Genomic DNA, 55,353 nt, shown 5'->3' on the forward strand with positions numbered 1-55,353 from the left:
CCGGGTCAGCAGGAGTTTGTGACCGTCAAAGATCAGAGCACAGGCAACATCGAGCATTGAGGGAACCTTATTCGAATGGGGCGGGTCAACAAAAGCAGCCTCAGTTTGGTAGTATTCAATCAGGAATTCAATAACCTTCCTAACAAGAAGGCATCGAGTAAGGAGAGCTCAACTCATGAACCGGGATAGGGATCTCAGCCGCCCCTGGCTGAAAGCCTGGATAGCGTGCCTGTATCTGCCGTTAGGCATTCAGATGATGTTTTGGTTAATGGCCCTCGGGGCGGTGGATTTCAGCTTGCCGTCGACGTTGGCGGAACTGCCCCGGATGCTGCTGCGCTATTACGTGTCGGTGACCGTGTTGCTGTATCCGGCGTTTTTCCTCTATGGCTTGTTTTATTCGCTGCATCAGAATCGGTGTGGATGGCCGGCATGGAAGGTGATGGTGGCCAGTCTGATCCCGTTTCTCAGCGCCGCCCCGTATGTGCTGGTGATCGAGGTTGGTGGTTATTTTTCCGGTCAGTAGGGAGAGTGAGATCACAGTGTGAAGCTGACAACCTCCTGCAGCGATTCCAGCTTCCGAGCTGGATCACACTGTTGGCGTTGCCCCTGTGCAGCGGCTCAGGTGGCGGTTTAGACTGCGGCAAAGCGTACTTCATTAAGGTGTCATGATGCAGCCGACCACTGCCACCGTTGTCAGTGCACAGCGGGTCAATCAGGACGTGTACCACGTCCGCCTTCAGCCGCAACAGCCGCTGTCAGCCACTGCGGGCCAATATGTTGAGATCTGTCTGGATAACGGCTGGTGTGTCCCCTATTCCATGGCCAACTGCCCGCGACCTGATGGCGAGCTGGAGTTGTACATTCAGCACTTTGCCGATGGTGCTGCCTGCCATCAGGTGATTGAAACCCTGACCAGTCGCCGCGAGGTACCGATTCTGGTGGATGGTCAGGTGAGCTACCAGCCCCATTGGGACAATGATCCCCTGGTGGTGCTGTCGGCGGGCTGTGGAATCAGTCAGTCGCGCAGCCTGATCGAGGCCCGCCTGGCCTCCGGTTCGGCGCAGCCGGTGTATCTGTGCTGGGGCGGCCGGGACGAGCAGGAGTTGTTTGAGTTGCCGTTGCTGGAGCACTGGCTGACGGATCCAAGGTTTATGGCGGATCTGACCCTGGAGCAACCGCCACAGGGTTGGAGCAACAGTCAAGGTTATGTGGTGGATGTGGCCCTGAAGCGACTGGCGTGGATGACCCCGCTGGAGCGTCGTCGTGCCAAGGTGGTGATGACCGGCTCGCCGACCATGGTCGACGCCACCATCGCGCGCATGGAGCAGGCCGGTTTCTGCCGTGCCAATCTGTTGGCCGATCAGGACTTCTACCAGCCCCGCACCCTTAACGCCTGACCCCCTCCCTACATCAACGCCTCTCCAGAGGGGCGTTGATGCTCATTTTTGTGCCAAAAATCAGTGAACGTGCCACACTTTATAACATTGGTGCAGGCTGAGGATCCGTCTGGTTTTCCCCGAGAGGGGGGATCAGTGCGGATCCTTTTTCGCTGAATTTACTGTTTCAGTGCCTGAGGTTTTGTTGTTGTCGTAAGGCTGGTTAATGACCCTGAAGCGTCTGGCGTTGCTGCTGTCCATGGTGTTGGTGTTGGTGCTGGTGGCCAGTTATTGGTTGCTGCGGGCGCTGGTGATCATTCCGATGCTGGAACGGGAAGTGGCGGCATTGCAGTGGCATGAAACCCTGACGGTACAGCAGTGGTTGACTCAGCAGCAGATGGTGGTGACCGAACTGGCCGCCTCTCCCGGTTATCGTGACTGGGCGTCTCTGGCGCTGGCGGGGCAACCGGCGCCACTGACTTTCAGTCGCGGTGAGGAGGTGGCGCTGCTGTATCAGCCGGATTTGTCACTGGCCGGATTCAGCGCCCGTGAGCCGATGGTGGCGGAGCAGTTTCCCCTGCTGGCGGCGGGGGCGCCTTATGTGCGGGCTCGATTGATGCCGGCGATGTTGCCGGAAACCGCCATGGAGCGTACCGGGCTGCTGCGTTCCGGTAACCAGTTGTACAGCTTCAGTGCCTCTACCGTGTGTGCCGGCCAGGGCCAGGGATGCAGCAAGGGCTATCTGCTGTTGCTGAAACCTCTGCCCAGAGCGGAGATGACCCAGCTGTTCGATCGCCTGGGGATTCGGGTTGAGGTTCGGGCGGCCACCATCGACGATCAGGCTTTGCCTCGCCTGTTTGAGATTAACGGCTTCGAGGAGCCGCTACCGGTTCGCAATCTGCTGTTAAACGATGCGCTGTCTCGCGGTGGCTGGGTGATCACCATCGAGCACGCCGCCATGGTCAACCGAGGGGTAGAGAAGCGCGAGTGGATCGCTTTTGGATTGCTACTGGTGTTGTTACCTGCAACCAACTTCTTGTTATGGCGCGTGTTTGTCACTCCCATCGAGTTTGGCAGTGCTCAGTTGCGGCAGATGGAGCGGGAACAGCACTACCGTAAGCTGCCGGTAAAGTTGTATGTGAAGGAGTTTCGACACCTGTTGAATGCCTTCAATGGCTTGATTACCCGGGTTGAAAAGCAGCGTCAGCAGTTACAAGACCTCAGCCAGACCGATGCCCTGACGGGACTGGCCAACCGCCGTGGTCTGGATTACTTCTGTGAGCGCGAATGGCGCCGATTGTGCCGGGCTCGTTACGGTGGTGCCGTGTTGATGCTGGATATCGACGATTTTAAAGCCTACAACGATGAGTTTGGCCATCAGGCCGGTGACGAGTGCCTGATGACGGTGGCCCGAGAGATTAAACGAATGGCCCGGCGAGGCGAGGACATTGCCTGCCGTTACGGTGGTGAGGAGTTTTGCATCATTTATGTGGAGATACAGGCCGATACCATGGAGAAGCTGGCGGAGTCGCTGCGCCACCATGTGGAAGCGTTGAATAAAAGCACCGCCATGATTAAGCGCCATCTGACCGCCAGTATTGGCGTGGCCCTGGTGGATCCCGGCGTCGATCTAGGCAAACAGTTCAACAATTTTGAGCAGTTGATTCGTATTGCCGATCAGCAACTCTACCTGGCGAAACAACAGGGGAAAAATCGGGTCAAATTATGGCGCATGCGCGCGGAAACACCGCAGGATCAGCAAGCCTGATCCTGCGGGCCGACTCAGAGACGGGTGGCGCTGCGACAGGCTGAGGTTGGCTTGACGAAATGCGCAAAGCGCATACGGTAGCCGCAGCTGAGATCCTGCTGAGCCTGATCGATGCAGACCACACCGGGTTGATGATCGAGAAACTGCTCCTGATTGAAGCTGATCAGATCGTAGCTGTCCGGTTGCAGGGTACTGAGCAGATGACCCAATACCTGTTGGGCCTGCCGCTGAGGCAGGTTGGTTTCAAAGCTGACGTAGGAGCTGTTCTCCTGTGGGGTGATGTGCATGGTGGCGTAGCGGTCGCCGTTGATGGCGTTCATGGAGTAGCCAAAGGGCTCAAACAGGAAGTCGCCCACTTCAAACCCCGGCAGCAGCTGCGACCAGTTCAGCCGCTGGCGAATCCCTTCCAGACTCTGATTGTTGCTGCGCAGGTAGGCGGCGGCATCGCCATTGATGTGATACATCAGCAGTTCGACGGTGGCATCGTTCTGAGGTGGCTCAAATGGGCGATCCAGGTGGTAGACGTAGTTGTGGTGACCATCCAGATAGCCGAGTTGGTAGCAGCAACCGTCCAGGTGCCGATCCAGGGCCTGCAGGTCTTGCTCGAAAGAGCTTTTCTGCAGGTGAGACTGGTACTCGTTCTTGCGCTGGTAACTGAGCATGGCCAGCTGCTGCTTGGGAAAGCGATCCAGAAAACTGATGACCGCATCCACCAGCGTGGTGGTGCCGCAGGTCAGCATCAGGAAGCGATCGTCCCAGACAAACAGGCTCGATTCACTAAGCAGGTAGGCATCACAGTGGTCGTTATGCACCGACGACAGAATGGTGGCGTTGGCTTTGGCAACGATCTGGTGCCAGAACGGCTGTTCCAGCTGTCGCAAAGAAGGTTGACCGGGTTGGAGAACCACCTCGATTTTCTTTTCAGAACCTTCAAAAAATTGCATTGCGTGTCTTACTCCTGTTGAAGGACTGCTCGGTCAATGGGAGCAGTGAAGTCGGATTAGCAGAAGGCTTCTGCCTCCCCTCAACAAGTTTGGTGCTCCTGTGTGAGTCTGAATCAAACCGGTCACTCTCGGTTGTGTCAGACGGAGCCACCTCCCCATCTTTCTTGTTCACTCCCTCGATCGCGATGGCGATAAAGACCCTGACCGCGGGAGTGCCTATGCCCAAAGGGCAATGGGGCCGGATTATACACAAATTTCCAGTGTGGCTCATGGCCCTGACCTAGACTTAACAGACGTTGTTAGCCGACGCGCTGTCGTCATTATGTCATCGGGCGGTAATGAAAACCGCATATTGATTATCGAGGTTAGCGGAGCGTCGGTCAAAGTGCGAAATCGGCCGTGGGCATTGGGCCGAGTCTGGGGGGAGTGAGGATGAGAGAGTGGATGGGACGGGTGATGGGGGTATTGCTGCTGCCGGCCTTTTCGGTATCGGCTGAAGCCCAGTTGCTGCTGACGGAGCAGCGCTGTAGTGACGGTCAGTGCCGGTTGGTGTGGCAGTACGATGGTCAGTGGCAGGCCTCTGGGGAGTCGTTGCTGGCGCTGTATCAGGAGGCGGAGCGCTACGGAAATGGCGCCGTACAGATTCGGGAGGATCTGGCCTCTCGAACTTTGATTGTTACCGTGGATCAGTTACACCCAACTCAGGTAAAGCAACATAACCCGGCGGGTCTGGCTTGCGCGACGCCAGCCTGTGAACCTTGAGCTTCTAGGCGACAGGCCGCTCCCATGCGGTGCTGCGATCGACGATGAACTCCCTGAGCCAGCGGTGTGCCGGATCCCGGGACAGGTGCTCGGGCCAACCCAAGAGATTACTCAGCGGCGCCATTTTCAAAGGCAGTGGCAATTGCACCAGGTTGTGGGTGGAACAGACCCGGTCGGCAAAACTGCGGGTACAGGTAAACGCCAGCTCACTGTGCTGGCACAGCAGGGCGGCCGAGTAGAAGTCTGAGGTGCGCATGGCCGCGTCCAGGTGGTGGCCGGTTTCCGCCAGTACCTGATCCAGCAGCCAGGAGTCACTGCCTTCACACTCAATTTTCAGGTGCGTCAGGCCGACGTACTGCTCCAAATCCCAGGGTTGTTTCAATACCGGGTGCTGCTGGTGCACCAGGCAGACGTGATCATCTTGATTAAGCTCAATGCTCTCCAGTTGCTTTGGCAGGCTGGAGACGTGAAACGGGTGAGGCGAGCGGGTGTCGTTGTCCCTGGGAAAGATCGCCAGATCCACTTCGCCCCTGCAGAGTTTATCCAGACCCACCGAGTCCCAGGTTTTGGTTTCCAGCATGATTCCCGGCGCTTCGCTCATCAGGGGGCCGAGGAAGCGTGGCAGCAGGGTGGCGAAGCAGGTCTCGGTCATCGCCAGTCGAAATCGTCGCTGACTGGTACCGGGATCGAATCCCTGGGGTTCCAGGATGTCGTCGGCCATTGCCAGCCATTGTCGAATCCTCGGCTCCAGTGAGCGGGCCCTCGGAGTCGGAGTGAGCCCCTTGGGGTGGCGAACGAACAGGGGATCACCGAGTTGCTGTCGCAATCTTGACAACTGCTTACTGACGGCGGACTGAGTCAGACACAGTTTTTCGGCGGTGCGAGAGACGCTGAGCTCCTCCATCAGGGTCAGCAAAATTCTGAGCAGGTTCAGATCGGTATGGCGCAGCATGATATTCCTTTTGGGACTATCCAGTTAGGATTATTCGTCATTTTAATTCATATCCAGCAAGCCCTACAATAGTGACCATCATCAAGTAGGAGTTTGCATGCGTTTAAGAAATCCATTGCCGCTGTTTATGATGATGGTGTTGTTTTCACCATTGGCCATAGACATCTTTTTACCCGCGATACCAGAGATGGCCGAGGCGCTGTCGGTGCCTGTTGCCTGGGTGCAACAGAGTCTGCCGATGTTTATGCTGGCGTTTGGGGCCGGACAGTTGGTCGCCGGTCCGCTGGCGGATCGCTATGGCCGTCGTCCGGTGGCGTTGGTGGGAACCCTGCTGTACGTGGCGACGTCGGCCATGGCGGCGCTGGCAACGGATTATTCGATGTTGATGCTGTCGCGACTGGGACAGGGGTTTGCTGCCTGTGCCTTGTCGGTGGCCGCCTTTGCCGGTGTTCGCGATCACTTCGGTGCTGAACGGTCCAAGCCGATGTTCAGCTACCTCAATGGGGTGATCTGCATCGTTCCGGCGGCGGCACCGCTGTTGGGTGGATTGTTGACTCATTGGTGGGGCTGGGCCTCCAACTTCTGGTTTATGGCCGGTTACGGCGCTTTGGTGAGCTTGCTGCTGTGGTTGATGTTGCCGGAGACCCGTCCCGCAGAAACGCGCTCAGAAGGCCGTTTGCTGTCTCTGAGCCGATATATGAGCGTGGTGTCGGTGCCGACGTTCCGTTTCTATGCGGTGCTGGCAATGCTGGGGATGGCGATGATCATCGGCTATGTGTCGCAGTCGCCTACCCGCCTGATGGTGGAGTTGGGGCTGGATTCCCGCAGCTACGCCATCTGGTTTGGCTGTAACGCCGTGGTCAACATTGTTGCCGCCTTTACCGCACCGAAAATGGTCGGCATCGTCGGCCAGAAGCGGTCGTTGTGGTTGGGCGTCATCCTGATGGCGGCGGCCGGTGTGGCCGAATACAGCCTGCGAGAGTCGATGCAGCCTCTGGCCTTCATGGGGCCGGTGTTCGTCGCCAGCATCGCGTTCTCGTTCCTGATTGCCATCTGTGCCGGCAGTGCGCTGGCTCCCTTTGGCGACCGTGCCGGTACTGCGTCGGCGCTGCTGGGCCTGTTTCAGATGACCGGGGCGGCGATCGTGGTCGGCGTCTTTGGTGCCAGCGGCCTGACGGCGGTGGAGCAGCTGTCGTTGATGATGGCACTGCCCCTGGCCTGGGTGCTGGTGTGCAGGGTAACCCGAGGCCGCGAGATGATGCGGCCCGCTTCGGCACAGGCCTAAAAAAACGGCGCCCTTCGGGCGCCGTTTTTGTAGCGTGGAAACGTCGCTGTTAGCGAGACTTCACGTACGGGGTACCGACGGCTTTCGGGGCCACGGAGCGGCCGATAAAGCCAGCCAGCAGCAGCACGGTCAGGATGTAAGGCAGGACCTCGATGGCCTGTACCGGCACTTCGCCAATGCCTGGCAGAGACACACCCTGCAGGCGGATGGCAACGGCATCCAGGAAGCCAAACAGCAGACAACCGAACATCACGGTGACCGGGCGCCACTTGCCGAAGATCAGTGCTGCCAGGGCGATAAAGCCTTTACCGGCACTCATGTTCGGTACGAAACCGGCGTTCTGTCCGGTGGACAGGTAGGCACCGGCGATACCACACAGGATACCGGCGATGATCAGGGCGCGGTAACGCAACCAAGCCACGGAGATACCGGCGGTGTCGACCGCGTGCGGGTTTTCACCCACCGCCCGCAGGCGCAAACCAAAGCGGGTGCGATACAGGATCCACCAGCACACGGGCACCAGGGCAAAGGCACCGTACACCAACAGGTTATGGCCGGACAGCAGGGTCGAGTAGATGCCGCCAATCACCGGGACGTCGGCCAGGGCATCGGCAAACGGGAAGTGAATGGGGTTGAAGCGCTGATCGTCGGTCAGGGTTGGAGTCTGGCCACCGAGTCCGAACCAGTAGCGGCCCAGGGTGATGGTCAGGCCGGCAGCCAGAATGTTGATGGCCACACCGGAAACCACCTGATCACCGTTGTGGGTGATGGAGGCAAAGGCGTGAATCATCGACATGCACACGGCGACAAAAATCGCGGCCAGCAGTCCCAGCCAGACACTGCCGGTGACCGAGGCGGTGGCTGCCGCCGCAAAGGCCGCAGACAGCATCTTGCCTTCCAGGGCAATGTTAACCACACCGCTTCGCTCGGAGAACATGCCGGCCATGGCGGCCAGCAGCAATGGCGTGGATACCCGCAGGGTGGCGTCCAGAATCAGAATGATATTCTCAAACATGGTTATGCCTCCGCCTGAGCTTTGGGGGTGATCATGGCAAAGCCTTTCTCCAGGTACGGCTTGAGCATGTACTCAAGGGCACCACAGAACAGAATTACCAGCGCCTGTACCACGACCACGATGTTGCGATCCAGTTCCGGGAATTCAAACGCCAACTCGGCGCCACCTTGGAACAACAAACCAAACAGGATGGAAGCCAGGATGATGCCCACCGGGTGGCCACGTCCCATCAGGGCAACGGCGATACCGGTGAAGCCGTAGCCGGCGACGAAGTCCAGCTTCAGCTGACCGCTGTAGCCCTGCACTTCATTGATGCCCACCAGGCCAGCCAGGGCGCCGGAGATCAGCATGACGATCACCGTCAGCTTCTTGGGATCGATGCCGCCATACCGGGCTGCGGTCGGGTTGCTGCCCAGGGCTCGAATGGCGAAGCCCCAGCGGGTGTGCCAAAGCAGAACCCACAGGAATACGCCGGCCAGCAGGGCGATAATGAATGACAGGTTCAGGGGAGAGGCTTCAAACTCGATGCCAAACCATCCGAGAATCTCATGCATAAACGGCAACTGCGCGCTCTGCTCGAAGATCCGTGATACCGGTGCCATCTGACCATCCAGCTTGAGCACGTTGACCATCAGGTACACCATCAGCGACGAGGCGATGAAGTTGAACATGATGGTGGTGATCACGATGTGGGAGCCACGGTAGGCCTGCAGGTAAGCCGGAATCAGGGCCCACAGGGCACCAAACAGCATACTGGCAATCATGGTGATGGGCAGCAGGGCCCAGAACGGCAGGCTGGCATCCAGGGCCAGACAGGCGAGACCCACGCCCAGACCACCGATGTACGCTTGACCTTCACCGCCGATGTTAAACAGGCCGGCGGAGAACGCCAGTGCCACACACAGGCCGGTAAAGATGAAGTTGGTGGCGTAGAACAGGGTATAGCCGATACCCTCTTCGTAACCCAGGGCGCCGTACAGCATCACTTCAGCGGCTTCGACAGGGTCGATGCCGATGAACAGGAACACCAGGGCGGAAACGGCAAATGCCATTGTTACGTTCAGCAGCGGCATCAGGCCTACGTTGGCCCATGCCGGCATTTTGGAGTCGCTCACGCTGCATCTCCTTCGGCCTTATCGGCCTGTTTCAGTTCATCAGGGATGACGTTAGCCATCATCATGCCCAGAATCCGTTCGTTGGCTTTGTCGGCGGCCACTTCGCCTACAACCTGGCCGTCAAACATCACGATGATGCGGTCGGACAGGGACAGTACTTCATCCAGCTCAACGGAGACCAACAGGACCCCTTTGCCTTCGTCGCGCAGCTCGATGAGCCGCTTGTGGATGAACTCGATGGCGCCGATGTCCACGCCTCGGGTAGGTTGACCCACCAGCAGCACGTCTGGGTTCTGGTCGACTTCACGTGCGATGATCAGCTTTTGCTGGTTACCACCGGAGAACAAAGAGCTTCGCAGATTCGGGTTGCGCGGACGCACGTCCCATTCGTCCATCAGGCGGCTGCACTCGGATTCAATGACCTTGGTTTTGGTCAGAACAGCGCCGTTGTACTTTTTCTGCTCGTGATAGCCCAACAGGGCGGATTCTTTGGCGGTAAATGGCTTCACCAGACCCATGGCGAGGCGATCTTCCGGTACGTGGGCCACACCCAGTTCGCGAACCGCTTTGGGATCGCTGGGGTGTTGGGCATCGATGACGGTGGAACCAATGGTGACCTGGCCACTGGTGGGTGTCATCAGGCCGCTGAGCACTTCCATCAGCTCAGACTGGCCGTTGCCGGAGACGCCGGCAATGCCGACCACTTCGCCGGCCTTGAGGTCGATGTTGACCTTCTTCAGCAGTTCTACACCACGATCGTCGACCACCGTCAGGTCTTCGGTCTTGAGCAGAGTCTGCTTGGGCTTGGCGGTTTCCTTGTCCACTTTCAGGCGAACCTTGCGGCCTACCATCAATTCTGCCAGCTCTTCCTTGTTGGTCTCTTTAGTGACCACATGCGAGACCATGGCACCCTGGCGCATGACCGAGACATTGTCGGTGGCGGCCAGGATTTCCCTCAGTTTATGGGTGATCAACAGTACCGTGACCCCCTGGTCGCGCAGGGCGTCCAGAATTCGGAACAGGTGATCGGTTTCCTGAGGGGTCAGAACCCCGGTGGGTTCATCCAGAATCAGAATGCGGGCGCCACGATACAGTGCTTTCAGAATTTCCACCCGCTGTTGCAGGCCTACGGGAAGGTCTTCGACAACCGCATCGAGAGGCACATCCAGTTGATATTCTTTGGCGAGACGCGCCAATTCTTTACGGGCTTTGGTCAGGCTCCCTGCCAATAAAGCACCTTCCTCGGCGCCCAGAACGACGTTTTCCAATACCGTGAAATTGTCCACCAACATGAAGTGCTGGTGCACCATGCCGATGCCGGCGGCGATGGCCAGCCGCGAGGTTTTGATTTCACACTTTTTACCGTCCACCAGGATGTCACCTTTATCGGCTTCATAGAAACCGTAGATGATGTTCATCAGGGTGGATTTGCCGGCGCCGTTTTCGCCGATGATGCCGTGGATAGTCCCCGCGGGGACCTGCAGGTCGATGTGATCGTTGGCGTGTACTGCGCCAAAACGTTTATCGATGCCACGCAGTTCCAGGGCGAACGGTTTTTCAGTTCGGTCTGACATAGCAGAGTTCTCTTTGCGATCTGGCTGAGATGCAGGGAGGGGAAACCCAGGGGCGCAGCCCCTGGGCTTGGAGCAGTAACTTAGTAGTTACAGGTGTTGTCGCTCATGTAGTCATGAACAACAATGTCACCGGACTTGATCTTGTCGGAGATGGCAGTCAGTTGCTTTTCCATCTCAGGGGTAACCAAGGAGCGGTTGTAGTCATCCAGTGCCCAGTCAACGCCGTTTTCTTTCAGGCCGTTGGCGTGGATACCCGGTTCCCACTTGCCGTTCTGGTAGTCTTCGAACATGGTGTAAGTGGCCAGACCGACGCGCTTAACCATGGAGGTCAGCATCACACCTGGGTGCAGGTAGTTCTGGTTGGAGTCAACACCGATGGCGAACTTGCCTTCGTCTTTCGCGGCTTGGTAAACACCTACGCCAGTACCGCCGGCAGCGGCGAAGACAACGTCAGCACCCTTGGTGAACTGAGACTTGGCCAGTTCGGAACCACGGGCTGGATCGTTCCAGGCAGCAACGGTAGAACCGGTCATGTTCTGGAAGACTTCGGCGTCTTTGCTGACGAACTTGGCACCCTGCTCATAACCACAAGCGAACTTGCGGATCAGAGGGATGTCCATGCCACCGACGAAGCCCAGTTTTTTGGTTTCAGACTTCATGGCTGCCAGGGCGCCAACCAGGAACGAGCCTTCGTGCTCTTTAAACACGATGGACTTCACGTTTGGCAGGTCTACTACAGAATCGATGATTACAAATTCGGTTTCTGGGTACTTCTTGGCGACCTTTTCCAGGGCGGTGCCGTACATGAAACCTACAACGACGATGGGGGTGAAGCCACGCTTTGCCAGGCGCTCCAGACCCTGTTCGCGCTGGGCGTCGTTGGCAGGTTCGAACTCACGGATCTTCAGGCCTTTGTCGTTGTTGAATTTGGTTACACCATTTTCAAATACGGCTTGGTTGAAGGATTTGTCGTACTTACCAGTGACGTCATAGGCAACAGCGGGCTTAAAGTCCACAGCGCCGGCGACAAAGGAGGTCAGAGCCAGAGTTACTGCCGCGGCAGTAGAGGCAATTGCTTTCATCATCAAGTCCTCGCGAATTGTAGTAATTTTCTTTTAGCAACTTTCAGTCATAAAAGTTGATGTGACAGGCTTATAACGTCCCCACCCATGCTTCAAGCAGCGTGTTTAACTTAGCTTGGCTTGTGTGACTTGGGTCACGTTATTTTTGGCTTTCGTTCGAAAAGTGGTCGATTTGACGAGATTTTTGGTTTGAAAGTGACTGACGGAAAAAACGCCATTCGTGGTAATATTACGAAAAAAGCCACTGAATAGGTTGGGTGAACGGGATTTTTGCCAGTTGTGTTAGCGACAGTTTTGAGAGTTTAAAACGAAGTTCTGCTTTTTTGAGTCGCCGCTAAGTTGAATTTGAGCACAAACTCAACTCAACGGCTAAATAGGGTTCACTGGCTGGTTGCTGGGTGACCGAACAAGCGTCGACTCCAATCCGCAACCTGTTCGTTTTCCAACCATTTTATGGCGTGATTTTGCCACACCTGTGTCAATTTGGGATGATCTGCCAGGCGCTGTAACTGTTCCGGTTGGCGTTGCTGGCCATAGAGAATCTCCATGCAGCGTGCCACGCTCAGGCCACGCTCATCCTGATGCACCCGCTGCAAGTGGTCACCCGGCCTGATTTCGCCCGGAGTGATGACTCGGAAAAACCAACCGCTGCGCCCGGTCAGCTGCACTAACATCGCCAGTTGGCTGTAGTCAAAGCGGGTATTGATTTTATGGCAGGGGCAGCGCGGTTCGCTGACCTCCAGTAACACCTCGCCTATTCGAAAGCGGTCACCGATGCAGACGTTACGTTCGGTCCAGCCGGTTTCCGACAGGTTTTCGCCAAAGGCGCCGCCGCGAAACGGGGTCGGGCTGGGCGTCAGCGCCAGTGATTGCCACATCTGTTCCCAGAACGGGTAGTGCTCGGCCGGGTAGTAATGGAGGGCGCGATCGCTGCCGCCATGGAAGCGGGGATCGGCCACCTCATCTTCGGTCAACCCCAGAGGGGAGCAGTATTGTGGCAGGCTGATTGCGGTTTTATGGATGGCGCTGGTTTCGGAGCCGAAGGCGGCGCTTTTGCCGCTGTAGAGGGTGACGGACATGGGCACAACTCCCTTTAAGATAATGAAGCGGAAAGGAGATAAAAAAAGGCGCCATCAGGCGCCCATTTGTTGCTGACTCAGCTTAGTGCTCTTCCAGGCCGATATCCTGCTTTTCCTGAGACGGGATGCCCAGCAGCTCCACCTCAAACACCAGGGCGGCGTTGCCAGGAATGGAGGCGCCAGCACCGCGCTCGCCGTAGGCCAGCTCGGACGGGATGTACAGCTCATACTTGGAGCCAACGTTCATCAGCTGCAGGCCTTCGGTCCAGCCTTTGATCACGCCGTTCAGTGGGAAGCTGATGGACTCACCACGCTTGTAGGAGGAGTCAAACTCGGTGCCGTCGATCAGGGTTCCTCGGTAGTGAACCTCAACGGTGTCAGTGGCGGCAGGCTTGGTGCCGTCCCCTTCGGTGAGGACTTTGTATTGCAGGCCGGATTCGGTGACCTTAACGCCTTCTTTTTTGGCGTTCTCAGCCAGGAAGGCTTCGCCTTCGGCTTTGGCTGTCTGGGCTTCTGCGGCTTCTTTTTCCTGAGCGACCTTGGCGATGCGGGCGTCAAACGCTTGCAGGGTTTCGGCCAACTGCTCTTCGGTCATCTTGCTGTTGCCTTCCAGACCGGCTTTGATGCCTTCCAGAACGGTGGCGTTATCGATGACGATATCCAGCTCTTTCAACTGGTCGAAGCTCTGAGCCAGGTTGGCCGCAAAAGAAGCGCCCAAAGCGTAGGCGGTCTTTTGGTCTTCGTTGGCCCACTGTTGGGACTCGGTGGCTGCCGGCGCTGCGTCAGCTTTTACTTGTTCGGTTTTTGCTTGCTCCTGGCAACCTGCCAGAGCCACGGCCGCACTAACCAGGCCGATCTTAAATAGAGTACGCATTGGATTCTCCGGAAAAATGTCCCATCTACTATTAGGGCTCAGCCTTGATTATGCAAGGGTTGTTAAGGAAATCAGCACATAAGACAGAAAATTTGCCTGCGGGTTCCCACTCAAAAAATAATATTTGTGGGTACAATACCGGATTATTCTGAACTGAAACTGGATGCCCGAATCATGGCTCTAAAAGCGACGGTGTTTAAAGCCCACGTCGAACTGGCGGATATGGACCGCCATCAATACCTTAATCAGAGTTTGACCCTGGCCCGTCATCCCTCTGAAACCGATGGTCGTTTGATGGTGAGACTGCTTGCATGGTGCCTGTACGCCGAGGAGCGGCTGGAGTTCACCAAGGGCTTGTGCGCCGATGACGAGCCTGAGCTGTGGCTGAAAAACAACGCCGGTGAGATTGAGTTGTGGATTGAACTGGGGCAGCCGGATGAAAAACGGCTGAAAAAGGCCTGCGGCCGTGCCAGGCAAGTGGTGCTGTTTAACTATGGTGAACGCTCGGCCAAGGTGTGGTGGCAGCAAAACCAGGCCAACCTCAGCCGCCTGGACAACCTGAGTGTCTGGAGCCTGAGCGATGAGGACTTCAACGCACTGGCGGAGTTGGCCGGTCGCAACATTAAGCTGCAGGCCAATATTATGGATGGCCAATGCCTGTTGTCCACCGAGTCCGGCTCCATCAGTGTTGAGCCCGAATGCCGACAGAAGTCTCAGTAGGGCTTAGGAAGCCGGCTTAAATCGCTCCAGTGGCGCCAGCCACTGTTGCCACTGCTGGCGCTTTTCCTGAAGTTGTTGTTCCGATTCTAATACGCCCGGGTGGGCACCCCAGATGGGACCCGGCCAGGCATCATCTTGCTGAAAGCGGGCGACATGATGCAAGTGCAGTTGTTCAACCACGTTGCCCAGTGAGGCGACATTGATTTTGTCCGGTGACAGTCGCTGTTCCATCACGGTGGCAACGTTGCATGACTCTTTCATCAACTGTTGCTGGGCATCGACGCTCAGGTGATGAATTTCGCGGATGCCATTTTGTTTGGGAACCAGAATCAGCCAGGGGTAACGGGCGTCCTTGGCCAGGCGAACCTGGCACAGGGGCAGTTCACCCACCAGCACAGAGTCCTGTGCCAGTCTTTCATGCAGTTGGAACATCGTGCTCTCCTAAAAATGAATCTGGCCCACTAAGCCAGCGGTGTCGCCGTCATAGTATGGACTGATGGCGACGTTGGGGTGGGGGCTAACCAGAAAATAGTTGAAGGCCATGCCGATGGCTGCCCCCGCTAACACATCCACCACTTCATGATTATCTGATTGAACGCGAGCGTAACCGGTGTAGCTGGCCAGCAGGTAGGCGGGCAGGCCGTAGTGCCAGCCATAACGGCGCTGCAGGAAGCCTGCGGCACTGAAGGTAATGGCGGCGTGGCCACTGGGAAAGGCATCGTTGTCTTCGCCGTTGGGGCGCTCCTTGTCCACCAGGGCTTTGAGCCCGTAGGTGGTCAGGGTGGTGGCTCCCAGGCTATAGCCGAGCTGCCACAGACCGTCGGTATCGTCTTCGGCAAAGTAGGCGATGGAGGCCGCGGCGGCCGGCAAGGCCAGCTCCAGTACATCGCTGCTGGTTTCGGTAAATGAGGCGTGAGCCAGCTGACTGAGTGTCAGGGTAAAAGCGAGAATCCAGTGTTTCATACAAAAAAACTGCCGTCCTATAAAGGACGGCAGCTTATCAGACCCTGTGCATCAGCTAAAGAAAGCCGATGCTAAAACAGTGGCTTAATTATTGAAGTCACGCTGAGGGCGTTGACCGCGATGGCCGCCATCTCGACGCTGGCCACCGTCACGGTTGCCATCACGGCGACCACGGAAGTCACCGTCACGCCGTGGGCGACGTTCACCATCGCGATTGCCACGGAATTCACCTTCACGGCGAGGACGACGTTCGCCATCACGGTTACCACGGAACTCCCCATCACGGCGAGGGCGACGATCGCCATCACGCTCTGGGCGTGGTGGAATCTGCTCGTTGGTCACCTGGCCGTCAATCTGACGGTTGCGAATGCGAACCTTACGCAGATCGGTTTTGGCATAAGGAGGCATGTCGGCCGGCAGCTGCACCAGAGTGTGGCTGTCGAACAGGCGAATCTGACCAATCAGACGGCTTTCCATCTGCAGTTCATTGGCAATGGCACCGACGATGTCTTTAACCTGAGCACCGTGCTCTTTACCAACCGCCAGACGGTAGGTATCGAAGTTGATGTTCTCACGACGTGGACCACGCTCGCGACGCTCACCGCGATCCGGGCGATCGCCACGGTCACGACGCTCGAAACGAGGCTCTGGATCCGGCTTTGGCTTAAGCGGCTTCTTGCGCTGACGCTCGAACAGCAGGGCGGCGGCCAGGCTCAGGATGTCCTGCTCGGTCTTCTCTGCCATGTTGGTGAGCATCTCTTTCAGCTCGTTCAGGTCACGCTCTTCAACACACTTGACCAGCTCTTCCTGCAGACGGCCAACGCGGTGGCGTCCCAGTTCTTCGGCGCTGGGCAGGTCCATTGGAATGATGGTGCCCTTGGTCTGACGCTCGTAGTTGCGCAGCAGACGCATTTCACGTGGGCGGGCAAACAGAATCGCCTCGCCTTCGCGACCGGCACGACCGGTACGGCCGATACGGTGCACGTAGGACTCGGAGTCCATCGGCAGGTCGTAGTTCACAACGTGAGTGATGCGAGGCACATCCAGGCCACGGGCAACCACGTCGGTGGCGATCAGAATGGAGATCTTACCTTTATGCAGCTGGGCAACGGTGTGTTCACGTTGCTGCTGGCTCATGTCACCGTTCAGGGCCGCGGCACGGAAGCCAAGACCATTGAGGTGGGCGGCCAGATCAACGGTGTCGCCACGGGTACGGACGAACACGATCATGGCGTCATAAGGCAGGGTTTCAGCCAGACGCTCCAGGGCGGTCTGCTTGGAAACACCGGTCACCTTCCAGGCTTTCTGGGTGATGTTGGCCTTGGTATTCTCGTTAGAGGCAATCTTAACGTGCTTAGGATCTTTCAGGAATCGGTTGGCGATTCGACGGATCTGCTGAGGCATGGTGGCGGAGAACAGGGCCATTTGGGCGCTGTCGTCCAGGTGCTCCAGGATCCATTCGATGTCTTCCAGAAAGCCCATGTTGAGCATTTCGTCGGCTTCGTCCAGAACGCAGCATTTTACGTTTTCCAGATCGAGGCTACCGCGACGAATGTGGTCCATCAGGCGGCCAGGTGTGGCCACAACCACTTGAGCTCCGCGCTCAAGATCGCGCAATTGAGGACCGTAAGGCTGACCACCGTACAGGGTAGTCAGGCGCAAACCTTTCAGGTTTACGGCAAATTCTTCCAAAGATTTTGCTACCTGGATAGCCAGCTCACGAGTAGGAGCCAGAACCAGCATCTGCACATGGCGCTTGCTTGGGTCCAGACCTGCCAATGCAGGCAGACCGAATGCGGCGGTTTTACCGGTACCGGTTTGGGCTTCGCCCAGAATGTCGTTGCCTTCCAGCATGAAGGGGATGGCTTGCGCTTGAATAGGCGTAGGAGCGGTAAAGCCCAGGTCAGTTACGGCCGCAAGCAGAGGTGCCGGCAGATTTAAGCCAGCAAAATCAATAGTGGTGTCAGACATGTATATCCAATCAGGTTGTCGCAGATGCGCTGCGATACAAAATAATGAGGCGTTAGCCCAACCAACAACCCATATAGCCGCCCTGGCCGGCAGACGTTGTTTGGCGCTAATTGCCTCCCAATAGGGAGAGTGATCCCGAGGGCGCGCATATTACTCTTACTGGAAGGAATTGCAAGTGTTTTGTTGAAAAAAACATCAGGCAAAGTTGACCACCGCCCGAAAAATAGGCGAAAAGACTGAAACAGTTTCGCCCCTTGGTCACTTGTGCGGTTTTGTCTGCTGAGATCCGGCTCAGTTTTCCAGTGCGGCACTCTCTTTTGCCAACCCGGCAGCCAGGGCCGGACGGGCGGAGACTCTGGCCCGATAGTCATTCAGACGTTCAGAGAGTGGCAGCTTGAATCCCTTGGCCCAGTTGAGGGTGTGGGTAAGCAGGATGTCGGCGACGCTGAACTGATCGCCCAGCAGAAAGCCGTGTTCCGGTACGTTGGGCTCAATCTGCTCGCAGGCCTTGTCAAACTCCCAGGCTGCGGTGTCGATCACCGCGCTGACGCGTTTATCTTCCGGCAGGGCAAACTTATGTTTGCCTATGGTCCACAGCGGCTGCTCCAGTTCGCACAGGACAAAGATCATCAATTGGTGGTGCAGGGCGCTGGCATCGCTGCCGGGTTGAGGAAGCAGGCGGTCCTGACCATACTTTTGCGCCAGGTGCAGGCAGATGGCGCCAGACTCAATCAGGGTGAGATTGCCGTCGGTCACTGCCGGTACTTTACCGGCTGGGTTGATACCGAGAAACGCCTCTGACCGGTGGGTGCCCTGATAGAAGTCCACCAGCGAGTAGTCCCAATCCAGGCCCAGCTCTTCCAGTAGCCAGGAGATGCGCAGCGAGCGGGTGCGAGGGTAGCCATACAGGGTGATCATAAGGTGTCCTTTTCCTTCGAGTCTGGTGATGATTAACCTAAAGGCAAAGCACGGCGGCATCAAGGGGCATCGCTGAAGCGTTCACGGCCTCGCATCTTGAAGGGGGGGAGGGCGCGACCTGGGTAACCTCGCAGGGGGTGGCCCCAAGGGCAAGGTCATCGTATGGGGGCGCCCAGCCTAAGCGAAGCGCCGTGAGATTACCGGGTTGGGCACCCGGCTCGGGCCTCAACAGCCCGCTGAAACGAAAAAAGCGCCAACCTTGCGGTTAGCGCTTTCTCTTAATATGGTGCCTCGACCCGGCAACGGAGGGAGGTACGACCGGAGTAACATCGCTTGCGATGGCCCGAAGGGCAAGGTCATCAACGGGGCCGCCCAGGCCAGGGACACGCAGCTGGCACAGCTGCTAAACGAAAAAAGCCCCTGAACTTTCGTTGGGGCCGCCTAGGTCAGGGCTTCTTCAAATATGGTGCCTCGACCCGGCAACGAAGGGAGGGACGACCGAAGTAACATCGCTTGCGATGGCCCGAAGGGCAAGGTCCAACGCAGTAACGCCGCTTGCGGCGGTCATCGAACCAAGCGAAGCGCCGTGAGATTACCGGGTTGAGCACCCGGCTTCGGGCCTCAACAGCCCGCTGAAACGAAAAAAGGCTCCGATGTTTCCATCAGAGCCTTTCTCAAATATGGTGCCTCGACCCGGAATCGAACCAGGGACACGGGGATTTTCAATCCCCTGCTCTACCAACTGAGCTATCGAGGCAACGGGGGTGTATTAAACGGATTTCCCCTGACTGAGTCAACCGTTTTTTTTATAAACTCGAGCGCCTGATGGAAAATCATCCATCCTATGAGTGATGGCGGAGTCGTGTGGACACTGGCTTCGGGGCACTTTAGGGTATGAAGACCGATACCGTGACGCGAAAATCATGAACATAGAGTCTTTGCTGGAAAGCCACGACATAGAGTTTGAGAAGTTTGAACATCCGCCGCTGGAGACCTGTTGCGATGCAGACAGATTGCAGCTGCACCGCCCTGGTCAGCGGCTTAAAAACCTATTTTTGAGAGACAATTACGGGCGTCGTCATTTTTTGCTGATCACATCGGCGGATAAGGCGGTGGACCTTAAGGCGTTGTCCCGTCAGTTGTCATTGAGCCGCCTGGGGTTTGCTTCCGCTGAGCGGCTGTCCAGGTACCTGAAAGTGAGGCCGGGTTGTGTTTCTCTTTTGGCGCTGGTGAACGATCCCGAGTTACAAGTGGAGCTATGGTTAGATGAATCGGTATGGCAAGGGGAGGCGTTTCAGTGCCATCCCCTGATTAATACTGCCACGCTGGTTTTGGAGAAAGCTCAGGTAGAGCGCTTTCTGCAACTGACGAACCACATTCCGGTCATAATGCCCATCCCCCAACAGGCGGCTATGCCGTCCTAGGCTACTCCGACAGCCCCCGGAAACGAAAAAGCGCCAACCTTGCGGTTAGCGCTTTCTCTGAAAATGGTGCCTCGACCCGGCAACGGAGGGAGGTACGACCGGAGTAACATCGCTTGCGATGGCCCGAAGGGCAAGGTCATCGTACGGGGCCACCCAGGTCAGGGACACGCAGCTGGCACAGCTGCTAAACGAAAATAGCCCCTGAACTTTCGTTGGGGCCGCCTAGGTCAGGGCTTCTTCAAATATGGTGCCTCGACCCGGCGACGCAGTAACGCCGCTTGCGGCGGTCATCGTACGGGGGCGCCCAGCCTAAGCTAAGCGCCGTGAGATTACCGGGCTGGGCACCCGGCTCAGGCTTCAACAGCCCGCTGAAACGAAAAAAGCGCCAACCTTGCGGTTAGCGCTTTCTCTTAATATGGTGCCTCGACCCGGAAGCACCGGGGCCGCCCAGGCCAGGGACATGCAGCTGGCACAGCTGCTAAACGAAAAAAGCCCCGAACTGTCGTTCAGGGCTTCTTCAAATATGGTGCCTCGACCCGGCAACGGAGGGAGGTACGACCGAAGTAACATCGCTAGCGATGGCCCGAAGGGCAAGGTCATCGTACGGGGGCGCCCAGCCTAAGCGAAGCGCCGTGAGATTACCGGGTTGGGCACCCAGTTCAGGCTTCAACAGCCCGCTGAAACGAAAAAAGCGCCAACCTTGCGGTTAGCGCTTTCTCTTAATATGGTGCCTCGACCCGGAATCGAACCAGGGACACGGGGATTTTCAATCCCCTGCTCTACCAACTGAGCTATCGAGGCGACGGGGCGTATTAAACGGATTTCACCGATTTAAGTCAACAGAAAAAGACGCGGAAGGAATTGATTGCTGAATCTTTGCGGGTTGTGACTGAAATTTGCCCTCAAGTTGTCGCAAATATCGGCGTTGGTCAGGTTCGAGACTTGCGATGGCCCGAAGGGCAAGGTCATCGTACGGGGGCGCCCAGCCTAAGCGAAGCGCCGTGAGATTACCGGGTTGAGCACCCGGCTCGGGCTTCAACAGCCCGCTGAAACGAAAAAAGCGCCAACCTTGCGGTTAGCGCTTTCTCTGAAAATGGTGCCTCGACCCGGAATCGAACCAGGGACACGGGGATTTTCAATCCCCTGCTCTACCAACTGAGCTATCGAGGCGACGGGGCGTATTAAACGGGTTTGCGCGGTGGCAGTCAAACAATTTTACTCAATGGCCAGTTGTTTGCTGAAAAAATCTCCGCTTTTGTCAGTCTGGGAGACATTTTCGAGGCAGAACGCGGCTCATTTATGGAAGTATCAGGGATTGATTCTGCAGCGACTTAGTTTCTGAGAAAACCATCACAGGATAGTGGTTTCTCTGTTGGCATAATGACTTGTGGGAGCGTTTGGCGCTCTGGAATTGAGAGTAAAAATGATCAGCTCTTTTTTACGAAATTGAATTAGGCAGCCGTGGTGAAACATTTGCAGCTAACAAGTTATCTTGTGCTGGACAATCAGCATCTGTGTCTGATTGATCAGCGTTCCGGCGATGAGGTGAAGCTCTCTTTTGCAGAGTCGGCAGTATTGCATCACCTTGTGGTCAGGCAGCATGAAATTTGCACCAAGGAAGATTTGTTGTCAGTGGGCTGGCCCGAGCGGGTTGTGGCTCCGTCGTCCCTGATCCAATGCATCAGCACTCTGAGAAAAAAGCTCGAACCCTATCCGGAATTCAGTTTGAAGACGGTGGCTCGTCGTGGGTATCAGGTGGTGATCAATGATGACGGCTTGGTGGTCGCTCCGGCCGTTGCCACTTCGCCGGCCCAGGAACCGCCAAAGACCAGCCCCAAGCGGACTCGAATGGCGTTGATGGTCATGGCTCTACTACTGGTGGTAGGGTTGGTATTTGTGCTGCAGTTTCCTCGAATTCATGCCAGCAACACTTTGAGTGATTGGGTCTGGATTGAGTCTGGCAAGTTAAAGATTGGCAACGCCAAGGGGCAGACGGATGTGCTGGCGTCATCGAAGGCCACCAATGCCGAGCTGGCTCGCTGGCAGCGCCATTTTGGCAGCAGCTACGTGCAACCGGTGATTGCCGATTATAAAGCGTTTGCATTAACGGATGGTAATACCGACTCAATTTCGATCTGCCCTGGGTTTGAAACTGGAAAGGGGTGCGCCGGCAAAGACATCATCAACATCAATTTCCCTACCACCGAAAAAGTGAATATGGATCTGCCGGTGTTTTTTGAGCTGGCCAAGATCATGGAGCAGCGGATCCGGTACAACCGCATTGAGCTGCCGACCATTCCCTATCATCAAGGGGAGTTGACGGAACATATGTACAGCGCCGATCTGTACTTCCCACGAAATGATCAACTGTTGGTCAGGGTCGACCACAATATCTCAGTGGTTTACAAGGATGACTCCAAAGGGATGTTCTTTGCGTCTTTCTGCGTTACCGATCAAGACTGCAAGACGTCGCCGATCAAGTACGACTTCGAAGGTGAGTTTGTCCGTTACGATGCCTATATCGGTGACCACAAGATCGATGTGTTTAAGGTATCGACCAACTCCCGCAATCTGCACAAACCCGAGGTAGTTACGCCGGCGGCGCTGCCGTATTATCGTGAACTGCGTCGTCAGAGCCTGTCGGATGAGGCGCTGTACTTCTATCGATTCTATCAGGATGAGCACTCTGCGGCCTGGGTGATTCCGTTCTATGGTCATACAGTGGCCTGGATGAAGCAGTCGACCATGGCGATGTAAATCGGTATTGATGAAGCAAAAAAGGCGGCCCATGGCCGCCTTTTTTGATGGTAACACCGGGTTATTGAGTGGCGGTGTCCAGGTGAGTGTACTTGTCGATCAGCTGATCCAGATAGGGCGCTACGTCTTTGTCTTCCCAGTCCAGATAACCGCGCACAAAGCCGACCAGGTTGCCGTTACTGTCCAGCACATAGGTGGCCGGCACCACATTGACCGGCATGACGCCGTTCATGCTGTGCTCCATATCGAACAGAGAGTCGATGTCGTCCAACTGATAGTTGGCCAGAACTTCATACACCTCATCGGGTGACAGTTCGTCGATGGAAACCGGCACTACCTTCAGATTTTTGTGGGCGTAATCCTGTTCCAACTGACGCATGGCCGGTAATTCTTTGATGCAGGGGCCACACCAACTGGCCCAGATGTTGATCAGGGTGACTTTGCCCCGATGTTGGTTCATGGAAACCGGCTTGCCCTGACGGTCGTCGAAGATCAGCTCCGGTGGTTTGCGGGCGTTACTGAATTCCACGAACTTGGTCATGATCATCGGTTTTTCTATGGGCTCACCGGTGGGGTATACCTTGGGCAGGTTTGAGGCCAGGCTGTGGATGGGCAGGCTGCAGGCTGCCAGGGTGAGAGACAGCAGGAGAGGACGTAGTTTCATAGCAGAGTCCGTTTTCAGTGTTGAGTGTGGCGTTGACGCAGTAGAGGCCACACCAGTATCAGCAGGATGGTGGAGACCAGCAGCAGAGGCAGCAACCACAACATGGCGGTGCCGGCAGTGAGGGCTGGTTGGTAATGAATCTGTTCACCGTAGCGCTGCACCAGGAAGTCGATGATCTGGTCACGGCTTTTGCCCTGATTCAGCTGCTCAGCAATCTGGCCTTTTAGCTCATAGGCGATGGGGGCTTCAGACTCCAGTACATTGAGATTCACCGAGGAGGGGCAGCGCAGGTCGGCGGCGATGGCATTGACCGCCCGATGCAGTTCGGCGCCACTGAGGGGTTCGGCGCTGAACGACGGGGATGTCAGCAGTACCAGTATTAACGTCAGGTATTTCAGCATAGTGGGTACTCCCGATGGGTTTCTCGATGCGTTCGCCGCCAGGCCAGGGCGCCGGCGAAGGCGCAGATTAAGCCGCCAATCCACAGCAGTCGAACCCAGGGTTTGTAGCTGATGCGCACCAGATATTCACTGTCGCTGACCGCCGGTCCCATTGACAGGTAGAGATCGGACAATAGGGAGTGGTAAACCCCGGCAATGGTCATTTCGCTCATGTCATCCATGTAGGTACGACGTTGTGGATACAGGTAGGTCAGTGTGTGTTCACGACTGTTTTCGATGCGCACCGTGCCTTGCATGGCGCGATAGGCCCGATGTTCCACTTGATCCGTTTGTTCGTACACGGCGGTCAGGCCGGCAACCACTTTGCCGTTGCCCGGTCCCATTCTGACCATGGCGGCTTGTTCAAAGTTGGATAGAACGGTGGCGCCGAGAATGAATACGGCAACGCCGGCATGGGCCAGAGTCGAGGGCAGGTGCAGACGCAGGCGGGCGTGCTTAAATTGATGGGCCGCAGCAATGAGCAGGCAACTGCCGATCCAGAAGGCCGACACGAACCCTTGCCACATCCACACCGGAGCACTGCTGTCCTGGTACAGGCCTAAGCCGGTGGCGGCCAGGATAACCATCACAGCCAACGCTATTTTGTTGCGAATACTCCAGGTCGCCTGCGGCAGGCTGACCCAGCCGAGCAGACCGGCACACAGGCTAACAATGGGGATGAAAACCGTATTGAAATAGGGAGCGCCGACAGAGATGCTTCCGAGTCCCATGGCGCTGAAAATAAACGGGTAACAGGTTCCGAGCAATACCGAGAACGCCGCGGTTATCAGCAGCAGGCTCGCCACCATCACCAACCAGTGATTGCTGCCGCCGCGAAGCGGAGTGCCCCGTTTTAGCCGTGGCGCACGCAGCGCAAACACCACCAGAGCGGGAAGGATGGTCGCCAACAGCAGGATCAGAATGCCCATGCCTCTATTGGGGTCAGCGGCAAAGGCATGAACTGACTGAATGACACCGGAACGGACCAGAAAGGTGCCGATAAGACTGACACTGAAGCCAGACAGGCACAGCAACAGGGTGGTCAGGGTCATGGCATTCTCACTGCGGTTCAGATGCAAGGTGTGCAGCAGTGCGCAGCTGATCAGCCAGGGGATAAAGGAGGCATTTTCCACCGGATCCCAGAACCACCAACCACCCCAGCCAAGTTCGTTGTAGGCCCACCAGGAGCCGAACAGGTTGCCGAGAGTCAGGAAAAACCAGGCAATTAAATTCCAGCGACGAAACCAGCCGCTGTCACCATTATGGCTGCCTCGGCTGAGCAGGGTGGTGATGGCGCCAGCAAACAGTACTGTCAGGGCCACATAACCGAGAAATACCATGGGCGGGTGCAGTATCAGGCCGATGTCCTGCAGCATGGGGTTAAGATCCCGCCCTTCGACCGGCACCTCCGGAAGCAGCCGGGAAAAGGGGTTGGAGGTAAAGAGCACAAACAGCAGGAAGCCAAAGTTGATCATCGCCAACACATTGCTGGCCCTGGGAGCGAAGCGATTGGGGTAGTGATGACCGGCCGCAACTCTGGCAGTGACAACGGTTAATCCCAGCGTCCAGAACAGAATAGAGCCTTCGTGTCCTCCCCATAGGGCCGCGACCTTGAAGTACCAGGCAAGGTGGGTATTGGAGTGATGGGCGACATAGGCTACCGAGAAGTCGTTGACCAGAAATGCGTACACCAGAGTGGCGGTGGCCAGTAGGGCACAGGTTGCCATTAACAGAGTCAGAGGCTGAGTCATGCGTGCCAGATAGGCTTCGATTGGCCGCCCCCAAAATAGGGTGAAACTGGCGATCAACAACGCCAGTGAGGTGGCGATAATTAGCAAAAAGTGACCGATCTCAGGAATCACAACTGGCCTCTCAAGGTCGTGGGTACAGAATGTCAGTTACGGAAAAGCGTGGCGCTGAACGGATGGAATTACCTTAGCACTGAAAAAATAGCGGTGCCGCAGGCATTAATTAAAAGTGTGACCAAAGAAAGTAATTAGTTTGGTTGGGGTTCGAAACTGTTTACCCTGATGCCTTTTTAGATGTGATTATGTTTTTTATTCTTGGTTATTCCTTGGCTGTTTTCTTTTTTTATCTTTTTTTATCTTCTTTTGTTTAATAAAAAAACCTATTAAAGCACCAGCTTGCACTTCGCCTTTGGTTTGATTATGTCTTTGTTTTTGCTGGTATTTTTTAGTAATTGCGGGTGGTGTGTATGAGGTCAAAAAAAACTGAAGTTAATTTGTGCGTCAGTTCCACATTTATCCAGTAACTTTCTGTTTTCATTATTTACGTTTCTTGGCACTAGCAGACTTGAATTGGTGACAAAGCTTCGAATAAAGAGCGTCACCTAGCGGGAAACAAAATACCTTTTGTAGGAGATAATGATGAAAGGCTGGAAATTAAAGGCTTCTTTAGGCGCCTTGTTCTGTGTTGGAGCGGTGGGCTCGGCCCAGGCCTCTGATGCCGCACAAAGTGACCAGGGCTATAAACAGTCGCCTCAGGCTCGAATGATATTGGCTAACCCCGATGGCACCGAGGAAGAAAAAGGCGTTAAGTCACTGCACGACTACATCGTTCAGGAGAAAGAGCTGTGGGACTTCCTGTTTGAGAACCACCCGGTTTTCAAAACCTATGCACCGGAAGGGCGCATGGTGGGTAAGCCACACATCTCGGATCGGGGCGAAGAATACCTCCATACCGGTAATTCCGAAGACTACAGCGAAAAGGTTGGACGCCCCAGCGCGGCCCAGTATCGCCTGGGTGCCAAGTCGATTCTGGATTACCCCAACAAGTTTATTGGGCCGGAGAAATGTGGCGAATGCCACGGTGTCCAGTACGAGAAGTGGAAGCGCTCCCGTCACGCTAAAACCGTTCGTTTCCCTGAAGAGGTGGTGGAAGCCGGTGGTGATCTGAAGAAAGGTATGTATGGCACCGATGTGCCGCTGCTGCCTGCCGGGATTACCCAGGACTACATCTACGCCCTTATTGGAACCCCGCGAACCAAGTACGGCTACATCGACCCCTATCTGGTGCGCGGTTCCTACAGCGTTCGAGGCGGTTTGCTGAAAGACGGTACCGGTACTCTGCACGCGGGCAGCAACCAGTTCTCTGTCAACTGGCTGACCTTCCTGACCCCAGAGAAGGCCCGTGAAATTAAAGAGGTGATCCCAGAGTTCCCGGCCACCATGGAGGAGTTTGGCGACTCCGGCTCCAATGTGTGGGGGGTGAACTCCTACGGTGCCAAGCAGGACAAGATGTTCCTGTTCCAGCCGGCAGCGTCCTATTGTGAGGTGTGCCACACCTTCAAGTTCGACTTTAAGAGCAAGCAGGAGTTCTTTGACGCCCTTGGCGATCCGAAGAAGCTGCGTGAACACACCATCTCCAAAGGCATTGCCTGTGAAGAGTGTCACGGCGCCGGTGCTCACCTGGATGGCGGTGTCGGTGGCGGCATGCCGTCCAACTGTGAACGCTGTCACCAGCGCTTTAACTACGTGGCAGAGATGGGCGAAGGCCCGAACGCCAAACCGGAAGATGCCTTTACTGTGAAGATGAAGGGCGCCTGTCCATCCTGTGGTACCGAGGGTGGCCAGATGTTCAACTCTGCGCACTACGACAAGGGCATGCGCTGCTCCACCTGTCACGATCCTCATGAAGTGACTGACGGTAGCTACCTGTCCGGTGTGACTAAGACCAAGCTGAAGAAGGAGTGTGCCGACTGTCACGAAGTGCAGGCCGAGTTCCACAAATCTTCTAAGCCACACAGCGAAAGCGACTGTACCTCTTGTCACATGCCCAACATGGGCAGCTGCGAGAAGTTCACTGCGATTCAGTTCCCGGACCAGGCTGGCTTCGACAACGTACGAGCGTCCCACATCTGGAACATCAAGGTTCACCCAACCAAGAAGACGCTGAACCCGCCGGAAGGCAAGCCGCGCACTTCTAAGACTAAGGGCTGGACCGTGGCTCAGGATGAGGATGGCTATTCCTACCTGGATCTGATGTGGACCTGTGCCCGTACCTCGGCACTGGATCGCACCGTGCTCAATGGTAAGGGCTGCCACAGCCAGTTCCAGTCTGAGCTGGATGAAGGCCTGCACTTTGAGGACCAGATGGAGATCTACGGTGAAGTCACCAAGTGGCAGGAGCCCGTTAAGGAGACTCACGCCAAGGTGGTTAAGCAGCTGGAGCGCATCGATGAGCTGATGAACGTCACTCGCCTGTCCGTATCCGAAAAAGCCAAAGTACTGATGATGGTCGATAAGGCCCGTGAGTCGGTGGCTAAGGTGGAGAAAGACGGTTCCTGGGGTGTTCATGGTCCGTCGTTGGCCAAGCGCATGATGAGCGATGCCTGGATTTACGTTCAGGAAGCGCAGTCCATCATGGATAACGCCGGTTACGACAGCAAGTAATCGTGACTGCCCCCGGCACCGATGTGTCGGGGGCAGCTTTGTTTGAGTAGCAAGAGAGGCACAGCATGCGAGCAATGGGAATTTTAGTAGTGGCGCTGTTATCCATGGCTCCCTTGAGCCTGATGGCCGGTGGTGCCGATGAGATTCGGCCAGCGGAGGAGTTTCGGCAGGAGCTGAACTTCATCAGCATGCAGGAGGCCGAGCTGCTGGTGGGGCGAAAAGACGTTTATTTTTTTGATGTGAATACGCTGGAGCTGTGGGCCGAAGGGTTTATTCCCGGAGCGGTGCATTTCTTTACCGAAGACTGGAAGTCGTTGCTTCCGGAAGACAAGGATGCCCAGCTGATTTTTTATTGTGCCAACCGCCTGTGTAATGCCAGCGAGATTGCGGCCTACGCGGTGATGAAAATGGGTTACACCAACGTCAGGCAGATGCCCGACGGCATCTACGGCTGGCGCATGTCCGGTCGAGTGGTGGAAAAACCTTAACCCCGAGTCCTCTGAAGTGAGCGAATGAGAGAGCAGATTATGAAGTTAATTATCAAACCCTTATTGGTGTCTTTGGCGGTCAGCGCCTGTTTCAGTGCGGGCGCCCAGGCTGAGCAGCAGAATCTGGCGAAAGAGTCTTATGCCATCGGTGCGTCCATGGGCAAGTACCTGACCGGGCAGATGGCCAGCCAGAAGGAGTTCGGGCTGGATGTGGATCTGGAATCGCTGATTGCCGGCTTCAATGACGCCGTCAATGGGGTCGAGAAGATGGACAACGATACCCTGGTCGGCGTGCTGAATGCGCGGGCGCAGTTGTTGAATACTCGCCAGGATGAGCGTCAGGCGGCGCTGCTGAAGCAGTTAAGCGAAGAGTCGCGAGACTACCTTGCTACGAATCGTGATAAGCCGGGCGTCACCGTCACCGAGTCTGGTTTGCAGTATGAGGTGCTGGTCAAGGGAGAGGGGGTTAAGCCGGCTCGGGAAGATGCGGTTACGGTGCATTACAAAGGCTCCTTCATCAACGGCAATGTGTTCCAGGATACCCATGAAAGCGGTGAGCCGCAGCGGGTGGCGCTGATTAACTCCATTGCCGGCTGGGAAGAGGGACTGCAACTGATGCCGGTAGGGTCAACCTATCGCTTTACCATTCCTGCCGAACTGGCCTATGGCCAGGAAGGAATGGGGGCCATCCCCGGTGGGTCCGCAGTGATTTTTGAGATCGAGTTAATCGAAACCAAAAAGCCCGGCCAGGCCCATGAGGGGGTTGATATGGGTAAAGGCATGGGCATGGGCATGAGTATGGGAATGGTGACCTCACCAACCCTGACTCATCAATAAATTGTGGGAATCGACCCAAACCTGAGCAAGGCGGTTGTCCGGTATGAATAGCTTATCTCTCGCTCTGATACTGGTGTTGTTGGCCATGGCTGCCACGGTGGCGCTCAGTCATCGTACAGTCCGGCGTCAGTGCCAGTCCGGAGCCGAAGAGTCTGCCCTTGGGATCATCTGCGTGTCGCCCTGGTGGCTGGCATGGATGTTGATCAGTCTCATCCTCTCATCCTCACTGTTGTATGGGCAACTGGGGCGCTATGGAGACTGGAACAGCGGTGTGGTTCAGGAGCGGGTCGATTACCTGCTGCAAGCAGCGATCAACCAGAGCCGGATGGAGGCCGATACTCGGCCTCAGGATTCGGACACCTTAATGCAACTGGCCGACAGTTACGCGTCTGGCGGTAAGTATGCCGACGCGGTAGCGGTGATAGAACAGCTTATCTCCCTGAATGGGGAGAGTGCTCAACGGCTTGGTTTGAAAGCGAAGTACCTGTACTACCGGGATAACCGGACACTTGGTAATGAGGCTTTAGCGGCGGTATCCAAGGCCCTGGAGCTGGACAATTCCGATGTGACCACCCGAGAGTTCATGGCCACTCAGGCTTACCGCAAGGGGGCGTACGGTACGGCCATTGAACATTGGCAGGTCATTCTCGATAGCGGCAATGGCGGAGCATATCGTCGCGCTATTGAGAGTGCCATAACTCGCGCCCAAGCCAAGCAATTAGCGGCCAGACAGCAGCCCTAGGGACTGATTTGGACCGCGACCATAAAAACAGAGATGGTTGGAGGATGATGTGAACGACATGATGTTACCGAGACGGCGCCTGCTTCAGGGCATGGGGCTCGGATCCGTGGCGGTTCTGGCGGGTGGGTGCGGTTCGACGGACCCCAGTGCCCAGAACGGTAAAGGGCCCCACTATGTGATGCTGTTTGACCAGACCAAGTGTGTGGGATGCGGCCGTTGTGAGGAGGCGTGTAACCAGGCCAATAATCTGCCCGAAGGCGTATCCAGGCTGACGTTGGAGCGTCAGAGTGACCGGGTGCCCGGAGCGGTGTGTCCCATCTGTGGTAAAACCGAGTGTAACTGCGATCGCAAGTACGTTCGTGTGTCTTGTCAGCAGTGTCAGAAAGCACCCTGTGTGATGGTTTGCCCTACTGGCGCCGCCCATCGTGATGCCACAACCGGCATTGTGACCATGGACGCCGATAAGTGCGCCGGCTGCAAATACTGCATCGCTGCCTGCCCTTATCAGGTTCGGTATATCAACCAGGAGACCAAGGTTGCCGATAACTGCGATTTTTGCCTGCACAGCAAGTTGGCCAAAGGTGAGTTGCCAGCCTGTGTATCGCAATGCAAATTCAAGGCGCTGGTGTTTGGCGATGCCAATGATCCGGACTCCTACGTCAGCAAGTTGCTGGCGGTAAAAAATACCAGCCGTATCAAGCCGCACCTCGGTACCGAACCGAGCCTGCATTACCTCGCTATCACTAAGCCAGAGGTGTAACCATTATGACTGCCATAGATTTTACGACCGGTCTTGGTGATGCCATTGCCTGGCCATGGCCCATCGCGGTGTACCTGTTTTTTGCCGGCATCTCCGGCGGCGCCCTGAGCATCGCCTTGTTGATCCGGTTTTTTCACAAGCAGACCAGCGATACGCCGCTGCTGAAAGCGGCTTCGGCGGTGGCATTTGTCACCATCTGTCTTGGCATGCTGTGCCTGGTGCTGGATCTGACCAATCCACTGTTTTTCTGGAAGATACTGGTTTACTACAACTTGAATTCGGTGATGTCCCTTGGGGTGATAGTGCTGCTGTTCTACATACCGGTGGCGGCGCTGCTGGCAGCCTTTGCCTTGCGGGATGAGTTAGTGGCCATGCCGCAATTGAGCTGGCTCAAGGGGATCATCGATGGACTGATGTTTACTCGGCGGCCGCTGGAGAAGCTGGCGCTGGTACTGGCCATCTCGGTGTGCGCCTACACCGGCTTTCTGATCTCGGCGCTGATTCGCTTCCCCATCATCAATACCTCGTTGTTGCCGGCGTTGTTTATTGTTTCCGGGCTGTCTGCCGGAGCGGCAATGGCCAAGATGACGGCTGTGACCTGGTTCAAGGAGCCGTTGCACAGCAAGGAGATGACTCTGCTGCACGGTGCCGAGTGGCCGATCATGGCGGTAGAGGGGATGTTCCTGTTTATGCTGTTCAGTGGGCTGATTTTTGGTGATGCCACCAGCCAGGCGGCGATGAATGCCTTCTCACAGGGCGGTTGGTCCAGTCTGTTCTGGATCGGCGTGGTGGGACTGGGGTTTGTTTTACCTTTGCTGCTGAACTTTGCGTTTGGGCAGAAGTTTGCAGGTTCTTCCCGCGCCTTCTACCTCACCGGTGGCAGCGTGGTGTGCGGCATGATGTGCTTGCGTTTGTTCCTGCTGTACGCCGGTCAGATCTATTCCATTTAAGCGTCACCACCTGGAGTGTCAGGCTCCGCCGAGTGACCACCGCGCTTCGCTTCGGGGAAGCGCGGTTTTTTGTTGCCGTGACGGTGATCGCACAAATCTTAAATCTTCGAAGTGACCATGACTGCACCCGGTTTTTTGATCTTTTTTGCCGGTGAAGGAAGGACAAAAAGGCCTCTTTAATCATCATTGAATTGCTTTTATTTATTTTTATCCAATTGAATTTATTAACTTTATTTGGCTTTATTTTTGACTGCAAGGTTTGAGTTCTAAAGCGCGTGGTGACTGTGGTTAAGCTCCGGTTTCCTTCGGTCCGTTTCTGGTCTTATAGCGGCGTTTCTTGGATTGAATTGATTCGAAACCGGTGCCGGCCTCAGCAAGAACGGCTGCACCAGGCAAGGAACAATAACCTTTTGTAGGAGATAATGATGAAAGGCTGGAAATTGAAGGCGTCATTGGCCGCCTTGATCTGTGTTGGTGCGGCAGGATCTGCCTCTGCATCCGATGCAGCTCAGAGTAGCCAAGGCTACAAACAATCGCCTCAGGCTCAGATGATCATGGGTAACCCCGATGGCACTGAGGAGAAGAAGGGCGTAAAGAGCCTGCACGACTACATTGTGCAGGAGAAAGAGCTGTGGGACTTCCTGTTTGAGAACCACCCGGTGTTCAAAACCTATGCACCGGAAGGCCGCATGGTGGGTAAGCCACACATCTCCGACCGGGGTGAAGAGTATCTGCATACCGGTAATTCCGAGGACTACAGTGCCAAGAATGGCCGCCCGATGGCGGTTCAGTACCGTTTGGGTGCCAAGTCTATTCTGGACTATCCCAATAAGTTTATTGGCCCAGAAAAGTGCGGCGAGTGTCACGGCGTTCAGTATGAGAAGTGGAAACGCTCCCGCCACGCCAAAGTGGTTCGCTTCCCCGATGAGATGGAAGAGGTCGGTGGTGATCTGAGCAAGGGGATGTTTGGCACCGATGTGACCATTCTGCCTGAGGGGATCACCGAAGATTCCATCTACGCAGTAATCGGCACTCCGCGAACCAAGTACGGCTTCATTGACGCCTGGTTGGTGCGCGGTTCTTACCACGTAAAAGATGGTCTACTGAAAGACGGAACCGGCACCCTGCATGCCGGTGGTAATCAGTTCTCGGTTAACTGGCTGACCTTCCTGACTCCAGAAAAGGCTCGCGAAATCAAGGAAGTGATTCCTGAGTTCCCGGCAACTATGGAAGAGTTTGGTGATTCTGGCTCCGATACCTGGGGGGTGAACTCCTATGGTGCCAAGAAGGATAAAGAGTTTCTGTTCCAGCCGGCATCTTCCTACTGTGAGATGTGCCATACCTTTAAGTTCGACTTCCAGAACAAGCAGGAGTTTTTCGACGCCCTCGGCGATCCGAAGAAGCTACGTGAACACACCATCTCCAAAGGCATCTCCTGTGAAGAGTGTCACGGCGCCGGTGCTCACCTGGATGGCGGTGTCGGCGGTGGCATGCCGTCTAACTGTGAACGCTGTCACCAGCGCTTCAACTACGTGGCAGAGATGGCCGAAGGCCCGAATGCTAAGCCGGAAGATGCGTTCAGTGTGAAGATGAAGGGCTCCTGCCCATCCTGTGGTACCGAGGGTGGTCAGATGTTCAACTCCAAGCACTATGACAAGGGTATGCGCTGCTCCACCTGTCACGATCCTCATGAAGTGACTGATGGCAACTACCTGTCTGGCTTCACCAAGACCAAGATCAAGAAGGACTGCGCCGATTGTCACCAGGCCCAGGCTGAATTCCACAAGTCTTCGGCGCCTCACGCCGACAACGACTGTACCTCTTGCCACATGCCCAACATGGGCAGCTGTGAGAAGTTCACCGCGATTCAGTTCAACGATCAGGCTGGTTTCGACAACGTTCGAGCTTCCCACATCTGGAACATCGAAGTTTCCCCGACTAAGAAGACGCTGAATCCGCCGGAAGGTCTGCCTCGCAAGGCGACCACCAAAGGCTGGACCGTGGCTCAGGATGAAGAGGGTTATTCCTACCTGGATCTGATGTGGACCTGTGCCCGTACTTCGGCGCTGGACCTGACCGTTGTCAACGGCAAAGGCTGTCACAGCCAGTTCCAGTCCGAACTGGATGAAGGCCTGCACTTCGAAGACCAGATCGAGATCTACGGTGAAGTGATGAAGTGGCAGGAGCCAGTGAAAGAGACCCACGCCAAGGTGGTGAAGCAGATCAGCCGCATCGATGAGCTGATGAATGTGACCCGCCTGTCGGTCTCTGACAAGGCCAAGGTGCTGATGATGGTCGATAAGGCCCGTGAAGCCGCTGCCAAGGTTGAAAAAGACGGCTCCTGGGGTGTCCATGGACCGACGCTGGCGAAGCGGATGATGAGTGATGCCTGGATCTACGTTCAGGAAGCTCAGGCCATCATGGATGAAGCCGGTTACAACCAGTAATACCGACGTGCCCCCGGCGTAGTGTCGGGGGCGATTTAAGGAACTGACTATGCAACGACTCATGACTGCGGCGACTCTGGCTTTGGCCCTGCTGGCCCCGTCGACGCTGGCCGGTGGCGCCGACGAGATACGGCCTGCCGACGATTACCGGATGGAACTGAACTACATCAGCATGCAGGAAGCGGAACAGCTGGTCGGTAACAAAGAGGTGTACTTCTTTGATGTAAATACCCTTGAGCTGTGGGCAGAAGGTTTCATTCCCGGAGCGGTTCATTTCTTTACCGAAGACTGGAAGTCCCTGCTGCCAGAAGACAAAAACGCCCAGATGATCTTTTACTGCGCCAACCGTCTTTGTAATGCCAGTGAAATTGCGGCGTTTTCGGTGATGCAGCTGGGTTACACCAACGTCAGACAGATGCCCGACGGCATCTATGGGTGGCGAATGTCAGGACGCCCGACTGAAAAGCCCTAACCCTGAAACTAACTCCCGAGTTCAAGAGAGAACGTGATGAAGATGATTGCAAAACCAATGATGATTTCCCTGGCTGTGGCCGTGTGTTTCAGCACTTCGGTTGTGGCCAAACAGGAGCAGACGCTCAGCCAAGAGTCCTATGCCATCGGCGCGTCTTTGGGGAAGTACCTCAATGGACAGATTGTGACCCAGAAAGAGTTCGGCCTGGATGTGGAGCTGGAGCAGATCGTTCAGGGGTTTACCGATGCGGTGAATGGTGACCTGAAACTGGATAACGATGCTCTGGTGGATGTGCTGAATGCTCGGGCCAAAGTGCTCAATGAAGTGAAAAAACAGCGCCGCGACGCCCTGGTGGCGGAAGTGGCTCAGGCCTCGGTGGATTACCTCGATGAAAACCGCGCCAAAGAGGGCGTATCGGTGACCGAATCCGGCTTGCAGTATGAAGTGCTGGTTCAGGGCCAGGGCGACAAGCCGGCCCGCGAAGATGCGGTTACCGTGCATTACAAAGGCCAGTTGATCGATGGCACGGTGTTTCAGGATACCCATGAAGCGGGTGAGCCGAAACAGGTGGCGCTGATCAACTCCATCGCTGGCTGGGAAGAGGGGCTGCAACTGATGCCCGTCGGTTCAACCTACCGCTTTACCATTCCGGCGGAACTGGCTTATGGCACCGAAGGCATGGGGGTGATTCCCGGCGGTGCGGCGGTGGTGTTTGAGATCGAGTTGATCGATTCCAACAAGCCTGGTCAGTCCCACCAAGGCATGGGAATGAGCATGGGCATGGGCAATGCCGGCATGTCTGGCATGTTCCATCAGAAATAATCCGAATACGTCGATTCGAATCCGGGAAGGGCAGAGGACAGATATGATTAGCCTGGCTGTAGCAATGAGTGTGGTGCTGTTGGTGGTGACTTCCTTCATCATCGGTTATCACCTGCGGCTGACTGCACTGCTACCTACCATTGGCAACGCGAAGGCACCAACCGACGCTGCCAGTGGCTCAGCCTATGCTTCGATAATCAAGGGGACTCCCCTGATTATGCTGACCTTTCTCATCTTCTCATCCCTGCTGTTGTATTGGCACCTGGGGCGCTATTCAGACTGGAATCGTGCCATTCCCCAGGTTCGGGTCGACTACCTACTTCAGGCCGCCATCAATCAAAGCCGACTGAGTGCCGAGCAGCATCCTTTGGATCCTCAGGCTCAGTTGCGCTTGGTGGAGGACTACGCCGCCGGGGGGAAATACGCCGAGGCGGTGGATGTTCTGGACGCGCTACTGGCGCAGTCCGGCACTAGCCCCGACTTGCTGGGGCTGAAAGCGAAATACCTGTATTACCGCGACGGACGTCAACTGACACCGGAGGTCAACAGCCTGATTCGGTCGGCGTTGGAGCGGGATGACACTGAATTTACTGCACGGGAGTTGCTGGCCAGCCATGCCTACCGCCAGGGTCAGTATGACCTGGCCATCGAGCATTGGCAGCGGCTGTTGCAAGGCGATGTCGGCCTGGCTCAGAGACGGGCCATCGGCAATGCACTAACCCGGGCACAGGCAAAAATACTGACTGGTCAGCCCTGAGCCTGGGGGCAGTGATGGCGCAGCAGATAATAACGATAGAGATGGTTGGAGGATGATGTGAAACACATCGATTTACCGAGACGGAACCTGCTTAAGGGCATGGGCGCCGGCTCTCTGGCTGTGGCGACGGCGGGATGCGGATCGACGGATCCCGCAGTGGCCAAGTCCGGACCACATTACGTGATGCTGTTTGATCAGAGCAAGTGCGTCGGCTGTGGACGCTGCAAAGAGGCCTGCAACAAGGCCAATCACCTGCCGCAAGGAGTAGCGAGGCTGACCCTGGAGCGACAAAGTGATCGGGTGCCGGGAGCGGTGTGCCCCACCTGCGGTAAAACCGAATGCAACTGCCAGCGCAAATACGTACGGGTGTCGTGTCAGCAGTGCCAAAATGCCCCCTGTGTAATGGTTTGTCCAACAGGAGCCGCTTACCGAGACCCTAAGACCGGCATCGTGACCATGGATGCCGACAAGTGTGCCGGTTGTAAATATTGCATCGCCGCCTGCCCTTACAAGGTGCGGTACATCAATGAGGAGACCAAGGTCGCTGACAACTGCGATTTTTGTCTTCACAGCAAGCTGGCCCAAGGTGAGCTGCCTGGCTGTGTGTCGCAGTGCAAGTTTAAAGCCCTGGTGTTTGGGGATGCCAACGATCCGGACTCCTACGTCAGCAAACTGTTGGCGGTGAAAAATACCAGCCGGGTTAAGCCGCACCTCGGTACCGAACCGAGCCTGCACTACATCGCCATTACCAAGCCTGAGGTGTAACCATTATGAATGGAATCGATTTTTCCACCGGGCTGACCCAGGGCATCGCCTGGCCCTGGCCCATTGCCGTATACCTGTTTTTTGCCGGTATCTCCGGTGGTGCCCTGAGTGTGGCGTTACTGCTGCGTTTCTATAAACAGCAGCACAGCAATACCCCATTGCTGAAAGCAGCGACTTTGGTGGCGTTTGTCACCATCTGTCTGGGGATGTTGTGTTTGGTACTGGATCTTACCAATCCACTGTTTTTCTGGAAGATTCTTATCTATTACAACCTGAACTCGGTGATGTCCCTCGGGGTTATCGTGTTGATGGTGTACATCCCTCTGGCCGCAGTGATGGCGGCCATCGCCCTGCGGGATGAGCTGGTGGCCATTGAGCCGCTGGCCTGGCTGGCTCCGTGGCTGGATCGTCTGCTGGCCTGGCGCCGACCGATGGAGATGCTGGCACTGGTGCTGGCGGTGGCGGTGTGTGCCTATACCGGCTTCCTGATCTCGGCCCTTATCAGCTTTCCTATCATCAATACCTCACTGCTGCCGGCGCTGTTTATCGTTTCTGGTCTGTCTGCGGGGACGGCGATGGCCAAGATGGTGGCGGTTACCTGGTTTAAAGAACCGCTTCACAGCGCTGAGATGCAGCTGTTGCATGGCGCCGAGTGGCCGATCATGGCGGTGGAAGGGATGTTCCTGTTTATGCTCTTCAGTGGTTTGATTTTTGGTGATGCCACCAGTCAGGCCGCGACCGGAGCGTTTTCTCAGGGCGGTTGGTCCGGCCTGTTCTGGTTTGGTGTGGTGGGTCTCGGTTTTGCCCTGCCTTTGGTTGTGAATTTTGCATTCGGTCAACGATTTGCGCATTCCGCCAAGGCATTCTATCTGACAGGAGGCAGTGTGGTGAGTGGCATGATGTGCCTGCGTCTGTTCCTGTTGTATGCCGGTCAGATCTACACCATCTGATTATCAAAGAGTGGGGAGGTCTCCTCCCCCTGACGTATTGAGAGTTGTTATGCGAATCTTGCCATTTTTACTTGTTGCACTCGTTTTGTCCGGTTGTGGTCAGTCACAGGCGGAGTCCCCGACCGTAGCGGCACCGCAAGCCGCTGTGACCCACATCGATGAGCAGAGACGCTGTCATCAGTGTGGCATGTTCATTACCCGCTACCCTGGCCCGAAAGGGGTGGTTCAGCTCAAGGGCCAGCAGGCAGCGATGGCATTCTGCTCTACCGGCGATCTGTTCCAGTTCATTCTTCAGCCCCAGAATCAGCGCCAGGTGGCGCAAGTCTGGGTTCATGACCTGGCTCAGACCGATTGGGATAAGCCCGCCGACTCGGCTTTTATGGATGCCCACGAGGCCTGGTTCGTCACCGGCTCCTCCCGCAACGGCGCTATGGGCCCGACTCTGGCGAGTTTCAGTTCTGAAAATGTGGCCAACGCCTTTGCCAACTCCTACGGTGGCGAGGTGCTGCGTTTTGACCAGCTGACTCTGGATAACCTTGGCACCATGGGCGGCCATGGGCACAAGCATAATCACTAAGGGTTGGCGATGATTTCGAGTGGCTTCCGGTTATCTCATTGGCTGTTGTGGGCATCTTGTCTGTTACTGTCTCTCCCTCACACCTGTGAGGCCGCTCATTTTTCTGTATCCACCGTGCCGCAGTTGCAGCAGGCGCTGGGCCAGGCTGGTGCCGGAGACCAATTGTCGCTGGCACCAGGGGTGTATCGTACTCAACTGCGTATTGATAAGCCCCTGACCCTGACAGGCCCTGCCAGTGCCATTATCGATGCTGGCGGTCAGGGCAGTGCCATTGTTGTTGCCAGTGATGATGTTCGCATCGACGGCCTGACCATTCGGAACTGGGGCGCGGATCTGTATCAACTCGATGCTGGTATTCGCGGTCGAGAGGTTTCCCGGATTCAGGTGGTCAATGCCCAGCTTAAGGGACCGGGTTTTGGGATTCGGTTTGATAAGGGCGAAGGGTTTGAGCTGCTGGGCAATCGCATCGAAGGGGATCGCAGCTCGCGGGTGATCGAACGGGGCGACGGCATCTACCTGAAAGGCACGGGGCCTGCCCGCATCACCAATAACCGGCTGGTTGGCGGTCGAGATGGTGTCTATGTGGAGTCCTGTTCCGGGGTGGACATCGATGATAACCGCATGAGTGAGCAGCAGTATCCGGTTCATTACATGTACGCCAAAGATTCTGGTGCCAGCGGCAATGACAGCTGGGATGTGGTGGGCGGCTACGCCATCATGGGGTCGCAGCGGATCAAGGTTATCGGTAACCGGGTTCGTGATGCCATAGAGTTTGGTGTGTTGCTGAACATCACGAATGACTCCGTCGTTCGGCATAACTACGTATCCGGAGTGTCGAACCCCAGGGCTGCAGAAGTGTTTGACGGTGAGGGAAAAGGGGTTTTTATCTATGGCGCTCGTGATAACGAGATCAGCAGCAACCACTTTCAGTCCTCGCAGATAGGCATCTCCATGGCCATGGGGGGCGAGGGTAACCTCATCTATGACAACCTGTTTATTCATAACACCGTTCAGGTGAAGTACGTCGGTGAGCATGTGCTGGACTGGAGTCATCGAGGGGTGGGAAATTTCTGGAGCAGTTATTCTGGCTGGGACCTGGATGGCGATGGCATCGGCGACCAGAGCTATCGTCCCAATGATGCCCTGGACCGATTGTTTTGGATCTACCCGGAAGGGAGGTTCTTGATGGACAGCCCGGTAGTCAGCGTTCTGCGCTGGCTGGAACAGCAATTTCAAACTGCAGACAGCGCGGGAATCAGCGATCACCGGCCCAAGATGGTGCCGCAATGGCAATGGCAGCCGCAGAGGTCTGCCAGTTGGAGTAATGAACAATGACAGACAGTGCCGTAACCGTCAGTGGCGCGGTGAAACGTTTTTCCGGAGTGAACGCCTTAAACGGCGTCAGCCTGGAGTTGCAACACGGGCAGCTACTGGGGTTACTGGGTCACAACGGCGCCGGTAAGACCACCCTGATTAAGTTGATTCTCGGCCTTAATCGTCCCGATGAAGGGACGGTGAGGGTGCTGGGCCAGGATCCTGCGCTGGCGGCCAACCGCGCCGGACTCTCCATCGGTTACTTGCCGGAACATGTCAGCCTGTATGACAACCTTAGCGGACTGGAATTGTTGACCTATTTTGCCCGTTTGCGGGGCATTGGCGGCGAGCGGGTGGAGGAGGTTCTTGAGCAGTTGCAATTGGCCCATGCTCAGTCCCGAAAGGTTAGAACCTACTCCAAGGGGATGCGGCAGCGGCTGGGTCTGGCCCAGGCGATTCTGGCCAAGCCCAGGGTGTTGATCCTCGATGAGCCCACCGTCGGCCTGGATCCTCAGGCGTCGGCGATGCTGTATCAGCAGGTGGCGGGCCTTCGGCAGCAGGGCTGTGCGGTGATCATCTGTACCCATGAGTTGACGTTGATTGATAAACATCTGGACAGTGCCTTGATACTGGCCAAAGGTCGGGCGGTGGCACAAGGCAGCATCTGGGAGCTGCGCCAGAAGCATCGATTGCCGACCCGGGTCGAAGTGGCCGGAGCGGAGCGGCTGGCAGGCAGGGATATGCAGTTGGCGGCGCTCTATGACCCGATAGAACAGGCATTCATGGTTCCCGATGGCATGCGAAAGCCTTTGCTGGAGAGGTTGATTCATCAACATGGCGTGTTTGATTTTAATGTGTTGCCACCGTCGTTGCCGCAGATCTATCACGATTGCCAGCATCAGGCGTTGGCTGAGGAGGTGGCCTGATGTCCAGCCCGGTTCTGATCGTTGCCCATAAAGAGTTTATTGACGGCTTTCGTCATCGTTGGTTGCTGTTTGCTTCGCTGATTTTCGCCTTGTTGTCATTGGCGGTGGCATTTCTGGGATCGGCGGTGAACGGTCAGTTGGTGGCGCCACAGCTGGCACCGACCATCTCTGCTTTGGCGACCCTGGCGGCCTTTATTATTCCACTGATTGCCCTGCTGTTGGGGCACGACAGTTTTGTGGGTGAACAGGAGGGGGGCACCCTGCTGCTGTTGCTGTCCTACCCCATCAGTCGAGGCCAGTTGCTGTTGGGTAAATTCCTTGGTCAGGGTGCCATTCTGGCGGTGACCTGTTTACTGGGCTTTGGGGTGACGGCGATTGCCATGGGGGTGAGTATGGGCGCCGAACAGGCAGCGGCGGTAATGTCGGCGTTTGCGCTGTTTATTACCAGCGCCACCCTGTTGTCCTGGGTGTTCCTGTTGCTGAGTTACCTGGTCAGCTTGTGGGCCAGTACCAAGGGGCGGGCGGTGGCCGTAGGACTGTTGCTGTGGTTCTTGTTGGTGCTGCTGTACGACCTGGTGCTGCTGGCGATGATCGTCGCCGAAGGCGGGGAGTTGTGGGTTAAGGGACTGATTCTGGCCAATCCGGTGGATCTGTTCCGGTTGTCTAATCTGCTGTACGTGGGCCACGACTCGGTGATGGGCGTACTCAGCGTGGTGACCGCTTCCAGTTTTAGCTTCGGGCTGATGCTGGTGTTGATGTTGGCTTGGTTGTCACTGGGGCTGGTTGCGACCCGGGCCCTGTTTCAGACCCGGACCATCTGATAAAAAAACAGCCCGCCATTGCGGGCTGTTATTGCTATTCGCTTTCCGGCGGCCGGTAGCCTTCAATTTCGACGTCTTTGCCTTCAAACAGGAAGGCGGTCATGTGTCCTTCCAGCATCTGTCGATGCTCCGGGTTCATCATGTTGAGCTTGTGCTCGTTGATCAGCATGGTCTGCTTTTTCTGCCACAGGCCAAACGCTTCTTTGGAGATGTTGTCGAAGATCTTTTTACCCAGTTCGCCCGGGTACAGCTGAAAATCCAAGCCATCAGCTTCTTTGTTCAGGTATTGGCAAAATACGGTGCGTGCCATGGTCGTATCCTTAGCAGATTGATTGCTGTCTTTATATCAAATTCGGGGCCTGAAAACTAACTCAGGCCACCGGTCGCCAGTTTCGTCAGCAGGGTTTCGGTGGGGGCTGGCAGCCCGACCTGCAGAGGCTCATTGAGGGAAAACCAGCGCGGGCCGGCTTCGGCTATCAGGCCAGCGGTTGAGGTCAGTTCCAGCAACAGTGGCTGAATGTGCAGGTGGTAGTGACTGAAGGTATGGCGAAAGCCGGTCAAGGGGCGACAGTGATTCTCGAGTCGCTGTTGGCTCAGGTAGTCGTCGAGTTGCTGTTGAGTCTCAAACTGAGGAAAACACCACAGCCCACCCCAGATCCCCGATGGCGGTCGTTGCTCCAGCAGTACTCGGTTGTCATGGACCAGAATCAGTTGCAGACAGTGTTTTTCCGGCTTGTCTTTTTTAGGTTTTTTCCCCGGATACTCGGCCATGGTGTTGCTGAGATAGGCGCGGCAATCCTGATTGAGGGGGCAGCGCTGACAGTCAGGCTTGCTGCGGGTGCAAACCATGGCGCCAAGGTCCATCATCGCCTGGTTATAGGCTTGAATTCCCTCACTGGGCGTGCATTGCTCTGAGGTTTGCCACAACGCGTTTTCCACCGCTTTTTTACCCGGCCAGCCGCTAATGGCCCGATGGCGGGCCAGTACCCGTTTGACGTTGCCATCGAGAATCGGGTGAGTCTGTCCCAGAGACAGTGATAACACCGCTCCGGCGGTGGAGCGACCGATGCCAGGCAGGGCCATGACTCGTTCGATGTCGGTGGGGAACTGGCCCTGATGCTCTGTCAGCATTTGCTTGGCGGCGGCGTGCAGGTTGCGGGCGCGGGCGTAATACCCCAGCCCGGTCCAGTGATGCAGCACATCGTCCACCGGTGCTTGAGCCAGAGACTCGATGTCCGGAAAGCGCTGCATGAATCTCAGGAAGTACGGGATCACTGTGGTGACCTGAGTTTGTTGCAACATAATCTCTGAGATCCATACTCTGTATGGGCTTTTTTGCTGCTGCCAGGGCAGCGTTTTACGCCCGGCGAGCTGGTACCACTCAATCACCCTTTCAGAAAATGGTTTCATGCTCGCTTCCATCGATTATCTACCTAAATTACAATTGCCGCTTTTCGGCGTCACAGTGTAACGCCTGAGGCATACCGCGAGAAGGTTGAGATGACTGAAGTGCAAAAGCCAGAGCTGCCCGAGGGCAAGCATCACCGCCGTGTGCGGTCTTATGTAAAACGGGAAGGGCGGATGACCAAAGGTCAGGCCCGGGCGATGGAAATTTACTGGCCTACCATGGGGTTAGAGCATGGTAACGGCTTGGTTGACTTGGCCGAAGAGTTCGGCCGGGATGCCCCGGTGGTGCTGGAAATTGGCTTCGGCATGGGCAAGTCGCTGGTGGAAATGGCGGCGGCCGAACCGGATAAAGATTTTATCGGTATTGAGGTGCACGGACCCGGAGTCGGTGCTTGTCTGATGGCGGCCGAGGAGCAGGAGGTCAAAAACCTGCGGGTGTTTGAGCATGACGCTGTCGAAATTCTGGCCGATTGCATTAAAGATGAGTCATTGGATCGGGTGCAATTGTACTTCCCTGATCCGTGGCACAAAAAGCGCCACCACAAACGTCGTATTGTGCAGCCTGAGTTTATTGAAACCGTGCGCCGTAAATTGAAAGTCGGCGGCGTGTTCCATATGGCCACAGACTGGGAGCACTACTCTGAGCATATGCTGGAAGAGATGAATGAAGCGCCCGGATTTACCAACACCGCCGCCGACGGGACCTTTGTGCCTCGTCCGGATTTTCGACCATTAACCAAATTTGAAGCCCGTGGCCAGCGCCTGGGCCATGGAGTTTGGGATTTGATTTTCGCCCGTAGCGAGTAGGAGAGACACCGATGACCATGATTCCAACAGCCAAGAACCGTAGCCGTCGTTTGCGCAAGAAGATGCGTATCGATGAGTTTCAGGAACTGGGCTTTGATTTGAGCTGGCGTTTCAATGATGACGTCAGCGAAGAGCAGATTGATGCTTTGGTCGACCAGTTGATCGCCGAAGTGATCGAACCGCAAGCGCTGGGTTTCTCCGGTGGCGGCCATAAAGAGTGGGATGGCATTATCTGCACCCAGAAGTTGGGTAAGTGCACCGAGGCCCATCGCCAGGCCATTGAAGCTTTTTTTGCCGATAAGCCAGTCAGCGACGTGAAAACCTCCGAGTTGTACGACATCTGGTGGGGATAGTGCCTGACAAGGCGTTGTTGCAGAGCATCCACGCCGAAGCCCTGCCCTTAATCGGGCAGGGTCATGTCGCCAACTACATTCCGGCGTTGGCCGGGGTGTCGGCCAACCGCCTCGGCATTGCCATATGCAGGGCCGATGGTGGGGTGATCGGAGCCGGTGATTACCTGGAACCGTTTTCCATTCAGAGCATCTCCAAGGTGTTTTCTCTGGTGCAGGCGATGACCCTGTACGAAGAGCAGGATATGTGGAGCCGGGTAGGCAAAGAGCCCTCGGGTAATCCGTTTAATTCGTTAGTTCAGCTTGAGTTTGAGCACGGTATTCCCCGAAACCCCTTTATCAATGCCGGCGCCCTGGTGGTAGCGGACATGTTGCAGGGACGATTGTCGGCACCTAAGCATCGAATGTTGGAGTTGGTGCGTGAGTTGTCGGGAAACCCCAATATCTATTCCGATAAGGTGGTGGCGAAATCCGAGTATGAACACTCGGCCCGTAATGCCGCCATCTGTTATTTGATGAAGTCTTTTGGCAACTTCGAAAACGACGTCGATGACGTGATGAAGAGCTACTTCAATCACTGCGCCATTCGCATGAGTTGTGCCGATTTAGCCCGGGCCTTTTTCTTTCTGGCCAACAAAGGGGTCAGCCTGGATGGGAGACGCTTGATCGGTGAGCGCCATAGCCGCCAGATTAACGCCTTGCTGGCCACCAGTGGTCTCTATGACGGTGCCGGAGAGTTTGCTTACCGGGTGGGAATGCCGGGTAAAAGCGGCGTTGGCGGTGGCATCGTGGCGGTGATCCCCGGTGAGATGAGCGTCTGTGTCTGGTCTCCTGAGCTGGATGAATCCGGTAACTCTCTGGCGGGCACCCGCATGCTGGAGTTAATGGCCAAGCGGCTCGAACGGTCAATCTTCTAACTGCCTAACGGGTGGTTATTTCGACCAAATTGTGGTTATTTCTCCACTTTTCTTCATTGATAGTTATTTTAACCGTTTGAATTAAAAGGGTTAATATCTTTGGCCCGATTCTGGCATCGCATTTCTCAGTTCACACTTATGGAGCAGAGCGATGACATTTTCGGGCCAGGTTGGCGTTGTACTTCTTTCTTCTACCTTGTTTTGTGCCGCGGCCAACGCCAGCGAGTGCAACTTCTCTTTTAATCACGACCTGATAGTCAGTGACAGCGTGCTCGAATTGCAGGAGCAGGGCAAAACCCTGTATCGCTTTGAAGACGGTGAGTTAGTCATCGATGGCAAGGTACAGGATCTGGACGGCGATCAGCGTCGGGCCTTGTCACAGTTTCAGCAGGCCTATTATCGGCAGATGCCAGCCACCATGGAGTTGGTGGATGAGGCGCTGAGGATGGCCGGTGTGGCACTGGACACCATTTCGGTGCAGTTGCAGGAGATGGGCATCGACGCCGCCAGCTTGCAGGGGATGATGGATACCATTGCCGAGTCAGTGAATCAAAAGGTGGCACGGGAAGACGGTTCCTATCGAGTGGTGTCCGGTGACTTTGATCAGTTTGGCGACCAATTCGATCAGCAGTTTGAGCAGCAACTGGAGCAGGCGATCACCCAGTCCATGGGCAGTCTGATGATGACTCTGGGAGCGGAAATGATGAACGGTGACAGTGGCAGTTTCGAACAGAAGATGGAGGAGTTTGGTCAGCGTATGGAGCGCATGGGTGAAGAGATCGAGCAGCAGTTTCAAGGACAGGAACAGCATTTTGAAGCCTGGGCCGAACGGGTCTGCACTCAATGGCAGCAACTGGATGAGATGGAAGATCAACTGATGGAACAGGTGCCGCAGTTGCAGAAATACGACCAGCTTAAGATCGAGGGTCAATCCCTGGCGTCAACGTGGTTCTGATGGGCAAATAATCTCCCTTGTTGCGGCATGCCTGGCATTGCCGCTTTTTTTTTGTCGGCTAAAAGGGTTCAATGTACGGGTTAACCGGAGAGTGTCATGCGAGAGTTGTTAGAACCCATAGTGATTTACACCCATGTTGTCCGAGCCCAGGGATTTTCTGCGGCGGCGCGACGGTTGGGCATTTCCAAATCCAAAGTCAGCAGCCAGGTAAGCTTGTTGGAACAGCAGATGGGCGTGCAGTTGGTGCAGCGTACCACCCGCTCCCTGAGCCTGACCGAAGCTGGCGAGACTCTGTATCGTCATGGTGAGTCGATTATCCGTGAAGTGGACTCGGCGGTGGCCAACGTCCAGAGTCTGCACCATGAGATTCGTGGCGTGCTTAGAGTCGGCATAACCCAGGCCTTTGGTGCCATGCACCTGATGCCGTTGATACCGGACTTTATGTCCCGCTACCCCAACCTGGAGCTGGAAATCAGTTTCCTGGATCACAAGGTAGACGTGGTCAACGAGGGGCTGGATTTGTTGCTGACCATGTCGGAACAGTTGCCGTTGGGGATGGTGGCCCGGCCGCTGATGGATTGCCGATTTGTGCTGGTGGCGTCGCCAGACTACCTGGCAAAGCATGGCGTGCCTCGGACTCCCGACGATTTAGTTCAGCATAACTGCTTGGTTTATAAGAGTGAGTGGTACGAGCATGCGGTCTGGGAGTTTAAGCGTGGCAGTGATGAGAAGAAGATCCCGGTGAAGGGCAATTACCGGGTGGATGACGCACCGGCCTTGAAAGAGGTGGCTAAGAAGGGGCTGGGCATCGTCTACCTGTCTACTTATCTGCTGGAAAACGAGCTTCAGGAGGGCGACTTGATTCCGATTCTGACCGAATGGAGTCTGACTCACCCGCTGGCGCTGCAGGCGGTTTACCCGAGACGGCAGAACCTGGCTCCGAAAGTGCGGGCGTTTACTGACTTTGTGAAGGAGAGTTTAGGGGAGGTACCGCCCTGGGATCGAAAATTGGCGCTGTTATTGTAGCTATTTCTGGAAACATTGTTCTTAGGGTAAAACAATGGCGTGATCCCGGTCGTCCAAGTGGCGTAACCTGTTGATTTTAAACTCATGTAGATTCGACTTTAACTCAATTTGATGCGGGGTTGTTGCCTTGATGTTGGTTCATTAACATTGGTTGGCTTGCCAATTGTTCTGATATGAATACAATGCTTCACATCAGCCGAGATTGAAGCTTGTTGAAATTGACCCCTTCGATAAGCCAGCCGTTCAGTTTCGCTGTTGTGATGGAGAGTGACCTCGCGGTTCACCATCACAGGATTATTGAAATCCATCATCTGGAATTTTGGCCCCGGTCGGATCCGGGGCATTTTTCAGCGGCAGGATTACCCTCTGTACCCTACATAATAAAAAGCTCAAAAGCTTTAAGAGTGGTAGCCGGGCGATGGGCAGCGTCAAAAAACAAAAAAATAGCCCAATATAATAAAAAGAGATGGGAGAGCCGAAAGGCTCTCCCTTTTTCTTTGCCTGTCTGTTGGTAAACGGCGGCAGTCGTATCCAATATCCCGCCGTTCTATTGTTTGCTGTACGAAACAACCAAGCCAGTATTGGCCGTTGCAGTGACTAGCTGGCCTGATTTTTTACCCACGCCTGCACCTGTTGCTGCAGCACATTCAGGGGAACCGGGCCGTTGGCCAGAATCACATCATGAAAGCCTCGCAGGTCGAACTTGTCGCCCAGCTGTTGTTGGGCGTCGGAGCGTAATTGCAGAATCTTCAACATGCCAATTTTGTAGGCCGTGGCTTGAGAAGGCATAACGATGTAGCGCTCGATGGCTTTGACTACGTCGCCTTGTGGGTTGGGGGTGTTGTCGGCCAGGTAGTCGATGGCCTGCTGCCGAGTCCAGCGTTGGTCGTGAATGCCGGTGTCCACGACCAGCCGACAGGCGCGCCATAACTCCATGGCCAAGCGACCGAAATCCGAGTAGGGGTCCTGATAGAATCCCATCTCTTTAGGCAGGTATTCGGAGTACAGGCCCCAGCCTTCGATGTAGGCGGTGTAGCTGCCAAAGCGGCGAAACTTCGGCAGGGCTTGCAACTCCTGGGCGATGGCGATCTGCATGTGGTGGCCGGGGATGCCTTCATGGAAGGCCAGAGCCTCGAGTTGGTAGGTGGGCATGTCCGCCATCTGGTGCAGATTGGCGTAGAAGTAGCCGGGACGACTGCCGTCCGGCGATGGTTGCTGATAGAACGCCTTACCGGCCGACTTTTCCCGGAACGCCTCCACCTGACGCACCTCCAGTGCCGCTTTGGGCTTAATACCAAACACCGAGTCGAGTCGGGCTTGCATGGCATCGAGATAGTCCTCGGCTTGCTGTAGGTAGGCTTGCTTGCCTTGGGCGTCGTTACTCAGGTAAAACCCAGGATCGGTGCGCATAAAGGCGAAAAACTGCTGCAGACTGCCATTGAAGCCCACCTGTTTCTGGATTGACCGCATCTCTGCGTGGATACGGGCGACTTCAGCCAGCCCCAACTGATGAATTTCGTCGGCGCTCATGCCGGTACTGGTGGTCTGTTTCAGCGCGTGGGCATAGAAGGCCTGGCCGTCGGGAAACTTCCAGGCACCATCGTCGGTGCTGGCCTGCTGTTGCAGTTGTTGTACCTTGGTTATCAATTGTTGGTAACCGCGTCGCACTGGCCCGGTAAGGGCAGAGCTGGCCTGGGCCATTAAGGCGTCATGTTGAGATGGGGCCAGGTTCAAGGCATCGAGCTTGTTGTTGAAATCCTGCCACAGTATCGATTCCTGGCCGCTGTCATCGAAGGGAGAGCCCGTCAGGATATTGCGGCTGTCATCGAGCACGTACTCAAACACAAACTTGGGGGCAACGATGCCTTTCTGGCGGCGAATCTCCAATTGATCCACCACCTGAGCGAAACGCCGTTCCATGCCGTTCAGGCGTTGAATGTAGGCCTTGGCATCGTCGGTGTTGTCGATGGGGTGGCGATTGATCAGGAACGACGGGGTGGTGGATTGATAGCCGTACATCTGGTTGACCGGGTAGGTGTAGTGGCGCCAGCGGTAGTCGTCGATGTCGTCTTTAAGCTGCTGGGTCAGCAACCGGTAGCTTAAGGCGGTCTGGCCGCTGAGCCGGTCCGGATCCAGCTGTTGCAAGGTGGCCAGGTGGCGCTTATTGCGGGTTAGATCCTGCAGGTAGCGCTGCTCGCTGAGATCGTCCCATTGGTCCTGATCCTGTTTGATCCCCAGGTACGCCTGGGAGATAGGATTGGCCATCACGTTTTCCATGAAGATCTGTTCATACAGGGCTTCGGCGCGGGCATTGGCGGGGCTTTGCGGGGTGGCTAAGGGGGTGGTTGCCGAGTGGCGGTGGTCGTCACCATGGGCCAAGGCGGCGGCGCACGTCAGGTTAAGGGCGGCCACGATGGCCAGGGTGGCGTAGGTTGAGGTCGGGGCAAACACTGTGGCTCTCCATGCAGAATGATCCTGTCCCCACCGAAACGGGGATAGAGGCATGATGCACTGAGCGCGCAGTGGCTGCGCGCGTAAAGTGTTAGCGTGTTTGAACCTGCATCAAAACCAGAACGTTACTCTGGTAGAAACATTCCTAGCAGTTCATTGAGGTAGCGATGTCCCAGTGTGGTTAGCTGCATCTGCCGTTCGTCAATGCTGATCAGCCCTTTGGCTTGGGCGGCAGACAGGGTATCGATAACCTGAGCCTGGGTCAGCAAGGTGCGTTGACTCAGTTCTGCCAGAGGCATGGGCTCCATTAGCCTCAGCCGGTTCATGTAATACTCCAGCGCCATGTCGTCGCGGGCGACGTTAGTGTCACTGTCGAGGTAACGGCGTTCAGGGTCGAGGTAACCCTTGGGGTGACGGACTTTGGTGGTGCGCATAATGCGCCTTTCCGCCGGGAGGCTGAGTTTGCCATGGGCGCCACAACCTATGCCCAGGTAGTCACCGAAGCGCCAGTAGTTGAGGTTATGGTCGCAGCGGTAGCCGGGTTTGGCCCAGGCGGAGATTTCATACTGCTGGTAGCCGGCGTCCAACAACAACTGTCGACCCTGTTCGAATATTTGCCATTGCACCTCTTCGTCGGGCAGAGTCGGTGGCTTGGACGCGAACTGGGTATTGGGCTCAATGGTCAGCTGATACCAGGATAGATGGACGGTGTTGTGGGCGATGGCCTGCTTGAGATCGAACAGGGCATCCTCTGTGCTTTGTTGCGGCAAGCCGTGCATCAAGTCGATGTTGATGCGCTCAAAGCCAGCACTGGTGGCCGCTTCGATGGCCGCATGGGCCTGCTTGTCATCGTGGATGCGCCCCAGTCGAAGCAATTTCTGTGGCTGGAAGCTCTGCACACCGATGGACAGGCGATTGACACCGGCACGACGATAGCCTTCAAACCGGCCTGCTTCCAGGGTGCCGGGGTTGGCTTCCATGGTGATCTCGGTGTCGGCCCCAAAGCCGACTCGGTTCTGGACGCCCTCTAGCAGCCGGGCTATCTGGTCGCTGTCGATAAGCGAAGGTGTGCCACCACCGATAAAGATACTGTGCAGTTGTCGTCCCTGAACGCCGTCGAGGTCACCCTCAAGATCCTCCAGCAGGGCATCGATGTACTGCTGCTGTGGAATCGGACCTTTACGGCCGTGGGAGTTGAAGTCGCAGTAAGGACACTTCTGCTCACACCATGGAATATGGACATAGAGTGACAGTGGTGGCAACTGCATCATTGAATGATGCCCTTGTCTTTCAGCTCGGCCAGCAGCAACTTCATGGCCTTGCCACGGTGGCTGAGGCGATTTTTATCGTCTGCTCCCATTTCGGCAGCAGAGCGGGTGTCGCCGCGAACCAGGAACACAGGATCGTACCCATGCCCTTGCTCGCCTCGGGCGTGATCGAGGATTTCACCTTCCCAGCTGGCCTGGCAGATGATCGGGGTTGGGTCTTCGGCGTGGCGCATAAATACTAATACGCACTGAAAACGGGCACTGCGTTCCGGCTTGCCTTCCATCTCCTGCAGCAGTTTGCGCCAATTATTTTCCGCATTGGAGGGTTCTCCGGCGAAACGGGCAGAGTAGATGCCCGGCTTGCCATTGAGGGCATCCACCTCGATGCCGGAATCGTCGGCAATGGCGGCAAGGCCTGTGGCCTGAGCGGCATTGCGGGCTTTGATAATGGCGTTTTCGACGAAGGTCAGGCCATCTTCAATGGCCTCGGGAACCTCAAACTCACTCTGGGGGGAGACGCGAATAGGGAAGTCGGCCAGCAGGGTGGCAAACTCTTTGACTTTGCCGGCGTTGCCGGTAGCCAGGACAATCTGTTTCATGGGCTGAATCACTTAAACCAAAGCTCGGACTGGGGATTCTAACCGAGCGTTGGCCAATGCGCGATATCAGTCGACGTAGAACTTCTGTTTGAATTGCAGATTGGTGTCCAGATCGGTGCCGTTTTTGATGTCGAGGCTAAAGGTAAAGGTTTCCTCATTGCGGTGCTCGATCTCAGCAATGTAATAGACCACGTCACCTTCACGAATCTCTTTAAAGCTCAGCTGCTTCTGATTGCCGATAAGGTTCTGGGCATAGCCGTTAACGGATACCGGAATTGCCATGGAACCTTGCGGATTATTGGTGTCGTTGACGGTGATGTTCACCAAGCCGATGTAGCGGCTGCGGGTCAGGCCGTAGTTTTTGGCAATCTGCGGAGTTAAGAAGGTGCTGCCAAAGGAGACGTAATGAATGGCGTAGTCCCCCACCTGAACCTTTTGCTCTGCCTGAACGGGCAGGGACAGGGCCAGGCCGAAAACCAGCATTGCACCTAAGCGAGTAAACATAACGAGCTCCTTTCTGTGTATGTCGGTAGTAATACCAGAAGTCGCCAGCGGCCATGAGCCGCTGGCGACTCTATTTATTATAATAGTTGTTCAATGGCTTCGGGGATCTGCCTGGGGCTGTCAATCTGTATCTGTTTGTGACGCCCCAGTTCGCCCTTGCGAATCATCACCTGTCCTTTGGCGACTTTGAACTGCTTGGCGAGAAATTTGGTCAGGTGGGCATTGGCTTTACCATCCACCGGCGGGGCCGTGATGGCGACTTTAAGTTCGTCGCCGTGTACCCCGACCCATTGATCCCGGCTGGCTTTGGGCTGGATGTACAGATTCAGCAGCAGGCCATCGGCCTGCCGCTGTACTGGCCTCAAATGATTCTCCACAGCGGCAGCAGATCACCGAGGAACAGGTTGATGAAGTTCATGCCAATCAGCAGCACCATCACCGACAGATCCAGTCCGCCCATGACCGGAATCACTCGGCGGATGGGGGCCAGCACCGGCTCGGTGATCTGGTGAAACAGAAACTCGATGGGGTTTTGCCCCTGGCTGATCCAGCTCATGATGGCCCGAATGATCAGTACCCAGAACAGCAACATGCCTGCTTCTTTGACCACGCTGATGGCGGCCAGGTAGAAGGTCATCGGATCAAAGGCGGCGCCCTTGATTGCCATCAGTACCAGCCACTTCGCCAGCGCCACCAGATAGGCGAGCACTACCCCTGCCAGATCCAGGCTGCCCAGCGACGGAATGATGCGACGCAGGGGGGACAATACCGGGTGGGTAGCTTTGACGACAAACTGGCTGAAGGGGTTATAGAAATCTGCCCGGGCCCATTGCAGCCAGACACGCAGAAGCACCACCATCAGGTAGAGGTTAAACAGGGTGGAGATCAAGTAGAGAGTTGCATTCATGGGATGACAATCCGTTTAAAAAATTAAAAAAGTTCGGCCATTTCCTGGGCTCGGTTGACCGCGGCCTGCATGGCACCGTCGACGGTCTTCCGCAGCCCCTGATGTTCAAAATGTTCGATGGCTTTGGCGGTGGTGCCACCTTTTGATGTGACTCGGGCACGCAGCTCGGCCAGGGACAATTCGGGGTTGTGTTTGACCATGGCGGCGGCACCGACGGCGGTCTGTTCAATCATTTTGCGGGCTTGCTGAGGGGAGACACCCAGGCTGTCGACGGCGCACTGCTCCATCGCTTCCATCATCAGGAAGAAATAGGCAGGGGCACTGCCGGCGCAGGCGATCACTTGATCGATGCCGCTCTCTTCATCGACCCAGACGATCTCGCCCACTGCCGACATCAGGGTCGAGGCCAGGGTCTTGTCCTGCTCAATAACGCCGGGGGCGCCATACAGGCCGGTCATTCCCAAACCCAGCAGTGACGGGGTGTTGGGCATGGCCCGCACCACCCGTACCGGTTGTTGCAGATACTCGGCGATGCGCTCGCACGTGACGCCGGCGGCGATGGACAGCACCAGAGTCTGGCTGAGATCCAGCTGTTTCAACTGGTCGCATACCGATTTGAGAATCTGTGGCTTTACCGCCAGTACCAGCACATCGGCCCCGGCGACCTGAAGATTGTCGGTGCTGGTTCGAATGCCGAAGCTGTCTTGAAGCTCTTCCAGTTTGCCACGGCTGGGGTTGCTGGCCGCGATGGCGTCGGCGGGATAGCCGCCGTTTACCAGGCCACTGATGATGCTGCGGCTCATGTTGCCGGCACCGATGAATGCGATAGTAGAGGTCACTTTACTTCCTTGCGCCGAAAATTGCGGTACCCAGGCGTACCATGGTGCTGCCCTGCTCGATGGCGGCGTCGAGATCGCCGCTCATCCCCATGGACAGGGTATCGATACCACTAAATCGTGATTTTAGCTCATTAAACAGCTTTTTAACCTGACTAAATTGTTGCCTTTGATGTGCAGGATCGTCGCTGGCCATGGGAATGGCCATCACGCCTCTCAGGGCCAGATTCGGCATATCATGAATCTGTTCGGCCAGTAACATTAACTCATCGGCGGCCACGCCCGATTTGCTGGCTTCATGGCTGACGTTGACCTGAATGCACAGGTTCAGTGGTGGCAATGTCGCCGGCCGTTGCTCCGACAGTCGCTGGGCAATCTTGAGCCGATCGACACTATGAACCCAGTCGAAGTGCTGAGCGATAGGCCGGGTCTTGTTGGACTGAATCGGGCCGATAAAGTGCCAGACGATCGGCAGTTCGGCCAATTGCTGTTGTTTTTCCAGTGCTTCCTGCAGGTAGTTTTCGCCAAAGTGGCGCTGCCCGGCGTCGTAAGCCTGCTGCAACAGCGGCGCCGGCTTGGTTTTGCTGACCGCCAGCAAGGTGATCTGGTCGGGATGGCGATCACTGTTCCGGGCGGATTGTGCAATCCGTTGCTGGGCCAGACTCAACTGGTCTGCTATGGTTGTCATAATTTTCAGCTAATTTCTTGTCAGATAAATGGATATTACTGAGCTTCTTGCCTTTAGTGTAAAACACAACGCCTCCGATCTGCACCTCTCCTCCGGGGTTGCGCCAATTATTCGTGTCGATGGTGAGGTTCGCCGCCTCAATGTGCCTGAACTGGACCATGCCACCATACACAGCCTGGTGTATGACATCATGAATGATAAGCAGCGCAAGGAGTATGAACAGAACCTGGAGATTGATTTCTCATTTGAAGTGCCAAACCTGGCTCGTTTCCGGGTGAATGCGTTTCATCAGGCCCGCGGGGCGGCGGCGGTGTTTCGCACCATTCCCAGTACTGTCCTCAGCCTGGAGCAACTGGATGCACCGGATATTTTCCGTCAGATTGCGTCCTTTCCCCGTGGACTGGTGTTGGTCACCGGCCCGACTGGTTCCGGTAAAAGCACCACCCTGGCGGCCATGGTGGATTACATCAATGCCGAACGGCGGGATCACATCCTGACCATTGAGGATCCCATTGAATTTGTGCACCAGCCTAAAAATTGCCTGATCAACCAGCGTGAAGTTCATCGCGATACCCACAGCTTCAACAACGCCCTGCGCAGTGCTCTGAGGGAAGATCCCGATGTGATTCTGGTGGGGGAGATGCGGGATCTGGAGACCATCCGTTTGGCGCTGACGGCGGCGGAAACCGGTCACCTGGTGTTTGGTACTCTGCACACCACCTCGGCGGCCAAGACCATTGATCGGGTCGTGGATGTATTCCCGGCGGCGGAGAAAGACATGGTACGCACCATGTTGTCGGAATCGCTGCAGGCGGTGATCTCTCAGGCCCTGGTGAAGAAAGTCGGCGGTGGCCGGGTGGCGGCCCATGAGATCATGATGGGGACACCGGCGATTCGTAATCTGATTCGGGAAGA

The 55,353-nt window shown here is 56.0% G+C and carries 56 protein-coding genes, 3 tRNA genes and 1 pseudogene (2 of these 60 cut by a window edge); 31 read left to right on the forward strand and 29 right to left on the reverse strand.

Features of this window, described 5'->3' with window-relative positions:
* Window positions 1–57 carry the 5' portion of a (deoxy)nucleoside triphosphate pyrophosphohydrolase gene (locus J8Z22_RS02980; RefSeq protein ID WP_252008706.1) on the reverse strand. 339 nt of this gene lie to the left of the window's left edge, so 57 of the gene's 396 nt are visible here — the first part of the coding sequence; it begins with the start codon at window positions 55–57; the stop codon falls past the left edge of the window.
* 118 nt (window positions 58–175) lie between these two features.
* Between J8Z22_RS02980 and J8Z22_RS02985 the strand changes: the two genes are divergently transcribed.
* From J8Z22_RS02985 to J8Z22_RS02995, 3 genes are all read left to right on the forward strand, one after another.
* Window positions 176–523 carry a hypothetical protein gene (locus tag J8Z22_RS02985; RefSeq protein ID WP_028114223.1) on the forward strand — a complete coding sequence of 116 codons (348 nt, stop codon included), beginning with the start codon at window positions 176–178 and terminating at the stop codon, window positions 521–523.
* 145 nt (window positions 524–668) lie between these two features.
* Window positions 669–1,397: an FAD-binding oxidoreductase gene (locus tag J8Z22_RS02990; protein ID WP_252008708.1), complete on the forward strand. Its 729-nt coding sequence runs from the start codon at window positions 669–671 to the stop codon at window positions 1,395–1,397.
* A 205-nt stretch (window positions 1,398–1,602) separates the two neighbouring features.
* Complete coding sequence (locus tag J8Z22_RS02995) at window positions 1,603–3,144, forward strand: diguanylate cyclase (RefSeq protein WP_051252843.1); 1,542 nt, start codon at window positions 1,603–1,605, stop codon at window positions 3,142–3,144.
* Window positions 3,145–3,158: 14 nt separating this feature from the next.
* On the opposite strand, the gene J8Z22_RS03000 is transcribed toward J8Z22_RS02995, so the two are convergent.
* Window positions 3,159–4,088, reverse strand: a complete 930-nt coding sequence (locus J8Z22_RS03000; protein WP_252008710.1) for an S-adenosylmethionine decarboxylase proenzyme — start codon at window positions 4,086–4,088, stop codon at window positions 3,159–3,161.
* A gap of 432 nt (window positions 4,089–4,520) precedes the next feature.
* Here J8Z22_RS03000 and J8Z22_RS03005 point away from each other — a divergent pair, with 432 nt between their 5' ends.
* A complete protein-coding gene (locus J8Z22_RS03005; RefSeq protein WP_156897096.1) occupies window positions 4,521–4,850 on the forward strand; it encodes a hypothetical protein in 330 nt (109 codons plus the stop codon).
* A 4-nt stretch (window positions 4,851–4,854) separates the two neighbouring features.
* Here the strand turns inward: J8Z22_RS03005 and J8Z22_RS03010 are convergent, their stop codons facing one another.
* Entirely contained in the window at window positions 4,855–5,802 is a 948-nt protein-coding gene (locus J8Z22_RS03010; RefSeq protein ID WP_252008712.1) for a LysR family transcriptional regulator, read from the reverse strand.
* A gap of 97 nt (window positions 5,803–5,899) precedes the next feature.
* On the opposite strand from J8Z22_RS03010, the gene J8Z22_RS03015 reads away from it, so the two are divergent.
* Entirely contained in the window at window positions 5,900–7,087 is a 1,188-nt protein-coding gene (locus J8Z22_RS03015) for a multidrug effflux MFS transporter (RefSeq protein WP_252008714.1), read from the forward strand.
* A gap of 49 nt (window positions 7,088–7,136) precedes the next feature.
* Here the strand turns inward: J8Z22_RS03015 and J8Z22_RS03020 are convergent, their stop codons facing one another.
* The 6 genes from J8Z22_RS03020 to fkpA all read right to left on the reverse strand — a co-directional run bounded on the left by J8Z22_RS03020 (window position 7,137) and on the right by fkpA (window position 13,826).
* The gene (locus tag J8Z22_RS03020; RefSeq protein ID WP_028114217.1) at window positions 7,137–8,102 is read right to left on the reverse strand and encodes an ABC transporter permease; all 966 of its coding nucleotides are present in this window, start codon (window positions 8,100–8,102) and stop codon (window positions 7,137–7,139) included.
* A gap of 2 nt (window positions 8,103–8,104) precedes the next feature.
* Window positions 8,105–9,217: an ABC transporter permease gene (locus tag J8Z22_RS03025; RefSeq protein WP_028114216.1), complete on the reverse strand. Its 1,113-nt coding sequence runs from the start codon at window positions 9,215–9,217 to the stop codon at window positions 8,105–8,107.
* Window positions 9,214–10,791, reverse strand: coding sequence for an ABC transporter ATP-binding protein (locus J8Z22_RS03030; protein WP_028114215.1), 1,578 nt, complete (start codon window positions 10,789–10,791; stop codon window positions 9,214–9,216). The genes J8Z22_RS03025 and J8Z22_RS03030 overlap by 4 nt, the downstream gene beginning before the upstream one ends.
* Window positions 10,792–10,871: 80 nt before the next feature.
* Complete coding sequence (locus tag J8Z22_RS03035; RefSeq protein ID WP_028114214.1) at window positions 10,872–11,876, reverse strand: BMP family protein; 1,005 nt, start codon at window positions 11,874–11,876, stop codon at window positions 10,872–10,874.
* A gap of 377 nt (window positions 11,877–12,253) precedes the next feature.
* Window positions 12,254–12,952: an MOSC domain-containing protein gene (locus J8Z22_RS03040; RefSeq protein WP_028114213.1), complete on the reverse strand. Its 699-nt coding sequence runs from the start codon at window positions 12,950–12,952 to the stop codon at window positions 12,254–12,256.
* An 82-nt stretch (window positions 12,953–13,034) separates the two neighbouring features.
* Window positions 13,035–13,826 (reverse strand): FKBP-type peptidyl-prolyl cis-trans isomerase, encoded by a 792-nt coding sequence (gene fkpA, locus J8Z22_RS03045; protein ID WP_252008716.1) that lies wholly within the window; start codon window positions 13,824–13,826, stop codon window positions 13,035–13,037.
* Window positions 13,827–14,000: 174 nt separating this feature from the next.
* Here fkpA and J8Z22_RS03050 point away from each other — a divergent pair, with 174 nt between their 5' ends.
* The gene (locus tag J8Z22_RS03050; protein ID WP_252008718.1) at window positions 14,001–14,546 is read left to right on the forward strand and encodes a YaeQ family protein; all 546 of its coding nucleotides are present in this window, start codon (window positions 14,001–14,003) and stop codon (window positions 14,544–14,546) included.
* 3 nt (window positions 14,547–14,549) lie between these two features.
* Here J8Z22_RS03050 and J8Z22_RS03055 read toward each other — a convergent pair whose 3' ends face one another.
* From J8Z22_RS03055 to J8Z22_RS03075, 5 genes are all read right to left on the reverse strand, one after another.
* A complete protein-coding gene (locus J8Z22_RS03055) occupies window positions 14,550–14,978 on the reverse strand; it encodes an HIT domain-containing protein (protein WP_028114210.1) in 429 nt (142 codons plus the stop codon).
* A 9-nt stretch (window positions 14,979–14,987) separates the two neighbouring features.
* Window positions 14,988–15,509, reverse strand: a complete 522-nt coding sequence (locus tag J8Z22_RS03060) for a phosphatase PAP2 family protein (RefSeq protein ID WP_051252842.1) — start codon at window positions 15,507–15,509, stop codon at window positions 14,988–14,990.
* An 84-nt stretch (window positions 15,510–15,593) separates the two neighbouring features.
* Window positions 15,594–17,480: a DEAD/DEAH box helicase gene (locus J8Z22_RS03065; RefSeq protein ID WP_035416187.1), complete on the reverse strand. Its 1,887-nt coding sequence runs from the start codon at window positions 17,478–17,480 to the stop codon at window positions 15,594–15,596.
* Window positions 17,481–17,771: 291 nt separating this feature from the next.
* Window positions 17,772–18,398, reverse strand: a complete 627-nt coding sequence (locus J8Z22_RS03070; protein WP_252008720.1) for a glutathione S-transferase family protein — start codon at window positions 18,396–18,398, stop codon at window positions 17,772–17,774.
* A gap of 681 nt (window positions 18,399–19,079) precedes the next feature.
* Window positions 19,080–19,155, reverse strand: a tRNA-Phe gene (locus J8Z22_RS03075).
* A 166-nt stretch (window positions 19,156–19,321) separates the two neighbouring features.
* On the opposite strand from J8Z22_RS03075, the gene J8Z22_RS03080 reads away from it, so the two are divergent.
* Entirely contained in the window at window positions 19,322–19,822 is a 501-nt protein-coding gene (locus J8Z22_RS03080; protein WP_252008722.1) for a prolyl-tRNA synthetase associated domain-containing protein, read from the forward strand.
* Window positions 19,823–20,547: 725 nt separating this feature from the next.
* On the opposite strand, the gene J8Z22_RS03085 is transcribed toward J8Z22_RS03080, so the two are convergent.
* Both J8Z22_RS03085 and J8Z22_RS03090 read right to left on the reverse strand, forming a co-directional pair.
* A tRNA-Phe gene (locus J8Z22_RS03085) sits at window positions 20,548–20,623 on the reverse strand.
* A 293-nt stretch (window positions 20,624–20,916) separates the two neighbouring features.
* A tRNA-Phe gene (locus J8Z22_RS03090) sits at window positions 20,917–20,992 on the reverse strand.
* Window positions 20,993–21,286: 294 nt separating this feature from the next.
* Here J8Z22_RS03090 and J8Z22_RS03095 point away from each other — a divergent pair.
* Window positions 21,287–22,579, forward strand: coding sequence for a winged helix-turn-helix domain-containing protein (locus tag J8Z22_RS03095; protein WP_252008732.1), 1,293 nt, complete (start codon window positions 21,287–21,289; stop codon window positions 22,577–22,579).
* A gap of 61 nt (window positions 22,580–22,640) precedes the next feature.
* On the opposite strand, the gene J8Z22_RS03100 is transcribed toward J8Z22_RS03095, so the two are convergent.
* The 3 genes from J8Z22_RS03100 to J8Z22_RS03110 are packed head-to-tail and all read right to left on the reverse strand — an operon-like array spanning window position 22,641 to window position 25,545.
* Window positions 22,641–23,243 carry a TlpA disulfide reductase family protein gene (locus J8Z22_RS03100; protein WP_028114208.1) on the reverse strand — a complete coding sequence of 201 codons (603 nt, stop codon included), beginning with the start codon at window positions 23,241–23,243 and terminating at the stop codon, window positions 22,641–22,643.
* 14 nt (window positions 23,244–23,257) lie between these two features.
* Window positions 23,258–23,644, reverse strand: coding sequence for a cytochrome c-type biogenesis protein CcmH (locus J8Z22_RS03105; RefSeq protein WP_028114207.1), 387 nt, complete (start codon window positions 23,642–23,644; stop codon window positions 23,258–23,260).
* Window positions 23,638–25,545: a heme lyase CcmF/NrfE family subunit gene (locus tag J8Z22_RS03110; RefSeq protein WP_252008734.1), complete on the reverse strand. Its 1,908-nt coding sequence runs from the start codon at window positions 25,543–25,545 to the stop codon at window positions 23,638–23,640. Before J8Z22_RS03110 ends, J8Z22_RS03105 begins: the two co-directional genes overlap by 7 nt.
* A gap of 525 nt (window positions 25,546–26,070) precedes the next feature.
* On the opposite strand from J8Z22_RS03110, the gene J8Z22_RS03115 reads away from it, so the two are divergent.
* The 16 genes from J8Z22_RS03115 to J8Z22_RS03190 all read left to right on the forward strand — a co-directional run bounded on the left by J8Z22_RS03115 (window position 26,071) and on the right by J8Z22_RS03190 (window position 41,723).
* Window positions 26,071–28,095, forward strand: a complete 2,025-nt coding sequence (locus J8Z22_RS03115; protein ID WP_252010440.1) for a cytochrome c3 family protein — start codon at window positions 26,071–26,073, stop codon at window positions 28,093–28,095.
* 74 nt (window positions 28,096–28,169) lie between these two features.
* The gene (locus tag J8Z22_RS03120) at window positions 28,170–28,583 is read left to right on the forward strand and encodes a rhodanese-like domain-containing protein (RefSeq protein ID WP_371878097.1); all 414 of its coding nucleotides are present in this window, start codon (window positions 28,170–28,172) and stop codon (window positions 28,581–28,583) included.
* Window positions 28,584–28,622: 39 nt separating this feature from the next.
* Window positions 28,623–29,420 carry an FKBP-type peptidyl-prolyl cis-trans isomerase gene (locus J8Z22_RS03125; protein ID WP_252008736.1) on the forward strand — a complete coding sequence of 266 codons (798 nt, stop codon included), beginning with the start codon at window positions 28,623–28,625 and terminating at the stop codon, window positions 29,418–29,420.
* 43 nt (window positions 29,421–29,463) lie between these two features.
* Window positions 29,464–30,162: a nitrite reductase gene (locus tag J8Z22_RS03130; protein ID WP_252008737.1), complete on the forward strand. Its 699-nt coding sequence runs from the start codon at window positions 29,464–29,466 to the stop codon at window positions 30,160–30,162.
* Window positions 30,163–30,220: 58 nt separating this feature from the next.
* Window positions 30,221–30,922 (forward strand): 4Fe-4S dicluster domain-containing protein, encoded by a 702-nt coding sequence (locus J8Z22_RS03135; protein ID WP_252010441.1) that lies wholly within the window; start codon window positions 30,221–30,223, stop codon window positions 30,920–30,922.
* 5 nt (window positions 30,923–30,927) lie between these two features.
* A complete protein-coding gene (nrfD, locus tag J8Z22_RS03140) occupies window positions 30,928–31,872 on the forward strand; it encodes an NrfD/PsrC family molybdoenzyme membrane anchor subunit (protein ID WP_035416184.1) in 945 nt (314 codons plus the stop codon).
* 425 nt (window positions 31,873–32,297) lie between these two features.
* Complete coding sequence (locus J8Z22_RS03145; RefSeq protein WP_028114201.1) at window positions 32,298–34,319, forward strand: cytochrome c3 family protein; 2,022 nt, start codon at window positions 32,298–32,300, stop codon at window positions 34,317–34,319.
* A gap of 49 nt (window positions 34,320–34,368) precedes the next feature.
* Complete coding sequence (locus J8Z22_RS03150; RefSeq protein WP_028114200.1) at window positions 34,369–34,791, forward strand: rhodanese-like domain-containing protein; 423 nt, start codon at window positions 34,369–34,371, stop codon at window positions 34,789–34,791.
* A 36-nt stretch (window positions 34,792–34,827) separates the two neighbouring features.
* A complete protein-coding gene (locus tag J8Z22_RS03155; protein ID WP_252008738.1) occupies window positions 34,828–35,613 on the forward strand; it encodes an FKBP-type peptidyl-prolyl cis-trans isomerase in 786 nt (261 codons plus the stop codon).
* A 43-nt stretch (window positions 35,614–35,656) separates the two neighbouring features.
* Window positions 35,657–36,370 carry a hypothetical protein gene (locus J8Z22_RS03160; protein ID WP_252008739.1) on the forward strand — a complete coding sequence of 238 codons (714 nt, stop codon included), beginning with the start codon at window positions 35,657–35,659 and terminating at the stop codon, window positions 36,368–36,370.
* 99 nt (window positions 36,371–36,469) lie between these two features.
* Window positions 36,470–37,135, forward strand: coding sequence for a 4Fe-4S dicluster domain-containing protein (locus J8Z22_RS03165; RefSeq protein WP_051252838.1), 666 nt, complete (start codon window positions 36,470–36,472; stop codon window positions 37,133–37,135).
* Window positions 37,136–37,140: 5 nt separating this feature from the next.
* On the forward strand, window positions 37,141–38,085 hold the full coding sequence (gene nrfD, locus J8Z22_RS03170; RefSeq protein WP_028114197.1) for an NrfD/PsrC family molybdoenzyme membrane anchor subunit: 945 nt from the start codon (window positions 37,141–37,143) through the stop codon (window positions 38,083–38,085).
* Between the two features lie 49 nt (window positions 38,086–38,134).
* A complete protein-coding gene (locus J8Z22_RS03175) occupies window positions 38,135–38,662 on the forward strand; it encodes a nitrous oxide reductase accessory protein NosL (protein ID WP_028114196.1) in 528 nt (175 codons plus the stop codon).
* Window positions 38,663–38,776: 114 nt separating this feature from the next.
* Window positions 38,777–39,997 carry a nitrous oxide reductase family maturation protein NosD gene (nosD, locus tag J8Z22_RS03180; protein ID WP_252008740.1) on the forward strand — a complete coding sequence of 407 codons (1,221 nt, stop codon included), beginning with the start codon at window positions 38,777–38,779 and terminating at the stop codon, window positions 39,995–39,997.
* A complete protein-coding gene (locus J8Z22_RS03185) occupies window positions 39,994–40,902 on the forward strand; it encodes an ABC transporter ATP-binding protein (protein ID WP_028114195.1) in 909 nt (302 codons plus the stop codon). The genes nosD and J8Z22_RS03185 overlap by 4 nt, the downstream gene beginning before the upstream one ends.
* Window positions 40,902–41,723 (forward strand): ABC transporter permease, encoded by an 822-nt coding sequence (locus J8Z22_RS03190; RefSeq protein WP_035416181.1) that lies wholly within the window; start codon window positions 40,902–40,904, stop codon window positions 41,721–41,723. Before J8Z22_RS03185 ends, J8Z22_RS03190 begins: the two co-directional genes overlap by 1 nt.
* Window positions 41,724–41,757: 34 nt before the next feature.
* Here J8Z22_RS03190 and J8Z22_RS03195 read toward each other — a convergent pair whose 3' ends face one another.
* Together J8Z22_RS03195 and mutY are read right to left on the reverse strand one after the other, a co-directional pair.
* Window positions 41,758–42,033 (reverse strand): oxidative damage protection protein, encoded by a 276-nt coding sequence (locus J8Z22_RS03195; RefSeq protein WP_028114193.1) that lies wholly within the window; start codon window positions 42,031–42,033, stop codon window positions 41,758–41,760.
* Between the two features lie 56 nt (window positions 42,034–42,089).
* Window positions 42,090–43,133: an A/G-specific adenine glycosylase gene (mutY, locus tag J8Z22_RS03200; RefSeq protein WP_156897093.1), complete on the reverse strand. Its 1,044-nt coding sequence runs from the start codon at window positions 43,131–43,133 to the stop codon at window positions 42,090–42,092.
* Window positions 43,134–43,223: 90 nt separating this feature from the next.
* On the opposite strand from mutY, the gene trmB reads away from it, so the two are divergent.
* The 6 genes and pseudogenes from trmB to J8Z22_RS03225 all read left to right on the forward strand — a co-directional run bounded on the left by trmB (window position 43,224) and on the right by J8Z22_RS03225 (window position 47,185).
* Window positions 43,224–43,937 (forward strand): tRNA (guanosine(46)-N7)-methyltransferase TrmB, encoded by a 714-nt coding sequence (gene trmB / locus J8Z22_RS03205; protein WP_252008741.1) that lies wholly within the window; start codon window positions 43,224–43,226, stop codon window positions 43,935–43,937.
* A gap of 11 nt (window positions 43,938–43,948) precedes the next feature.
* Window positions 43,949–44,290, forward strand: coding sequence for a YggL family protein (locus J8Z22_RS03210; protein WP_245595618.1), 342 nt, complete (start codon window positions 43,949–43,951; stop codon window positions 44,288–44,290).
* A complete protein-coding gene (gene glsB, locus J8Z22_RS03215; RefSeq protein WP_252008743.1) occupies window positions 44,290–45,204 on the forward strand; it encodes a glutaminase B in 915 nt (304 codons plus the stop codon). Before J8Z22_RS03210 ends, glsB begins: the two co-directional genes overlap by 1 nt.
* Before the next feature lie 151 nt (window positions 45,205–45,355).
* Entirely contained in the window at window positions 45,356–46,159 is an 804-nt protein-coding gene (locus J8Z22_RS03220; RefSeq protein ID WP_252008745.1) for a DUF2884 family protein, read from the forward strand.
* 96 nt (window positions 46,160–46,255) lie between these two features.
* Window positions 46,256–46,387, forward strand: a pseudogene (locus J8Z22_RS22190) (LysR family transcriptional regulator); the annotation flags it as partial.
* Window positions 46,388–46,579: 192 nt separating this feature from the next.
* Window positions 46,580–47,185: a substrate binding domain-containing protein gene (locus J8Z22_RS03225; RefSeq protein WP_371878125.1), complete on the forward strand. Its 606-nt coding sequence runs from the start codon at window positions 46,580–46,582 to the stop codon at window positions 47,183–47,185.
* Between the two features lie 597 nt (window positions 47,186–47,782).
* On the opposite strand, the gene J8Z22_RS03230 is transcribed toward J8Z22_RS03225, so the two are convergent.
* The 8 genes from J8Z22_RS03230 to J8Z22_RS03265 form a co-directional block, all read right to left on the reverse strand.
* Entirely contained in the window at window positions 47,783–49,636 is a 1,854-nt protein-coding gene (locus J8Z22_RS03230) for a DUF885 family protein (protein ID WP_252008747.1), read from the reverse strand.
* Window positions 49,637–49,761: 125 nt separating this feature from the next.
* Window positions 49,762–50,907: a radical SAM family heme chaperone HemW gene (gene hemW, locus J8Z22_RS03235; RefSeq protein ID WP_252008748.1), complete on the reverse strand. Its 1,146-nt coding sequence runs from the start codon at window positions 50,905–50,907 to the stop codon at window positions 49,762–49,764.
* Window positions 50,904–51,503 (reverse strand): RdgB/HAM1 family non-canonical purine NTP pyrophosphatase, encoded by a 600-nt coding sequence (gene rdgB, locus J8Z22_RS03240; RefSeq protein WP_252008751.1) that lies wholly within the window; start codon window positions 51,501–51,503, stop codon window positions 50,904–50,906. Before rdgB ends, hemW begins: the two co-directional genes overlap by 4 nt.
* A 66-nt stretch (window positions 51,504–51,569) precedes the next feature.
* Window positions 51,570–52,007 carry a DUF4426 domain-containing protein gene (locus J8Z22_RS03245; RefSeq protein WP_028114183.1) on the reverse strand — a complete coding sequence of 146 codons (438 nt, stop codon included), beginning with the start codon at window positions 52,005–52,007 and terminating at the stop codon, window positions 51,570–51,572.
* Between the two features lie 77 nt (window positions 52,008–52,084).
* Window positions 52,085–52,372 carry a DUF167 family protein YggU gene (yggU, locus tag J8Z22_RS03250; protein WP_028114182.1) on the reverse strand — a complete coding sequence of 96 codons (288 nt, stop codon included), beginning with the start codon at window positions 52,370–52,372 and terminating at the stop codon, window positions 52,085–52,087.
* On the reverse strand, window positions 52,369–52,914 hold the full coding sequence (locus J8Z22_RS03255; RefSeq protein ID WP_028114181.1) for a YggT family protein: 546 nt from the start codon (window positions 52,912–52,914) through the stop codon (window positions 52,369–52,371). The genes yggU and J8Z22_RS03255 overlap by 4 nt, the downstream gene beginning before the upstream one ends.
* A gap of 23 nt (window positions 52,915–52,937) precedes the next feature.
* Complete coding sequence (gene proC / locus J8Z22_RS03260; protein WP_252010442.1) at window positions 52,938–53,717, reverse strand: pyrroline-5-carboxylate reductase; 780 nt, start codon at window positions 53,715–53,717, stop codon at window positions 52,938–52,940.
* Between the two features lie 37 nt (window positions 53,718–53,754).
* Window positions 53,755–54,438, reverse strand: a complete 684-nt coding sequence (locus J8Z22_RS03265) for a YggS family pyridoxal phosphate-dependent enzyme (RefSeq protein ID WP_252008753.1) — start codon at window positions 54,436–54,438, stop codon at window positions 53,755–53,757.
* 28 nt (window positions 54,439–54,466) lie between these two features.
* Here J8Z22_RS03265 and J8Z22_RS03270 point away from each other — a divergent pair, with 28 nt between their 5' ends.
* Window positions 54,467–55,353 carry the 5' portion of a type IV pilus twitching motility protein PilT gene (locus J8Z22_RS03270; RefSeq protein WP_028114178.1) on the forward strand. 145 nt of this gene lie beyond the right edge of the window, so only the first 887 of its 1,032 coding nucleotides appear in the window; it begins with the start codon at window positions 54,467–54,469; the stop codon falls past the right edge of the window.

This window comes from Ferrimonas sp. SCSIO 43195 (genome assembly GCF_023716685.1).
Classification (GTDB): domain Bacteria; phylum Pseudomonadota; class Gammaproteobacteria; order Enterobacterales; family Shewanellaceae; genus Ferrimonas; species Ferrimonas kyonanensis.

What these genes read in the sequence shown, in the direction of transcription:
- J8Z22_RS02985 (WP_028114223.1), top strand. Translation starts at nt 176, where the DNA reads ATGAACCGGGATAGGGATCTCAGCCGCCCCTGGCTGAAAGCCTGGATA.
- J8Z22_RS02990 (WP_252008708.1), top strand. Translation starts at nt 669, where the DNA reads ATGCAGCCGACCACTGCCACCGTTGTCAGTGCACAGCGGGTCAATCAG.
- J8Z22_RS02995 (WP_051252843.1), top strand. Translation starts at nt 1,603, where the DNA reads ATGACCCTGAAGCGTCTGGCGTTGCTGCTGTCCATGGTGTTGGTGTTG.
- J8Z22_RS03000 (WP_252008710.1), bottom strand. Translation starts at nt 4,088, where the DNA reads ATGCAATTTTTTGAAGGTTCTGAAAAGAAAATCGAGGTGGTTCTCCAA.
- J8Z22_RS03005 (WP_156897096.1), top strand. Translation starts at nt 4,521, where the DNA reads ATGAGAGAGTGGATGGGACGGGTGATGGGGGTATTGCTGCTGCCGGCC.
- J8Z22_RS03010 (WP_252008712.1), bottom strand. Translation starts at nt 5,802, where the DNA reads ATGCTGCGCCATACCGATCTGAACCTGCTCAGAATTTTGCTGACCCTG.
- J8Z22_RS03015 (WP_252008714.1), top strand. Translation starts at nt 5,900, where the DNA reads ATGCGTTTAAGAAATCCATTGCCGCTGTTTATGATGATGGTGTTGTTT.
- J8Z22_RS03020 (WP_028114217.1), bottom strand. Translation starts at nt 8,102, where the DNA reads ATGTTTGAGAATATCATTCTGATTCTGGACGCCACCCTGCGGGTATCC.
- J8Z22_RS03030 (WP_028114215.1), bottom strand. Translation starts at nt 10,791, where the DNA reads ATGTCAGACCGAACTGAAAAACCGTTCGCCCTGGAACTGCGTGGCATC.
- J8Z22_RS03035 (WP_028114214.1), bottom strand. Translation starts at nt 11,876, where the DNA reads ATGATGAAAGCAATTGCCTCTACTGCCGCGGCAGTAACTCTGGCTCTG.
- J8Z22_RS03040 (WP_028114213.1), bottom strand. Translation starts at nt 12,952, where the DNA reads ATGTCCGTCACCCTCTACAGCGGCAAAAGCGCCGCCTTCGGCTCCGAA.
- fkpA (WP_252008716.1), bottom strand. Translation starts at nt 13,826, where the DNA reads ATGCGTACTCTATTTAAGATCGGCCTGGTTAGTGCGGCCGTGGCTCTG.
- J8Z22_RS03050 (WP_252008718.1), top strand. Translation starts at nt 14,001, where the DNA reads ATGGCTCTAAAAGCGACGGTGTTTAAAGCCCACGTCGAACTGGCGGAT.
- J8Z22_RS03055 (WP_028114210.1), bottom strand. Translation starts at nt 14,978, where the DNA reads ATGTTCCAACTGCATGAAAGACTGGCACAGGACTCTGTGCTGGTGGGT.
- J8Z22_RS03060 (WP_051252842.1), bottom strand. Translation starts at nt 15,509, where the DNA reads ATGAAACACTGGATTCTCGCTTTTACCCTGACACTCAGTCAGCTGGCT.
- J8Z22_RS03065 (WP_035416187.1), bottom strand. Translation starts at nt 17,480, where the DNA reads ATGTCTGACACCACTATTGATTTTGCTGGCTTAAATCTGCCGGCACCT.
- J8Z22_RS03070 (WP_252008720.1), bottom strand. Translation starts at nt 18,398, where the DNA reads ATGATCACCCTGTATGGCTACCCTCGCACCCGCTCGCTGCGCATCTCC.
- J8Z22_RS03080 (WP_252008722.1), top strand. Translation starts at nt 19,322, where the DNA reads ATGAACATAGAGTCTTTGCTGGAAAGCCACGACATAGAGTTTGAGAAG.
- J8Z22_RS03100 (WP_028114208.1), bottom strand. Translation starts at nt 23,243, where the DNA reads ATGAAACTACGTCCTCTCCTGCTGTCTCTCACCCTGGCAGCCTGCAGC.
- J8Z22_RS03105 (WP_028114207.1), bottom strand. Translation starts at nt 23,644, where the DNA reads ATGCTGAAATACCTGACGTTAATACTGGTACTGCTGACATCCCCGTCG.
- J8Z22_RS03115 (WP_252010440.1), top strand. Translation starts at nt 26,071, where the DNA reads ATGAAAGGCTGGAAATTAAAGGCTTCTTTAGGCGCCTTGTTCTGTGTT.
- J8Z22_RS03120 (WP_371878097.1), top strand. Translation starts at nt 28,170, where the DNA reads ATGGGAATTTTAGTAGTGGCGCTGTTATCCATGGCTCCCTTGAGCCTG.
- J8Z22_RS03125 (WP_252008736.1), top strand. Translation starts at nt 28,623, where the DNA reads ATGAAGTTAATTATCAAACCCTTATTGGTGTCTTTGGCGGTCAGCGCC.
- J8Z22_RS03130 (WP_252008737.1), top strand. Translation starts at nt 29,464, where the DNA reads ATGAATAGCTTATCTCTCGCTCTGATACTGGTGTTGTTGGCCATGGCT.
- J8Z22_RS03135 (WP_252010441.1), top strand. Translation starts at nt 30,221, where the DNA reads ATGATGTTACCGAGACGGCGCCTGCTTCAGGGCATGGGGCTCGGATCC.
- nrfD (WP_035416184.1), top strand. Translation starts at nt 30,928, where the DNA reads ATGACTGCCATAGATTTTACGACCGGTCTTGGTGATGCCATTGCCTGG.
- J8Z22_RS03145 (WP_028114201.1), top strand. Translation starts at nt 32,298, where the DNA reads ATGAAAGGCTGGAAATTGAAGGCGTCATTGGCCGCCTTGATCTGTGTT.
- J8Z22_RS03150 (WP_028114200.1), top strand. Translation starts at nt 34,369, where the DNA reads ATGCAACGACTCATGACTGCGGCGACTCTGGCTTTGGCCCTGCTGGCC.
- J8Z22_RS03155 (WP_252008738.1), top strand. Translation starts at nt 34,828, where the DNA reads ATGAAGATGATTGCAAAACCAATGATGATTTCCCTGGCTGTGGCCGTG.
- J8Z22_RS03160 (WP_252008739.1), top strand. Translation starts at nt 35,657, where the DNA reads ATGATTAGCCTGGCTGTAGCAATGAGTGTGGTGCTGTTGGTGGTGACT.
- J8Z22_RS03165 (WP_051252838.1), top strand. Translation starts at nt 36,470, where the DNA reads ATGGGCGCCGGCTCTCTGGCTGTGGCGACGGCGGGATGCGGATCGACG.
- nrfD (WP_028114197.1), top strand. Translation starts at nt 37,141, where the DNA reads ATGAATGGAATCGATTTTTCCACCGGGCTGACCCAGGGCATCGCCTGG.
- J8Z22_RS03175 (WP_028114196.1), top strand. Translation starts at nt 38,135, where the DNA reads ATGCGAATCTTGCCATTTTTACTTGTTGCACTCGTTTTGTCCGGTTGT.
- J8Z22_RS03185 (WP_028114195.1), top strand. Translation starts at nt 39,994, where the DNA reads ATGACAGACAGTGCCGTAACCGTCAGTGGCGCGGTGAAACGTTTTTCC.
- J8Z22_RS03190 (WP_035416181.1), top strand. Translation starts at nt 40,902, where the DNA reads ATGTCCAGCCCGGTTCTGATCGTTGCCCATAAAGAGTTTATTGACGGC.
- J8Z22_RS03195 (WP_028114193.1), bottom strand. Translation starts at nt 42,033, where the DNA reads ATGGCACGCACCGTATTTTGCCAATACCTGAACAAAGAAGCTGATGGC.
- mutY (WP_156897093.1), bottom strand. Translation starts at nt 43,133, where the DNA reads ATGAAACCATTTTCTGAAAGGGTGATTGAGTGGTACCAGCTCGCCGGG.
- trmB (WP_252008741.1), top strand. Translation starts at nt 43,224, where the DNA reads ATGACTGAAGTGCAAAAGCCAGAGCTGCCCGAGGGCAAGCATCACCGC.
- J8Z22_RS03210 (WP_245595618.1), top strand. Translation starts at nt 43,949, where the DNA reads ATGACCATGATTCCAACAGCCAAGAACCGTAGCCGTCGTTTGCGCAAG.
- J8Z22_RS03220 (WP_252008745.1), top strand. Translation starts at nt 45,356, where the DNA reads ATGACATTTTCGGGCCAGGTTGGCGTTGTACTTCTTTCTTCTACCTTG.
- J8Z22_RS03225 (WP_371878125.1), top strand. Translation starts at nt 46,580, where the DNA reads ATGCCGTTGATACCGGACTTTATGTCCCGCTACCCCAACCTGGAGCTG.
- hemW (WP_252008748.1), bottom strand. Translation starts at nt 50,907, where the DNA reads ATGATGCAGTTGCCACCACTGTCACTCTATGTCCATATTCCATGGTGT.
- rdgB (WP_252008751.1), bottom strand. Translation starts at nt 51,503, where the DNA reads ATGAAACAGATTGTCCTGGCTACCGGCAACGCCGGCAAAGTCAAAGAG.
- J8Z22_RS03245 (WP_028114183.1), bottom strand. Translation starts at nt 52,007, where the DNA reads ATGTTTACTCGCTTAGGTGCAATGCTGGTTTTCGGCCTGGCCCTGTCC.
- J8Z22_RS03255 (WP_028114181.1), bottom strand. Translation starts at nt 52,914, where the DNA reads ATGAATGCAACTCTCTACTTGATCTCCACCCTGTTTAACCTCTACCTG.
- proC (WP_252010442.1), bottom strand. Translation starts at nt 53,717, where the DNA reads ATGAGCCGCAGCATCATCAGTGGCCTGGTAAACGGCGGCTATCCCGCC.
- J8Z22_RS03265 (WP_252008753.1), bottom strand. Translation starts at nt 54,438, where the DNA reads ATGACAACCATAGCAGACCAGTTGAGTCTGGCCCAGCAACGGATTGCA.